This window comes from Sulfitobacter sp. R86518, from assembly GCF_042466275.1.
GTDB classification, from domain to species: domain Bacteria; phylum Pseudomonadota; class Alphaproteobacteria; order Rhodobacterales; family Rhodobacteraceae; genus Sulfitobacter; species Sulfitobacter pontiacus.
Genome location: NZ_JAXHCA010000005.1, coordinates 117844 through 173144 on the forward strand (window position 1 = coordinate 117844; position 55301 = coordinate 173144).

Below are 55301 nucleotides of genomic sequence, written 5' to 3' on the forward strand. Positions count from 1 at the left end.
GCGCAAGGTCGCGGCGACGGTGCCGGAATGTCTGATCGCGGCAAGCTGCTCCAAGAACTTCGGGATTTACCGCGAACGCACTGGTATCCTGATGGCGCTGTCGGCAGACACTTCGGCACAAAAGCTGAACCAGGGCACGCTGGCCTTTCTCAATCGCCAGAACTTCAGCTTCCCGCCAGATCACGGGGCCCGCATCGTCACCACCATCCTGAACGACGACGCCTTGCGCAGCGACTGGATGGCCGAGCTCGAAGACATCCGCAACACCATGCTGGGTCTGCGCAGCCAACTCGCGGGCGAACTTCAGCGTCTCTCCGGCTCTGACCGCTTCGGTTTCCTTGCCGAACACCGCGGCATGTTCTCGCGCCTCGGAACCTCGTCTGACATGGTCGACAAGCTGCGCGAAGACCACGGCATCTATATGGTGGGTGACAGCCGCATGAACATCGCGGGGCTGAACGCCGAAACCGTGCCGATCCTCGCCAAGGCGATCATCGAGGTCGGCATCTAACCCGCCGCTTCACCCTTTCAAAAATACTCAAACCGCCGCGCTGGCATCTGGCGCGGCGGTTTTGTTTGGGCGCATTCTCAGCCCTGCCCAGCATAACACGCGCGCAGCAAAAAGCCCGGGCGCGAACGCCCGGGCCTCTGCCTGCCTGCAGGAGTTTAGACCTTAGCTCTTGGAGAACTCAGGGTAGGCTTCCATGCCCAGTTCGGACACGTCCAGACCAGCGATCTCGGCTTCTTCGCTGACGCGGATGCCGGTGGTGGCTTTCAGGATCATCCACACGATCAGCGACACGATGAAGACAAAGGCACCGATTGAGGCAAAGCCGATGATCTGTGTCACAAAGGATGTGCCGTCGGTGTAGACGGGAACAACCAGCGTGCCCCAGAAGCCTGCGATCAGGTGAACCGGGATCGCACCGACCACGTCATCGATCTTGAGCTTGTCGAGGAAGGGCACCGCGAAGACCACGATCGCACCGCCCACAGCACCGATCCAAAGCGCACCGAAGAGCGTCGGGTCAAGCGGGCCAGCTGTGATAGAGACCAGACCGGCCAGCGCGCCGTTCAGCACCATTGTCAGGTCGGGCTTTTTGTACAGCATCTGGGTCAGGACCAGCGCGGCGATGGCACCGGCAGCAGCAGCCATGTTGGTGTTGGCAAAGATCTGCGCCACAGCATCAGCGTCGATCATCGACCCCATGGCCAATTGCGAGCCGCCGTTGAAGCCGAACCAACCCAGCCACAGGATGAACGTGCCCAAAGTGGCGAGCGGCAGGTTCGAACCCTGCATCGGGATCACACGACCATCTTTGTATTTGCCGATACGGGGGCCAAGCACCAGCGCACCTGCCAGAGCCGCAAAGCCGCCCGCGGCGTGGACCAGAGTGGAGCCCGCAAAGTCGCTGAAGCCCGCGTCAGACAACCAGCCTGCGCCCCACTGCCAGCTTGCTTCGATCGGATAGATAAAGCCGGTCAGCACGATGGTGAAGATCAGGAAGGGCCACAGTTTGATGCGCTCGGCCAATGTGCCCGAAACGATGGATGCGGTGGTTGCGCAGAACATCAGCTGGAAGAAGAAATCCGATGCGTTGGAATAGCCGCCCGCGTCAATCGCCGTCTTGATGTCCTTGGTTGCAAAAGTGCCGAACACGCCGGGGATGATCCACGCGTCGCCGGGGTACATGATGTTATAGCCGACCAGCCAGTAGAGAATGGCGGCCAATGCGAAAAGCGCGATGTTCTTGGTCAGCTGGGTGGTCACGTTCTTGGACCGCACCAGACCGGCTTCGAGCATGGCAAAACCCGCCGCCATCCAGAACACCAGAAAGCCGCCGATCAGGAACAGGATCGTGTTGAAAATGAAAGCAGTGTCAGCCGCGGTTGCATACTCGGCCTCCTGCGCGAAACCCAAGGACGGCAGCAGCGTCGCTGCGGCGGCAAGGGGAATAAGAAGTCGTGATGTCATGTCGTCAATTCCTCGGACGTGGGGGTCAGATGGCGTCTTCGCCGGTTTCGCCGGTGCGCACGCGCACGGCTTGTTCAACGTCGAGGACAAAGATTTTGCCGTCGCCGATCTTGCCGGTATGTGCGGTGCGGGTGATCGTCTCGACCATCTGGTCGGCCAGCGCATCTGCGACCACCAGTTCAAGCTTCACCTTGGGTACGAAGTTCACGACATATTCAGCGCCGCGGTAGATTTCGGTATGGCCGGATTGGGCGCCAAAGCCCTTGATCTCGGTCACCATCAGGCCACGCACGCCCGCTTCGGTCAGCGCTTCGCGCACCTCCTCGAGCTTGAATGGCTTGATTGTTGCGATAATGAGTTTCACCTATAATCCCTCTTCCAGATGGCAGGTACTTCCTGCGTTATGCCTTGGATAAAAGAGCGGCCGGTGCCCCTTGAAGGAAGGGTGCATCGCGCTTAGTGCCTCTCTGGGCGAGCGTGTTTGCCTGATTATTGGGCGCTGTGGGGAATGTGCCTAATTATTGGGCGTTAATTAGACGGCGCAGCGGGGCGTCTGCGCTAAACAAACCGCGCTGTGCAGGATAGAGTGCGAAAAAAAAGAATGGTTCAGCGAGCAGCATATGAGTGATTCATCCAAACGGAAGCGGCCCTTGGTTGCCGATAAACGCACCGCGGGCAAAGGCGGCAAACCGCCCCGCAAGCCGGTCGCGAAAAAGGCTCCGGCCAAGCGCAAGCCTGCACGTCGTGCGCCTGCGCGCCCCAAGGGGCCTATTGGCTGGCTGGCCGCGCTGGTGCGGTGGGTCTTCCGTTTGATCTGGACGATCGTCTGGCGGGTGACTGCCGTGGCGGTGCTGATGGTTGCCTTGGCCGTCGGCTATTTCTACACCACGCTGCCGCCGCTCGAGGCGCTGCTGGACGGGCGTGCGCGAGGGTCTGTCACGCTCAAGGATCGCTATGGTGATGTCTTTGCATGGCGCGGGGATCAGTTCGGCGGCGTCGTCACCGCAGACAGCGTATCCCCCGCTCTGAAGAACGCGGTAATCGCGACAGAGGACAAACGCTTCTATCGTCACTTTGGTGTCAGCCCGCGCGGCATCGCGTCGGCGGTCAAGATCAACCTGAGCGAGGGTCGCGGACCCTTGTCCGGTCACGGGGGGTCGACGATCACGCAGCAGGTGGCCAAGCTGCTGTGTCTGGGTGAACCCTATGATGCGTCGTCGGGGCAGACGGAAAAGGAATACGAAGCCGAATGTCGCCGGTCCTCGCTGTCGCGCAAGGGCAAAGAAGCCCTGTTCTCCATGGCGATGGAAGCCAAGTATTCCAAGGATGATATCCTGTCGATCTACCTCAACCGCGCCTATATGGGCGGCGGTGCCTTTGGGGCCGAAGCCGCGGCGCAGCGTTTCTTTGGCAAACCGGCCGCCGCGTTGAAGCCTGCCGAGGGCGCGATGCTGGCGGGTCTGTTGACCGCACCGACCACCCTGTCACCGACCAATAATCTTGATCGGTCGCAAAGCCGTGCGGCAACCGTGATCCGCCTGATGGAGGATCAGGGCTATCTGTCAAAGGCCGAAGCGGATAACGCCATTGCCAACCCCGCAGAGCTGTCAGAAGCCGCAGAGGCCGAGGCGGGTGGCTATTTCGCGGATTGGGTGATGTCGTCGGGGCCGGAGTTCTTTACCCGCAACACGACCGAGGATGTGGTGATCAAGACCACCCTTGACCAAAAGATCCAGCGCGCCGCCGAGGAAGGTCTGAGCTGGGTGTTCGAAAACAAGGTTCGCGAAGGCTCCAAAGCGCAGGCGGCTGTGGTGATCATGTCTGCTGACGGGGCCGTGCGTGGTATGGTCGGTGGGCGCAAGACCAAGGTCGCGGGGGCCTTTAACCGCGCGACACAAGCGATGCGCCAGACCGGCTCTGCCTTCAAACCGTTTATCTATGCAGCGGCGCTGGATCTGGGGTATTCGCCCAACGATCTGATCGAAGACGCGCCCTATTGTCTGAACGTGCCCGGGTCGGGCCAATGGTGCCCGAAGAACTATACCAACAGCTTCAAGGGTAACGTGACGCTCACCACCGCGCTCAAGGATTCGCTGAACATTCCGGCGGTCAAAGTCTCGGAGAGTGTCGGGCGCGATGTGGTCAGCCAGGTGGCGGAGCAGTTCGGCATCAAAAGCGATCTGGCCGTCGGTCCGGCGCTGGCGCTTGGGGCGTCCGAAAGCACGTTGCTTGAAATGACAGGTGCCTATGCCGGCATCCTGAACGGCGGGTCATCCGTTAAACCCTACGGGCTGATTGATCTGACGTTGCAGGGCGACACTGATCCGGTGATGGGCACGGGCGGCGGTATCGGCGAACGGGTCATTCAGGAAGATGCCGCGCTGCAACTGGTCTATATGATGGAAAAGGTCGTATCCGAAGGCACGGGGCAGCGGGCGCAATTTGGTGGTCGTGAACTGGCCGGTAAAACGGGCACGACACAGGCCAACCGCGACGCGTGGTTCATCGGTTTTTCCGCCGACTACGTGGCCGGTGTCTGGATGGGCTATGACGACAACACCCCGTTGACCGGTGTATCGGGGGGCGGGTTGCCCACCGAGATCTGGCAGCAGGTCATGATGCGCGTTCACGAAGGGCTGCCGAATACGCCGCTGCCGATGATCGTGCCCGAACCGCCAGTGGTGCAAGCCCCGCCGCAGCCTCAGCAACCGGCGCAGCCGCAGCGGGTACCGCGTCAGGACAACCCACTGGGCGTCATCGACAGGGTGCTGCGCGATATCTTTGGCGGGTAAAGACCCTGCCTCTGCCGCAGCACATTGCTTTGGAAACGAAAGAAGGGAGGCCGGAATATTCCGGCCTCCCTTCCTTTTGTCGCATCCCCGAAGGCGGTACGAGGAGACCCGCCCCCGGGGGTTTGACGGTCTGGCTTAGAAGCCCAGAACCAGCGACACACCCAGGGTGTTGTCAGTGGATTTCAGGCCCGCAACCGGATCGGTGTTGTAGTCGGTACGGTAGCTTACGCGTGTCGACAGGTTGTCGGACATCTTGTAGTTGATGCCAGCGTCGTTCGACACGATGGTGTTCACGTCAGAGCCGACAATGTCGGTGTCCATGGTGAAGGATACGATGTCGTTGAACGCGTAGAAGTAGCGCGACGAGGCGATGAAGCCGACTTCGGTTTCGGAGGTACCGGTTGCGTCTTTAAAGTAGCGTACACCGGGGCCCGCTTGAACGCGCCATGTGTTGTCTTCTTTATTGATCGCGCGGTAACCTGGACCAAAGCCCAAGAATGCGTCTGTTTCGGAACCGTCAACGGCTGCACCGGATGTGTCGGTCAGGTAACCGTCATATTGGTAACGGGCCAGGCCGAACGCATAGAACTCGGGTGTGAAGTAGCGGCTACCTTCATAGGTACCAAAGAACTTCTCTTCGCTCTTGGTGCCGTTTGCTTCGCCGTATTCTACCGCGAACCCAACCAGGTGGTTCCAGTCGCCGACACCGTATGTCAGGCGGCCAGCGCCCGATACTTCGCCGTTGTCTGTGTTGCCGCTGGTGCCCGATGCGGACAGGGCGAAAGACCCGCGCCAGCCTTGGGCAACGCCATTGGCGCCATAACGTTCTGCGTCGGTGCCGCGGGCCAGGTCGGTGTTCACATCATCGGTGATGTCGTCGATCTGGTCGTTCAGCGTTTCAATGCCAAGCGCACGTTGCTGCGCGAAAACTGGAGCAGCAGCCAAGAGTGCGATTACGGAAACCGCGGACGCTTTAAGTACTGTATTCATTGGGGAATCCTTTCCCTTAGAAGTGACCCGCCTCGTTGGTTGAGGCGAGAGCATCTCTGCTGAGAATGGATTTAAGACAGGGGGTCAGATAAGTGAAATTCGAATAAATCGTGTATGAAGCAAGTATTACTCGTGTTAACTGCCCTTGAAGCGGAATTAAGGCGTGTTTTGCCCGTTGTCCAAGCTCTCGATCAGAATATTCTGTTGATTTTCAGCCGCTTGAGCGAGGTCCATCAAACTACGCCGAGCGATCGACAGCATCTCGGGGTCCAGATCTTCGCGCCAGACCACCCATGCGGGGTACGCAAAGCGTGGGGAATTTGCCACAACATGCAGTTTTCCAACATCGAGATACCGTTGCACTGCCCGTGCGGGCAGGTAGGCAGCGGCGCGACGGTTGACGATATAGTCGGCCGCAAGCCCGCCAAGGGCCAATGATCGCCCCGAATTGGTCAGATGGGGCAGGGCGCTGGCGTGCATATGCGTAAACTCCGGCCCCCAGTCGACCGCGACATATTCTTTGCCAAGGTCTTTGACGTCCGTTTCAAAGGACGCGACGAGAATCAGTTCTTCCTCCAGCACGGGTTCGACGCGCAAACCGGGGCGCAGCTGCGGGGTGTAAAGCAAGGCGGCCTGAATAACCCCTTCGACCAGAAACCGCGTCAGCCGGTCGGACATGCCCATTTCGGCGTGAATACTAAGCTCGGGCATCATCGCTTGCATCGCGTCGATCCAGCGAAAGCCAAGCTTGTGCCACAGGGCGTGCTGCGCGCCGAAGGAAAAGCTGCGGCTGTATCCTTCGGGGATGGCGATCTGCTGCCGGGCTTCTTCCCATATCTTGAGAAGGCTTAGCGCGTATGAGGTGAATTGTTCGCCTTCCGAGGTCAGCACCGCCCCCGCTTTTGATCGTTTGAACAGCGGGTGGCCCAGGCTGTCTTCCAGTCGTTGCACGCGCAGGCTGACAGCGGATTGGGTGACAAACAGCCGTTCGGAAGCAGCGACAAAAGAGCCGGTGTTGGCGACTTCGATAAAGGTTTTGATCAGGGTGATATCCATGCCCTGATAATGATCCTCCGCAGGCCCGTTGCCAAGCTGCCCTGACCTGAATCGCGCGCCCCTATCCGAAAGAGACCGGAAGGGAGGCGCGTGTTATTTGATGCTTAGTCAACCATGCGCGGGCCGGTGGTGGCGGCGATGCTGGTGGGGCGCGCCAGATCGGCACGGCGCTTTTGCAGATAGTCCTGACGTGCCTGGGCATAGCTGTCGCCCGATGCGGAGATTGGCACTTGCTTGCCATTCACGATGCGGCGGTTTTTCTCGAATGTGCTATCGGCATAACCGGTGACGGTGCCGACATAGCTTTCGGGGCTATCAAGCGTATAGGACAGCGGGTTGGTGAACAGGTCCACGACGCGGCCGGCGGTGTCGCGGCGGGTCGATGGGCCGATCAGCGGAAGCTCGATATACGGGCCTTCGCCCACACCCCAGACATACAGCGTTTCACCAAAGTCGGTATCATGCTCGGGCACTTTGAATTCGCTCGCGACGTCGAACAGGCCGCCCATCCCAAGCGTGCTGTTTACCAAGAAGCGGTAGGTCGACAGGCCAAAGCCCGCGAAATCCGCCTGCAAGGCGCTGTTAACGGCAGCTTGCGGCATCGACAGGTTCTCGGAGACGTTATGCACGACCGTCTGGAATTCGATCGGCACCGCCCCCAGCACGCGGTTGGGTTTGCCGGATCCGCCGATCTTCTGATTGAAGGCGTGGACCTTGCGGTTACCGGCCTCGTGCGGGTCATTGATCCCTGCGGGCTGGGGGCGCGATGCACCGCTGCAGGCGGCAAGACCTGCAACCAAAGTGACACCCACAAGGGCGCGCAGCGATGTGGAGAGGGTCGTGGCCTTAAACATGGTATAAATCCCGAAAACGCGTGAAAACATGGTTCGTTATGCGCAGCGTCCCCGAAATACGCAACATGAGTTTCCTTGGGCATCTCGCGTTGGTGGCAGGTGTTGCAGTTCCTCCCTCTTGGGTCTTTTCGTTTCGCCGTCGCATCGCTATCGTCCCGACAAAGCCATTCATTCCAAGGAAGTCCCCCATGAGCATCACCAGCCGTCTGAACGATCTTGGCGTCACCCTGCCTGACGCACCTGCCCCTGCGGCGAACTATGTGCCCTTCGTGAAAACCGGCAACACGGTCTATGTTTCGGGCCAGATCTCGAACGGGCCGGACGGGTTCATCACCGGAAAACTGGGCGCGGATATGGATGTCGCCGCGGGTGCCGAAGCCGCCAAGACCTGCGCGATCAGCTTGCTGGCGCAAGTCAAAGCCGCATGTGACGGCGATATCGAACGGCTCAAGCGGGTGGTGAAGTTGACGGCCTTTGTGAACTCCGCCGCCGATTTCACCGACCAGCCCAAAGTGGTTAACGGGGCCTCTGACTTCCTTGTCGAAGCTTTGGGGGATGCGGGGCGTCACGCGCGCTCGGCCGTTTCTGCCGCCTCCTTGCCGCTGGGTGTCGCGGTCGAGATCGAAGGCATCTTCGAAATCGAATGACCCTACCGCAGGCGTTTTATACGACCCCTATTGCGCATCGCGGTTTTCATCACCGCGATGCCGGTCGGCCCGAAAACAGCTTTGCCGCCTTTCAAGCCGCGATTGATCGGGGCTATGGCATCGAGCTTGATGTGCAACTGTCACGCGATGGTGTGGCGCTGGTGTTTCACGACTATGCGCTGGATCGCCTGACAGGCCAGACCGGTGCCATCCGGCAACGCGATGCGGATGACCTGTGCCAGATTACGCTCACCGGCGGCAGGGACACTATTCCCACCTTGCCGCAGGTGCTGGAACTGATCGCAGGACGCGTGCCGCTGCTGGTCGAGATCAAGGATCAGGACGGTGCAATGGGTACGGATATCGGACCGCTGGAAGATGCGGTGGCAGAAGCCCTGCGCGACTATGTGGGCGATGTGGCGGTCATGTCGTTCAACCCCAACAGCGTCGCGCGGATGGCAGAGCTGCTGCCGCATGTGCCGCGTGGATTGGTGACCAGCGCCTATCGCTATGTCGAATGGCCGCTGCCCAAAGCCACCTGCGACCGCCTGCGCGAGATCCCCGATTACGACCGCACCGGCGCGTGTTTCATCAGCCACGAGGTCGATGATCTGCCCCGCCCCCGTGTGGCAGAGCTGCGCGAGGCAGGCGCGATGATCTGCTGCTGGACCGTGCGCAGCCTTTCAGTTGAAAACGGCGCACGCGAATTTGCGCATAATATCACCTTCGAAGGCTATGACGCGCCGCTGCAAGGTTGAACCGTCCGGCTTCGGCCACAGATAAGGCCTATGACAACGGGACATCCAGTATGAACGCGCGCGACGTCGAAATCAGAATTGCCTCGCGCATCGCGCAAATCGGTCAAGCGGAATGGGATGCCTGTGCCTGCCCCGAAGCCGCCGGGGGGGCGCGCCCCGCGGACCCCTTTACCACCTTTCGTTTTCTCTCGGCGCTAGAGGAAAGCGGCAGCGTCGGCCCCGGTACGGGGTGGCAGCCGCAATACCTCAGCGCTGCCATTGACGGTCAGATCATCGCGGTCGCGCCGATGTACGCCAAGTCACACAGTCAGGGTGAATACATCTTTGACCACAGCTGGGCCCATGCGTTTGAACGGGCGGGCGGGCGCTATTACCCCAAGCTGCAGATCGCCGTGCCCCATACCCCTGCCACGGGTCGCCGTTTCCTGACCCGTCCGGGGTTTGAAGAGACAGGCACCGCGGCCCTCATTCAGGGGGCGGTTCAGCTGACCGATTCAAACGGGCTGTCGTCCTTGCACATTACCTTTTGTACCCAAGACGAGGCCGCCGCCGCAGAGCAACTGGGCATGCTGGCCCGCAAAAGCCAGCAGTTCCACTGGCACAACGCGGGCTTTGAGGACTTCGACGGGTTCCTTGCCACGCTCAGCTCGCGCAAGCGCAAGAACATCCGCAAGGAACGCCAGCAGGCTCAGGCCTTTGGCGGAGAGATAGAGGTGTTCACCGGTGACGATCTTCAGCGCGAACATTGGGATGCCTTCTGGCAATTCTATCAGGACACTGGCGCGCGCAAATGGGGCACGCCCTATCTGACACGCGCATTCTTCGACATCGCCCAGGACCAGCTACGCGACGACATGGCACTGGTGCTGGCCAAGCGGGATGGTGCATGGGTGGCGGGCGCACTGAACTTTATCGGTGCCGATGCGCTTTATGGGCGCTATTGGGGCTGCACCGAACATCATCCGTTCTTGCACTTTGAACTGTGCTATTATCAGGCCATCGATATCGCGATCAAACTGGGTCTCTCTACCGTCGAGGCAGGTGCGCAGGGGGAACACAAGCTCGCGCGCGGTTACCTGCCACAGGCGACGTGGTCGCTGCATTGGATGCGGGACGAGGGTTTTATGCGCGCTGTTGAAGACTATCTTGTACAGGAACGGGCAGCCGTTGACGAAGAGATAGACATTTTGACAGATTACGGCCCATTCAAAAGGGTCGAGGTTGAGGAACAGGAATGAGCGAAAGATTAAGCGAAGAGACGCGCAAAACCGTATTGGCCCCCTTGTTCAGCACAGGCTGGGCTATGGTGGAGGACCGGGATGCGATCGTCAAAACCTTCAAGTTCAATGATTTCGCGGATGCTTTCGGCTGGATGACCCGCGCGGCGATCTGGGCCGAGAAATGGAACCACCATCCAGAGTGGGAGAACGTCTATAACAAGGTGATCGTTACCCTGACGACCCATGACGTGGACGGCCTAAGCTCGCTTGATGCCAAGCTGGCGCGCAAGATGGATGGATTGATGGGCGAGGTCAAAGCGGGCTAAGGCACCATTGACCGTCGCATTATCCAAAGAAAAACGCAGCCCCGGTGTCCCCGCGGCTGCGTTTTTCATTTTTCAGCGTCGTGCCGGATTACATGTTGTCCAGCAGCGCCTCGCCGCCCGACATGTCGCAGACGCCGGGTTGGACCTCGGCCTGGAACAGCGTGACCTTGCCGTCATCCACCAGCATCGCATAGCGTTTGGAGCGCGAGATCAGCCCCGCGGGCTCGGCCGAGAATTCCATGCCGATGGCTTTGGTAAAGGCGCTGTTGGCATCGGCGAGCATGGTGATGCCAGCCGCCGTCGCACCTGTCGATTCACCCCAAGCGGCCATAACAAAGGGGTCATTGCAGGACACGCAGATGATCTCGTCCACGCCTTTGGCGTCGAACTGGTCCTTGGTGCGCACAAAGCTGGGCACATGGGCGGAATTGCAGGTGGGCGTATAGGCACCGGGCACGGCAAAGACGACGACCTTGCGGCCCTTTAGCTTGTCAGCCATCTGCACAGGCTGCGGGCCGTCCGGCCCCATTTGCACCAGCGTTGCATCGGGCAGCGTGTCGCCTTGAGAAATCGTCATATGCGTGACCTTTCGTGTCATTGCGTTTGTCTTCACGGAAGATATAGGCTTTGCACGCAGGCAGGAACACGGTTTTTTCGAAAGGGGCAAGGATGGGTCATGTGGTGGTGATCGGGGCAGGGCAGGCGGGGTCATCCTGTGTGGCCAAGCTGCGCAACTTCGGCTTTGAGGGTAAGATCACGTTGATCGGGGCCGAAACCGTGCCCCCCTACCAGCGCCCGCCCTTGTCCAAGGCCTATCTGTTGGGCGACATGGCGCTTGAGCGGCTCTATCTGCGGCCCGAGAGTTTTTACACCGACCACGGGATTGACCTGATGCTGGGCACCACGGTCGACAGCATCGATCCGGCGGCGCAGACCGTGCGGGTGAACGGCGGGGATATGGCCTATGACGATCTGGTGCTGACCACCGGATCTTTCCCGCGCCGTCTGCCCGCGCATATCGGTGGCGATCTGGCGGGCGTGCATGTGGTGCGCGACCTCAGCGATGTCGATACGATGGGCCCGCGCTTTACCAAAGGTGCGCGGGTGCTGATCGTCGGCGGTGGCTATATCGGGCTAGAGGCCGCCTCGGTCGCGGCCAAGCTGGGGTTGCAGGTGACACTGGTAGAGATGGGCGACCGCATCCTGCAACGGGTCGCGGCCCCGCAGACCTTCTGACTTTTTCCGCGCGCTGCACGAGGCGCATGGCGTCACCATCCGCGAAGGCGTCGGGCTTGAGCGTTTGACGGGCGACACGCATGTCACCGGCGCTGAACTGTCGGACGGCACGACGCTGGACGTGGATTTCGTGATCGTCGGCGTTGGCATCGGGGCGGCGACGGCGCTGGCCGATGCGGCGGGGATCGTGAATGACAACGGTATCATGACCGACAGCCACGGGCGCACCTCTGCGCCGCATGTCTGGGCCGCGGGCGATTGCGCGTCCTTCCCCTATCGCGGCGGGCGCATCCGGTTGGAATCTGTGCCAAACGCCATTGATCAGGCCGAGCTGGTCGCGGAAAACATCATGGGTGCGGATAAGGAATATGTCGCCAAGCCGTGGTTCTGGTCGGACCAGTATGACGTGAAACTGCAGATCGCGGGGCTGAACATGGGCTATGATCGCGTGATCACCCGACGCACCGACGCGGATAGTGTGGCCTTCTGGTACTATCGCGGGGACGAACTGCTGGCGGTGGATGCAATGAACGATCCGCGCGGCTTCATGATCGGGCGCCGGTTGATCGAGGCGGGCAAATCCCCCGCGCCTGCGCTGATCGAAGACCCGAACACAGACCTGAAGGCGCTGCTGAAGTCATGAGGATCATCGCTGGCAAACACCGTGGCACCCAACTGGCCGACGTGGGCAAGGGCGATGCGGATGCGCATTTGCGCCCCACCTCTGACCGCGTGCGCGAGAGCCTGTTTTCGATGCTGACCCATCACAATGTGATCAACGGCGCGCGGGTGCTTGATCTGTTCGCGGGCACCGGTGCTCTTGGGCTAGAGGCGTTGTCGCGCGGTGCGCGCGAGGTGGTGTTCATCGAGAACGGGCGCGTCGGGCAAAAGCTGATCACCGAGAACATCAAGAAGCTGCGGGCCGAGGGCGCGACCACGCTGATGCGCTCCGACGCGACGGCACTTGGGGGTTGGATCGCGGCGCCGTTCGATCTGGTCTTTCTTGACCCGCCTTATGGCAAGGGGATGGGCCAGACCGCCTTGGTCAAGGCGCGCGCGGGCGGCTGGCTGACACCCGATGCCATGATCGTCTGCGAGGAAAACGCCCCGCTTGATCCGCCCCAAGGGTTCACGCGCGAGGACAAGCGCAAGTATGGCGACACCTGGATCACCCTGCTGCGCCAAGACTAGCCCATTGGCCATCACCAGTTGCCGCTTTGCATTCGTTGCGCTGCGGCCTATGTGCTAACAAAGACGTAAAGGAAAGTAGACCGCCATGAGCCTGAGCATGACCAGCACCTTCATCAAGCCGATGCACCCCGAGGGGCGCAAGTTCGTGGCGATCTTTGCCGCGATCACGCTGGTGCTCTTTATCATCGCTGAACCACTGGGGTGGCTGGGGGTCGGCGCAACCGTCTGGTGCTACTACTTTTTCCGTGACCCTGAACGGGTGACACCCAAGGGCGATAACCTTGTCATCAGCCCCGCAGATGGCATCGTATCGCTGATCGAACCTGCCGTACCTCCCGCAGAGTTGGGGATGCCCGACACGCCGCTGACACGGGTCAGCGTGTTTATGAACGTATTTAACTGCCACGTGAATCGCGCCCCCGTCGCGGGCGAGATCACTGAAATCGCTTACCGTCCCGGCAAGTTTTTCAACGCATCGCTGGACAAGGCGAGCGAGGATAACGAACGCAACAGCCTGCGCATCAAGATGGCCGACGGCCGCGAGGTCGCCGCCGTCCAGATCGCCGGTCTGGTAGCGCGTCGTATCGTGTGTTTCACCAAGAAGGGCGCGCATACGCAGGCGGGTCAACGCTTTGGTCTGATCCGCTTTGGGTCGCGCGTCGATGTCTACCTGCCCGAGGGGGTCACCCCGCGCGTCAGCATCGGCCAGACGATGGTCGCAGGCGAAACCGTGCTGGCAGAGCTTTCCTGAGATGACCGATCAGCCCCCCGTCGCGCCGGATAAGACGAAAACCGAATTCTCGTTGCTACAGCTGTTGCCCAACATGCTGACGATTGCCGCGATCTGTGCCGGTATTTCCGCAATCCGTTTCGCCGCCGAGGGGAATATCGCGCTGGCTGTGGCGCTGATCACGCTGGCGAGTATCCTTGACGGGATGGACGGGCGCACCGCGCGCTATCTGGGTTTCAACAGTAAGATCGGGGCCGAGCTCGACAGTCTTGCGGATTTTGTGAACTTCGGCGTTGCCCCGCCTTTGGTGGTGTATTTCTGGGGGCTACAGGATTCCTACCGCGCGGGCTGGCTGGCGGTGCTGGTCTTTGCGATCTGTTGCGTCATGCGGCTGGCGCGGTTCAACGTCGATTCCCGCACCAAAGACCCGCTGGACGATGGCGGCTATTTCACCGGTGTGCCGTCGCCCGCTGGTGCGATGCTGGTGATGCTGCCGATCTATCTGCCCTATGCCTTCGGCCCCGGTGCCGCGCTGCCCGACGTGGTATCCAGCCTGTATATCGTGCTGGTCGGCTGGGTCATGGTCAGCCGCATCCCCACGTGGTCGTTCAAATCGGTCAGCTTTTCGCGCGCCAACGTGACCTATTTCCTGATCTTCTTTACCGGCTTTATCGCCTGCCTGGTCAGCTTCCCCTGGGCCACATTGGTGATCTGCTGCTTTGCCTATGCAGGCAGCGTGCTGTGGGCCGTGATCGAGCTGAAGCTGGCCAAGCGCCGGGGCTGAGGATCAGCCCTGGCTATAGGTCGGGTGGAACATACCGCCGGGGGATTCGGTAAAGATCTCGTATCCGGTTTCGGTCACGCCGATAGAGTGTTCAAACTGCGCTGACAGGGATTTGTCGCGGGTGACCGCTGTCCAGTCATCGGCCAGTACCTTGGTCTCTGCGCGGCCCAGGTTGACCATCGGTTCAATGGTAAAGAACATGCCGGGTTCCAGCACCGCACCGGTGCCGGGGCGGCCATAGTGCAGCACGTTTGGCGGCGCGTGGAACACGCGACCCAGCCCGTGACCGCAGAAATCTGTCACAACGCTCATCCGGTGGGATTCCGCGAAGGTCTGGATCGCGTGGCCGATGTCGCCAAAGGTATTGCCGGGTTTCACGACCTCGATCCCGCGCATCAGCGCGTCATGGGTCACGTTGATCAACCGCTCTGCCTTGCGCGACAGCTTGCCCGCGACATACATGCGCGAGTTATCTCCGTACCAGCCATCGACAATTACGGTGACATCGATGTTCAGGATGTCGCCATCCTTCAGCTTTTTGTCACCGGGGATGCCGTGGCAGACGACATGGTTCAGCGAGATACAGCTGGCGTGTTGATAGCCCTTATACCCGATGGTGGCAGACTTCGCGCCTGCGTCTTCGATCATCTGCGTGATCACACCGTCAATGGCACCTGTGGTCTGTCCGACATACACATGTTCGGCGATGTCATCAAGGATTTGCGCCGCCAGCTTGCCCGCCGCGTGCATCCCCGCGAAATCCGAGGGGTCGTAAATGCGAATGCCATCTTTGGTCTGGCGTCCTCGGTGTTCGTTCATCACCGCTGTCTCCGTCATATGAATTTGGTGTTGTCTAACCCGCTTGGCCCCCAAGAGCCAGTGCAGGCGGGTCGATTAGGGGGATTGCGCCCGCAACGCTGACCCCAAGGGGGCTGATATGGGTGCCGATGACATGGGTTTCCAGCCCTGCGGCGCGGGCGTCGGTAAAAGCGGCAGCATAGGCAGGATCGATATCGGCGGCCACGCTAAAGGCGCTGCAATCGGTCCGCTGCACCAGATACAGCAGCACGGCGCGGTGCCCGTCCCGTGCCATCTGCGCCAGCTCTCCCAGATGCTTTGCGCCGCGTTTGGTCACGCTATCGGGGAATTCGACCAGCCCCTCGCGGCGCGACAGGGTGGCGGATTTCACCTCGACATAGGCGTCGGGCAGGCCGGGCTCGGCCAGCAGAAAATCGATGCGCGAGTTTTCACCGTATTTCACTTCGGGCCGCACGGTCGTGTAGCCCGCGAGCGGGGCGATCTGCCGATCCATTAACGCGGCCTTGATCGCACGGTTCGGCAGCGCGGTATCGACGCCGGTGAAATGCCCGTTCTCGTGGTCAACCAGCCGCCAGCCGTAATTCAGCTTGCGCTTGGGATCATCATTGGGCTCAAGCCAGATTTTCATGCCCGCTGTGGCCAGCCCCATCATCGACCCGGGGTTGGCGCAATGCGCCGTCACCTCGGTGCCGTCCTCAAGCTGGCAATCGGCCAGAAACCGTTTGTAGCGGCGGATCAGGCGGGCGGGGACAAGTTCGGTTTGAAAGCGCATGGGGGGTGACCTATACCTCAATCAACGGCCCCTCAAGGAGACAGCCATGCCCAACCCCACTGCTGCGATGATCGTCATCGGCGATGAGATCCTGTCGGGGCGCACCCGCGATTCAAACATGCACCATCTGGCGGGGCAGTTGACCAGCGTCGGGATCGACCTGAAAGAAGTCCGTGTGGTGGGGGATGAAAACGGCACGATCATTGCCGCCGTGCAGGAACTGTCGCGCGTCTATGACAGCGTGTTCACCAGCGGCGGCATCGGGCCAACCCATGATGACATCACCGCCGATTGCATCGCCGCTGCGTTCAACAAGCATATCGACGTGCGCGAGGATGCCCGCGCCATTTTGGCCGACCACTACGCCAAAAGCGCGACAGAACTGAACACCGCCCGTCTGCGCATGGCGCGTATCCCCGATGATGCCACGCTGATCGACAATCCCGTGTCGGCGGCTCCGGGGTTCAAGCTGGAAAACGTCTATGTCATGGCCGGTGTCCCCGCCGTGTTCGAGGCGATGGTCGCCAGTGTTCTGCCAACCCTGACCGGTGGGGCCCCCCTGATCAGCGCCACCCATCGCATCGAACGGGGCGAGGGCGACATCGCCGGACCGTTGGGAGAGTTGGCGCATAGCTATCCCAACCTCTCTATCGGGTCCTACCCCTTCCAGAAAGACGGCAAATACGGCGCGCATATCGTGATCCGTGGCAATGATCAGGCCGAAGTCGACGCGGCGATGGCAAAGCTCGCGCAGGTGTTCCCGTGACCGATCTGGCGCAGCTTTATCAGGTCATCGACCACACATGGCCCGCCGCGAAAATCTGGACCGAAACCGGCTGGACCCTGCGGGACGGGCAGGGCGGGGGCAAACGCGTCTCTGCCGCGACGATGGCCGAACCCAATGCGGATATCGGTCAGGCCGAGGCCGCGATGCACGCCATGGACCAGCGCCCGATCTTCATGATCCGCGACGGCGACGACACGCTGGATACAGAGCTGGCCGCGCGCGGGTATGACATCGTCGATCCGGTGAATGTCTATATCGCGCCTGTCGGCAAGCTGACCGATGTGCCGATGCCGCGGGTGACCGCTTTCCAGATATGGGAGCCGCTGGCCATCATGACAGAGATTTGGGCCAAGGGCGGCGTGGGCCCCGAGCGGATCAACGTGATGCACCGCGCCGCGACCAAAACCGCGATCCTGACCCGCTGGAACGAGATGCCCGGTGGCGTCGCCTTTGCCGCGCTGCATGATGGCGTGTGCATGGTCCATGCGGTCGAGGTGCTGGAACACCAGCGCGGGCAGGGTGTGGCCAAATGGCTGATGCGCAGCGCCGGTTTCTGGGCGCAGGCGCAGGGGGCGACGCAGGTGGCGGTTCTTTGCACAAAGGCGAACGCAGCCGCCAACCGCCTGTATCAAGGACTGGGCTTTGATCTGGTAGGGCACTATCATTACCGTCAATCCCCTGACTGAAGGAGCCGCCCCATGGCGCATGATGCCCCCACTGCCCTGAACCTGCCGATGGTCGATCCGCTGCCCGAGGACACGCAGAAATACTTTGATGTCTGCCAGGAAAAGCTGGGGATGGTGCCGAATGTGCTGCAGGCCTATGCCTTTGACATCGACAAGCTGAACGCCTTTACCGCGATGTACAACGACCTGATGCTGGGCGCGTCGAACCTTTCAAAGCTGGAACGCGAGATGATTGCGGTCGTCGTGTCGTCCGTGAACAAATGCTACTATTGCCTGACGGCCCATGGCGCGGCGGTGCGGCAACTGTCTGGCAATCCGATCCTTGGCGAACAGATGGTGATGAACTGGCGTGTCGCCGATTTGGATGCGCGGCAAACCGCGATGCTGGCATTTGCCGAACACCTGACCGTCGCCAGCGCCAAAACCACCGAGGCGGACCGTCAGGCGCTGCGCGATGTGGGCTTTTCCGACCGCGATATCTTTGACATCGCGTTGGTCACGGGGTTCTTCAACATGACCAACCGCGTCGCCAGCGCGACCGAAATGAAACCGAACGACGCTTACCACGCGCAATTCAGATGATCATCTGGCGTGCCGGGCTGATCTGGCTTTTACTGGCGGGCACGGCCCAAGCGCTGGACCTGTCGCTGCCCGCTGCGGCGCGGCAGACCGTGACCCGCGATACCGACCCTGACAGCTATCTTGCCCCGACCTCTGCCTTTGAGGACGGCGGCTTTGCCAGCGTCAAAATCGAAGGGTCCATCGCGCGCTCTGCCTGGCGGTTAGAGGCTCCGGGCCTCACGCCCCTACAGATTATGCGGCCCCTGCGCAGCCAGCTAGAGGACGCAGGCTACAGGATCGTGCTGGATTGCAGCGCCGAGGTCTGCGGCGGTTTCGATTTCCGCTTTGCGATCGAAACACTGCCCGCGCCGAACATGTATGTCGATCTGCGCCAGTACCAGTTTGTCACCGCCGTCAAAGGGTCGCTGCAATCACCTGACGCCGTTGCGACCCTTCTGGTCAGCACAACCGATACCTTCTGCCTATCTGCAGATCGTTGAGGCGGATGCGCAAGGCCAGGCGTCCAGCCCGTCGGTGCCAGAGGGGGCGGAAGACACCCAGGTCTTGGCCCCCGATGCCCCCGCGCAAAGCCAGTCAGAGATGGCTGCGGCGTTGCAGAATACCGGCCATGTGGTGCTGGCTGCGCTTGATTTCGGCACCGGCACCGCGGCCTTGGGGCAGGGGGAGTTTGATGCGCTGGCCAATCTCGCGGCGGTACTGAAAGACCAGCCCGATCTGCGGATTGTTCTGGTGGGCCACACCGATAGCGTCGGCGGGCTGCAAAATAATATTGCCCTGTCGCGAAGCCGCGCGGCGGCGGTGCGGCGGCGGCTGATCACGGCGCATGGCATCTCGGGCGACAGGATCGAGGCGCAGGGCATGGGCTATCTGTCGCCAATCGCGTCCAACCAGACCAAAGCGGGGCGCGACGCCAATCGACGGGTCGAGGCCGTGCTTTTACCCGCGCCCTAACCCCGAACAGAAAAATCCCCGCATCCCTGAAAAGGGAGCGGGGGCAGCCACATGGGGCTCAGTTCACCGAGGGCAGTTGGTGATCTCGTGTTACCAGTCCGTTGGACCTTTTTCGGCAAAGGTATGGGCTAGAAAATCAATGAAGGCGCGCACCTTGGGCTGGGTGAACCGGCCCGGAGGATAGACGGCGTAGATGCCTTGGGTCTCAAGCGGGAGATCGGGGATCGCGTCTTCGACCAGCCCTTTCTCCATCGCCTCGGCATAAAGGAAGCTCGGCAGGTAGGCGATGCCAAGGCCAGAGATGGCGGCGTTCAGCAGCGATTGCCCGTCATTGACCGACAGCCAGCCAGCGGTGCGCACCTGACGCTTTTCGCCCGACGGCGAGGTCAGCTTCCACATGTTGCCGCTGGACTGGTTGGAATAATGCAGCAGCTTGTGATCGTTCAGATCGTCGATCTTTTCGGGGCGGCCGTATTTCTCGAAATAGGCGGGCGAGGCGATCATGCGTTTGGTCGTCTCGGTTAGCTTGCGGGCCCGCAGGGTGCTGTCTTCCAGCTCTCCGATACGGACGGCCATATCGAAACCTTCGCTGATCAGTTCGACGTAGCGGTTGTTCAGCACCATGTTGACCGTGATGTCGGGGAAATCGGCCAGAAACTCGGACAGGGCGGGCGACAGATGGTTCACCCCAAAGTCCGTCGCGACCGAGATCCGCAAAAGGCCCGAGGGCGCGGATTGCATAGAGGTCACAAGCGCGTCGGCTTCGCCCGCGTCATTCAGGACGCGGCGGGCACGGTCGTAATAGGCAAGCCCGATCTCTGTCGGGCTGACACGGCGGGTCGTGCGGTTCAGCAACCGTGCCCCAAGCCGCGCTTCAAGCGAGGATACGTGTTTGGATACGGCGGATTTGGAGATACCCATCTTTTTGGCCGCATCGGTAAAGCCACCCTGGTCCACGACCGTGGCGAATGCTTCCATCTCTGTCAGGCGGTCCATACCCGTCCCCTTTCATCATCTGCGTCTGGAAAGGGTATGGCGGCCAAATCAGGCAGGATCACGGCAGCGGTGAGACAGTGGAGAGGTATTTATAGGGATCGTTCGCGGCGGGGAAACAGGGCGCGCCGTGCTGTGGTCAAATCCAGCGGACCAGTTTCAGGACCAGAAACATAAGCAGCGCCAGCCCCGCCATGCCAAGACAGAGGATGGTAAACGCCCAAGGATGGTCCACCCCCGGCATCCCGCCCACGTTGACGCCGAACAGACCGGTCAGAAATCCCAGCGGCAGAAAGATCGCCGCGGCGACCGACAGCACATAGCCGTGGCGCGCTTGGCGCTGCGCGATATTGGCGTCGTGCTCTTCCTGAACCGACACCAGCCGGTCGCGCAGCTCGTCCAGCTCTTCTACCGCGATCAGCGCGCTGTTGGCCTGCTCGCGCAGCTCAAGCTGGCTTTCGTCGGGGATCAGCGGAATATCAAAGGCGGCCAGCTTGGCCAGCGCCTCGCGTTGGGGGTCAAGATAGCGGCGCAGCCGGATCACGCTGCGCCGGATTTCGGGCAGCTCATGGGGCATCGGGGTGTTCTTGTCCTCTAGATCGTCCTCGAAGAACTCCGCCTGTTCATCCAGCGTTGCAACATGTTCCTGCACCCGCAGGGTCAGGCGACCCACGAGCGCTTCGAGGAACTCGGCAGGGCTGGGAGGGGCCTTTTGCGCTTCGGCCTCGCGGCGGATGGCGTCGATGGCAAAAACCTTCTTGCGGCGCACGGTGATCAGCAGGTCGGAATCCACATACATCCGCACCGATACCATTTCATCGGCATCCTGCCCTTCGTTCATATTGATCCCGCGCAGGTTCAGGATCAGCCCGCCTTCAAAGCGGTCACAGCGCGGGCGGGTCTGTTTCTGGATCAGCGATCCGGCGGGGATTTCATGCAGATGTTCGCGGACCCAGGGTTCAAGCATCGGGTCGGCCAGATCAAAGTGCCACCAGCGGTAGATGCCCGGTCCCGTGAGGTGCGTGTCGGTGGGCACTTGGGTCGTGCCATCGGCAAAGATATCGAAAACGCAAATCGGCATGGCCACACCCTGAAACATCTATTGATCCGGGCATTTTGACAGACCGGCGCGGAGGCGCAAGATGTGCTGCCCTTGTGGTGCGGGCGAAAGACGGGGCAGGCCACGACAGCCTGCCCCGTTTTCGTCGACATACCTTACAGCGCAGCGGCCAGACGGGTGCCTTGGTCAATCGCGCGTTTCGCATCCAGTTCAGCCGCGACATCCGCGCCGCCGATAACATGGCACGGGATGCCCTTGACCTCTAGCGCGTCGGCTAGCGACCGGTCCGACAGTTGACCGGCACAAAGCACGATCGTATCCGCCGCGATCACCTGCGGCTTTTCACGCGCTTCGCCAAAGCTGATGTGCAGGCCCTCTGCATCGATCTTCTCGTAGTTGACGCCCGCGATCATCTGCACGTTCTTCATGGTAAGGGACGCGCGGTGGATCCAGCCGGTCGTCTTGCCCAAGCCCTTGCCGACCTTGGTGGTCTTGCGCTGCAGCATGGTAACTTCGCGCGCGGGGGCGTGGGGCTGCGGCCCTTCGGGCGCGAGGCCAGAGCGGTGATCGGCGGGGTCGGTGACGCCCCATTCCTTCATCCATTCGGGCAGGTTGGTGGTGGTGCTGTCCCCATCATGCACCAGATGTTCGGACACATCGAAACCGATGCCGCCCGCGCCGATGACGGCGACGCGCTGACCAGCGGTGACGGTGCCGTTCAGGATGTCGATATAGCTGACCACATTGCCCGCGTCCTGACCGGGGATTTGCGGGTCGCGGGGAATAACGCCGGTGGCGATGATCACCTCGTCATACTCGCCCAGATCATTGGCCGAGACTTCGGTGTTCAGCTTCACGGTGACGTCGTATTTCTTGACCATCGCCCGATACCAATCGACGAGGCCCCAGAACTCCTCTTTGCCGGCGACCTGCTTGGCAAGGTTCAACTGGCCGCCGATCTCGGCTGCGCGATCAAAGACGGTGACCTTATGGCCGCGCTCTGCCGCGGTGATAGCGGCAGAGAGCCCCGCAGGCCCCGCGCCTACTACGGCGATTGTCTTGGCCGCGTCAACAGGATCGACGCGCAGTTCAGTCTCGTAGCAGGCGCGCGGGTTGACCAGACAGCTCGAGATTTTGCCGCCAAAGGTATGGTCCAGACAGGCTTGGTTGCAGGCGATACAGGGCGCGATCTCGGCTGATTTTCCGGCGGCGGCCTTGGCGACGAAATCGGCATCGGCCAGCATGGGCCGCGCCATCGACACCATGTCGGCGCAGCCGTCCACCAGCACCTCTTCGGCGACCTCGGGCGTGTTGATCCGGTTGGAGGTGATCAGCGGTATGTTCACCTGACCCATCAGCTTTTTCGTGACCCATGCAAAGGCCGCGCGCGGCACCGAGGTCTGGATCGTCGGGATGCGCGCCTCGTGCCAGCCGATGCCGGTGTTGATGATCGTGGCCCCTGCGGCCTCTACCGCCTTGGCAAGCTGCACGACCTCTTCAAAGGTTGAGCCGTTGGGGATCAGGTCGATCATCGACAAACGGTAGATGAGGATGAAATCGGGGCCGACGGCCTCGCGCACGCGGCGCACGACCTCGACTGGCAGCCTCATGCGGTTCTCGTACGACCCGCCCCATTCGTCGGTCCGTTTGTTGGTGTGGGTGACGAGGAACTGGTTCAGGAAATACCCTTCGGAGCCCATCACCTCTACCCCGTCATAGCCTGCCTGTTTGGCACGCAGGGCGCAGGCGGCGATATCGCTGATCTGCTTTTCGATGCCTTCCGCGTTCAGTTCTTTCGGAGCAAACATCGAAATGGGGGATTTGATCGCCGAGGGGGCGACGCAATCGGGGCTGAAGGCATAGCGCCCGGCGTGCAGGATTTGCATCGCGATCTTGCCGCCTGCCTCGTGCACGCGGTCGGTGACGATGCTGTGGTTGTCCACGTCCTTTTGCGACAGCATCATCGCGGCACCATGCGCGACCGACCCTTCGGGGTTCGGGCCGATGCCACCTGTCACCATCAGCCCCACATCGCCACGCGCGCGGGTGGCGTAGAATTCGGCGACGCGGTTCCAGTCCTGTGTTTCCTCAAGCCCGGTGTGCATAGACCCCATCAACACGCGGTTCTTCAACGTCGTGAACCCCAGATCAAGCGGGGCAAGCAGGTGCGGATAGTCGGACATTTGGCAAACCTTTCGAGGGCTGAATGTAGGGTACTGGACCGTTCTGTGCGGCAGTTCACCCCAAGCCTGCGGTTCTGTCACGCACAACGCTGCGTAAGCCAATATACATGGACGCGGGATTCGTGCTAACGCCGGTATGACTTCTCTTGCCGCGAAAGGCCCCCGATATGACGCCAGAAGAAATCGCCCGACTGCCCTATCGCCCCTGTGTCGGGGTCATGCTGGTCAACGCCGACGGGCATGTGTTTGTCGGGCAACGTCGGGACCGGGATCAGGATGCATGGCAGATGCCGCAAGGTGGCGTCGAAAAGGGCGAACACGCCGAAGTCGCCGCCCTGCGCGAGCTGGAGGAAGAGACAGGCATCCCCCCAAGCTCTGTCACCGTGGTGGCACAGACTGAGGGCTGGTTGCCCTATGATCTGCCGATCGAACTGGTGCCCAACATCTGGAAAGGCCGGTTCCGCGGGCAAGAGCAGAAATGGTTCCTGCTGCGCTTTCACGGGTCGGATGACGAGATCAACCTGGATACCGAACACCCTGAATTCTCGGACTGGCGCTGGTTGCCGGTGCGCGAACTGGTCGACAACATCGTCCCGTTCAAGCGCGAGGTCTATACCGCTGTGGTCAACGCCTTTGTCGAGCATTTTGCCGACGCCTGACAAAGAGGCGGGCCGCGTTCACCGTCTGCCCGATTGCGTAGCGGATATGGGCTAATGTGCATGATCGGAAACCGATTGTGCTGATTTGACCGGCCGCGCGGGCGTCGCGTGTCTTTTTCGGCCGTCGCGAACTTGACGGGGCGGGGGCGGATAGGAAACAGGTGGCTATCGGCGCGCGACGTCGGACCGCTTTGCCACAGGAAAAATCCCGATGAAGACATATGCCCTGACCGTGACCTGCCCCTCTGCGCGCGGGGTTGTTGCGGCGATTGCGAATTATCTGGCCGATCAAGGCTGCAACATCTCGGACAGTGCGCAGTTCGACGATAAGGAAACCGGCGGTTTCTTCATGCGCGTCAGCTTTGAAAGCGAAGCCGAAGTTGATCTGGCGACCCTGTCAGACGGCTTTGCCGATGCGGCGCGGCCCTTTGACATGGCCTATGAGTTCCACGACGAGGCGGTGAAGATGAAGGTCGTCATCATGGTCTCGCGCTTCGGGCATTGTCTGAACGATTTGCTGTACCGCTGGCGTATTGGCGCGTTGCCGATCGATATTGTCGCGGTGGTGTCCAACCATATGGACTATCAAAAGGTCGTCGTGAACAACGACATTCCGTTCCACTGCATCAAGGTCACGCCAGAAAACAAAGCCGACGCCGAGGCGCGGATCATGGCTGTGGTCGAAGACGCGGGGGCCGAGTTGATTGTGCTGGCGCGCTACATGCAGATCCTGTCGGACGAGATGTGCCAGAAGATGTCGGGACGGATCATCAATATCCACCATTCTTTCCTGCCCAGCTTCAAGGGGGCGAACCCGTATAAGCAAGCGTTCCAGCGCGGGGTCAAGCTGATCGGGGCGACATCGCATTATGTGACCGCCGATCTGGATGAAGGGCCGATTATCGAACAGGACATTGTGCGCGTCACCCATGCGCAATCCGCCGAAGACTATGTCTCGCTCGGGCGGGATGTCGAAAGTCAGGTATTGGCGCGGGCCATTCACGCGCATATCCACCGGCGCGTGTTTGTGAATGGCAACAAGACGGTGGTCTTCCCTGCCTCGCCGGGGTCTTACGCCTCTGAACGGATGGGGTAAGCCACGGGGGCGCTAGCCGATGGTCGGCACATGCGCCCCTGCGTCCTTGTCCAGCAGATCGATCAGCCGCGGATCATCCGCGACCTCGACCTGCCGCTTGAACGGGGTAAACCCGCTGCGGATGTAAAAGGACAGCGCCTGCGGACTGTCGAGCGTGCAGGTATGTAGATGAAACCGCGATATCGGCCGTGCCCAAGCCGTGCGGATCGCGTGGTTCATCAGGTAGCGCCCGGCACCCGACCCGATCAGCGCGGGGGTCAGTCCGAAATAGGCCAGCTCGCACGTGCCATCAGCCGTGAACTTAAGCTCGAGCAGCGCCTCGTCTCGACCGTCTTTGGTCAGCGTGAAAAACTGCGTGTCCGCATCCGACAACAGCGCCTGCAATTCGGCGTCGGTTTTTGTGAGCCGTCCGAACCACAGCCAATCCTGTCCGACCCGCCGAAAGATATCACGGTACCAGTCCAGTGTCGGGGTCAATGCGCGCAGGGCCACGCCCTCGGGGGCGGGGACATCCCGCAGGGGGGCGGCCTCGCGCATCTCAAGATGTGTGACAACCATCGCCAGTTTGCCAAGCGGTACGTCGTGATATCCGTCGGTCAGCATCAGACCAGCCCTTTTTCCTTGAACAGCTCCATCATCGAGGTCTGCGGGCGCGGGCCGATGTGGCTGATAACCTCGGCTGCACAGATGTTGCCCATCTTGCCGCATGTTTCAAGGTCGCGGCCCGTGGCCATGCCATAGAGGAACCCCGCCGCGAATTGATCGCCGGCGCCTGTTGCATCCACGGGGGTCACCTTGGTCACCGGTACGTCGACACGTTCGCCCTTGCGGATCAGCGTCACGCCGTCGCCGGAGCGGGTGCAGACGACCGTGTCACAGATCGCCGCCGTGCGGGTCAGCGCGTCTTCCAGATCGTCGGTTTCCCACAGGGCGCGGATCTCGGCTTCGTTGCCGATGACGTAACCCAGATCGTTTTCGATCAGCGCGAGGAAGTCATCCCGATGGCGTTCCACGCAGAAGGGGTCGGAAATCGCGATCCCCGCCATGCCACCGCCCGCCGTCGCCGCGCGCGCCGCTTCGCGGAAGGCGGTTTTGCCGGCGTCGTGGTCAAAAAGGTAGCCTTCGAGGAACATCAGCTTGGCGCTGGAGGCCACCGCCTGCGGAACGTCGTCCGAGGTAAGCCCAGTAGAGATCCCAAGATAGGTGTTCAAAGAGCGTTCCCCATCCGGGGTCACAAAGATCATGCAGCGCGAGGTCGGGTTCTCGCCCCCGGTCACAGGCGCGTTGACAAAATCAATGCCGATGTCTGTCATCGCTTTGGCATAGAACTGCCCCAGATCATCGTCATTCACCCGCCCGATAAAGGCCGTGGGCAAGCCAAGCGCGCCGATGCCCGCAATGGTATTGGCGACCGACCCGCCGGGGGTCTGCAGACGGTCTTGCATTGTCGCATACAGGTTTTCGGCGCGGTCACGCTCGATCAGCTGCATAATGCCTTTTTCGATGCCGTTATCTTGCAGAAACGCGTCATCCGCATGCGAGATCACATCGACAACAGCGTTGCCGATGCCAACCACTTCGTATTGGGTCATTCGGTTTTTTCCTCATAGGGGCAAAGGTCACGGATGATGCAGGTTCTGCATAGGGGTTTGCGTGCTTTGCAATGGTATCGCCCGTGCAGGATCATCCAGTGGTGGGCATGGCGTTGGAAATCGACGGGGATATTATCCTCGATCGCGCGTTCTACTGCATCGACGGTTTTGCCGGGGGCGATGCGTGTGCGATTGCCGACGCGAAAGATATGCGTGTCCACCGCCTGCGCCGGATAGTGCCACCACATGTTCAGCACGACATTCGCGGTCTTGCGGCCCACGCCGGGTAACGATTGCAGCGCCGCGCGGCTGTTGGGCACGACCCCGTCATAGTCATCCACCAGAATCTGGCTCAGCTTCATCACGTTCTTGGCCTTCTGACGGAACAGGCCGATCGTCTTGATATGTTCGGTCAGCCCCTCCAGCCCGAGGTCCAGCATCTGCTGCGGGTGCTCGACAATCTCGAACAGGGATTTGGTGGCCTTGTTTACCCCCGCATCCGTGGCCTGGGCGCTCAGCGCGACAGCGACCAGCAACGTATAGACGTTGGTGTGATCCAGCTCGCCTTTCGGTTCCGCCTCGGCGTCCTGAAAGCGGGTGAAAATCTCGCGGATCGTGTGATAATCAAGGGTTTTGGCCATGCGCCAAGGGTATGCGTGGTTTCGCCTCTCAGGGCAAGCCGCGCGCTGCGGATTTTACGGGCGTCGCTGCGGCAAGGGGCTGCGTCATTTGGCGCATGTTTCGGGTCGCGCGGGGGCGGGGCCTGCCGTAGTCTGCCCCTATGACACATGCACAGCACACGCCCCAAACCACCGCCCCCGAAGATGCCGCTATCGCAGAGGGCAGCGCCTATCACTACGGCGTGATGCGGCGGGCGATTGATCTGATCGATGCCGCCGCCGACCCGCTGGCGCTGGATCAGATCGCGGGCGAAATGGGGATGAGCCCGGCGCATTTCCAGCGGCTCTTCTCGCAGTGGGTGGGGGTGTCACCGAAACGCTATCAGCAATATCTGATGCTGGATCACGCCAAATCGCTGCTGCGCGACCGCTTTACCACGCTCGACACGGCGCACGAGCTGGGGTTGTCCGGCTCTGGCCGTCTGCACGACATGTTCATGCGGTGGGAAGCCATGAGCCCCGGTGATTTCGCCCGCAAGGGGGATGGGCTTGTGATCTCGTGGGGGTGGTTCGACAGCCCCTTTGGCCCGGCACTGGTCATGGGCACGCCACGGGGGATCTGCGGGCTGGCTTTCTCGGCCGAGATGGGCACCGATGCCGCGATGGAGGATTTGTGCCGTCGCTGGCCGGGTGCGACATTCCGCGAGGATCCGGCGGTGCTACGCGACTGGGTGCAGATTGCCTTTGGCCTACAGGGAGACGGGACCGACAAGGCCCCGATTTATCTGATCGGCGCGCCCTTCCAGATCAAGGTGTGGGAGGCTTTGCTGGCGATCCCGTCGGGCCATGTGACCACCTATTCCGAAATCGCCCAGACCATCGGCACGCCCAAAGCGGTCCGCGCTGTGGGCACGGCGGTGGGGCGTAACCCGATCAGCTGGTTGATCCCCTGCCACCGCGCCTTGCGCAAATCCGGTGGGCTAGGGGGCTATCACTGGGGGCTGCCGGTCAAACGCGCCATGCTGGCCTTTGAATCCGCCCGCGTCGACGCGTGAGGGTATCGGCGGGTTGCTGCCTATGGGGTTGAAGCTGCCGGTTCAACGGGAACAAAGGCTGGTGTAAAGCGTTATGTGACGATTGCCTCGCCCGAACGGGGCCACAACTTAAAGGCAGAATAAGATATGACACTTTCGAAAACCTCCATTGCTGTAGCTCTGACAAGCGTTCTGGCGCTGGCTGCTTGTGAACCCGGTCCGATTGGTGGCAACCCCAACGACCCGAACGCCAACACACGTAACGGTGCGCTGATCGGTGCAGGTACCGGTGCTGTGATCGGTGCGCTGTCCAAAGGCGACGGCAACCGTGCGCAAGGTGCCTTGGCCGGTGCGGTCGCTGGCGGTGCATTGGGTGCTGGCTATGGCTATTCGCTGGACAAGCAAGAGGCCGACCTGCGCCGTCAGCTGGATTCCGACGTGATCATCACCAACACAGGTGACCGTCTGATCGTGACCCTGCCGCAGGACATCCTGTTCGCGACAGACAGCACGCAGGTTCAGGCCGGTATGCAAAACGATCTGGCCGCACTGGCGCGGAACGTGAACGTCTACAGCAACTCCACGCTGCAGATTGTCGGTCACACTGATAGCGATGGCGAAGCGTCCTATAACCAGCAGCTGTCCGAAGGCCGTGCGCGCGCCGTTGCGAATGTGCTGGTGTCGAACGGCGTTCCCGGCAGCCGCATCCAATCCGTGGGCCGTGGCGAAAGCCAGCCGGTGGCAAGCAACCTGAACGCAGCGGGCAAAGCGCAAAACCGCCGCGTTGAAATCGTGATCCTGCCAAACGCTGCCTAAGCCTTGGCGACATGAACGTGAAAGGGCCTCGGCATCTGCCGGGGCCCTTTTGCATTTGAGTGGTGCCTTACGGGGGCTGCCGGGCCGCCGCGGCGCTAGAGGTTGTCTTCGACGCGGAACCCATCGGGGATGGTATCGCGCCCGTCCAGCATCAGCTCGGCCATGACCTCGGCCACTTTGGGGGCCATGCCGAACCCGATCTTGAACCCGCCATTGGCCACGAACTGCCCCGGAGCGTCGGGCAAGGGACCCAGCATCGGGGCACGGCTGCGGCTGCGCGGGCGCACGCCGGCCCAGCGGGTGATCACCGGCGCATCACGCAACACGGGCACCGCGGCACGTGCGGCGGCGATCACATCATCAAGCTGCGCGTCCGTCTCGGTGGGCGAGGTATACGCGCGCTCTGTCGTTGATCCGATGGCGGTGGTGCCATCGCTATGCGGGATGATATGCACACCGCCCGCAAAAAGCTGTGGCAAGCCGCGCGCGTCATAGTCCAGCAGCGCGGCCTGACCCTTGACGCCTGCGCCGACCAGACGGCTGTGATTGGCAGTCATATGCGCCAGCCCCGCGACGCCCGTCGCCCACAGCACCTGTCCGCGATCTCCGCCCTCCGCCTGCACCGTCACGCCTTTGGCCGCCAGTGCCTGCACCAGCGCGTCGCAGGCGTGGCGGGGGTGGATCAGACCGCTTAGCGTGTCGTGGATCAGCCAGCCGGTGGGGCTGTCGGGCTGCCACGGGGTGTCACTCGCGCGGATCACGGACCATGTGGCCTGACCCTGCCACAGCGCCTTGGCGGTTTCGGCCCGCTGCTGTGCCAGTGCCAATGCCGCGTCATCGGCCACGGGTTGCAGGCGCCCCTTGCGGGCATAGCCCGCGTTCCCCCCACCCGCCTGTTCAACCGCTTGCCAGAACCCTTCGGCCATCAGCAGGCTGTCGCGTTGAAAGGCTTTCTTGGCGTTCCAGTTTTCAGGCACATGCGGGGCCAGCGCGCCGACGATACCGCCGCTGCTGCCTGCGGCGGGCCCATTCGGGTCGATCACCTGCACAACCGCGCCGCGTTGCACGCAGGCCCATGCCACGGATAGCCCGAATATCCCCGCGCCGCGTATCGTGATTTCGGCCATTGCCAATCCTTGCCCTTTTTGCGCAGTGTTCGACATCGCCCATAGCACAAGGCCATCCCATGGAGAACCAGACAGCTGATATCGAATGGAAAGACAGCGGTGTGCCCGTGTCCTCCAAGTTCGACGACCCGTACTTCAGCCTCGACAACGGGGTAGAGGAAACGCAGCATGTCTTTATTGACGGGAATGACCTGACCAACCGCTTCCGCGACGGGTTCCGCATCGGAGAGTTGGGGTTCGGCACGGGGCTGAACTTTCTCGTGGCCTGGGACGCGTGGGCGCGGCATGGCGCGAAAGGCACGCTGCATTTCACCTCGTTCGAAGCCTTCCCGATGTCCTCCGAGGATATGGCCCAAGCGCATCGGTCCTTTCCTGACTTCGATGGCAAGCGCGACGCGCTGCTGGACGCCTGGTCGCCAGAGGGTGGAGAGATGCGCTTTGGCGATGTGGTGCTGACCGTGGTGATCGGCGATGCGCGACGTGCGGTGCCCGCGTGGGACGGGCTGGCGGATGCGTGGTTTCTTGACGGGTTTTCCCCCGCCAAAAACCCCGAGTTGTGGGAGCCGGAGCTGCTGCACGATGTAGCACGGCACACGGCACCGTTTGGCACGGCCGCGACCTATACCGCCGCTGGCGCGGTCCGTCGCGCGCTGGAAAGCGCGGGCTTCGCGGTCGAGCGCACGACCGGCTATGGCCGCAAGCGACACATGACGCGGGCTGTGCGCGTATGAGCATGGCCACCAACCGCGCGGCGGCTGCGGCGCAGTCGAACAATATCCCGCTTGGCATCACCTTGATGGTGATCACGACCTTTGTGTTTGCGGTGCAGGACGGGCTGTCGCGGCATCTGGCCTCAGAATACAACGTGATGATGGTGGTGATGATCCGCTACTGGTTCTTCGCGGCCTTTGTCATCGCGCTGGCGAAACGCCATGCGGGCGGGTTGCGGGCGGCGGCGCGGACCAGCCAGCCGGTGCTCCAGATATTCCGCGGGCTGCTGCTGGCGGCCGAGATCTGCGTGATGATCGTCGCCTTCACGATCCTTGGCCTTGTGGAAAGCCACGCGGTCTTTACCTGTTATCCGCTGCTGGTTGCCGCCCTGTCCGGCCCCGTCTTGGGGGAGAGTGTCGGCTGGCGCAGATGGGCGGCGATCGGGGTCGGCTTTATCGGGGTGTTGATCATTCTACAGCCGGGGATGAGCGTCTTTGACCCCGCCGCCGTGATCCCGCTGGTGGCGGCCGCGATGTTCGCGGTCTACGGGCTGCTGACCCGCTATGTCGGGCGCAAGGACAAGACCGCCACCAGCTTTTTCTGGACCGGCGTCACGGGGTCAGTGGCGATGACAGCCACGGGGCTGTGGTATTGGGAGCCGATGATCGCCAGCGACTGGCTGATCATGGGGTGCCTGTGCATCACCGGTGTCACGGGCCACTGGCTGTTGATCCGCTGCTACGAAGTGGCCGAGGCGAGCGCGGTGCAGCCCTTTGCCTATTTGCAACTGGTCTTTGCCGCGATCATCGGCATCAGCGCCTTTGGCGAAACCGTGCGCCCCAATGTCGCCGTCGGGGCGGCGCTGATCGTCGCGGCGGGGCTATTCACCTTTTGGCGCGAACGGCAAAAGGGTCGTGCCCGTTAGTTCCTCTGTAAAGGGTTGGGGCAGGGGGTCTTTGCCCATGCGCGCGCGGTAAACGGGCAGGCTTTCGGTCACCCGCATCACATAGTTCTGCGTCTCGCGGAAAGGGATCATCTCTATCCAGTCGACGATATCGATGTCGCCCTCGCGCGGGTCGCCGTAGGTGTCCATCCAGCGCGTCGGACGCGAGGGGCCGGCGTTATAGGCGGCAGAGACCATGACCACATTCCCGTTAAACCGGCCCGCCATTTGCGACAGGTATTCGGACCCCAGCAAAGCATTGTATTCGGGGTCGGCGGTCAGCCGGTCGGTGGTGTGCAGCGCGCTGATCTCCAGATCGCGGGCGACATCCTTGGCCGTGGCGGGCATCAGCTGCATCAGACCGCGTGCGCCCACATGGCTTTGGACCACGGGATCGAATTCGCTTTCGCGGCGGGCGATGGCCAGCACCATCTCGGGGGCCATGTTCAGGTCCAGCTTGATCGCATCATGCAGTGCGTAATAGGGGCCGGCGATGGTGATGCCCCGTTGTGCCACACGTTTGCCGATCATCACGGCCAGATGCGGCTGGCCCACGTCAATCGCGGCCTGTCCCAGAAGGGCAGCGTCTTCGGTGATCAGCTGCTCTGCCAGATGGGTCCAGAACCGTTCCGCGGTCGACAGCTCGCCCGAGGCTTGCAGCAACAGCCCCGCCTGAAACAGCGGTGCCTGTGCCAGCGCCGATGTGCGCCAGTCCTGTTCAGGGGGCGCGCCTGCAAGGCTTGTGTCGAACGGCAGATTGCCCCGCTCTGCCGCAAGCAGACCGTAGAAAGAGGATTGGAACTTCGCGCCTTGGGCATAGGCTTTGGCCGCGCCCTCGGCGTCGCCCATGGCCTGATACGCGCGGCCCTGCCAATAGCCTGCGCGCCCTTGGCTGATGGGGGATTCTACCGCGCCGTCATGGGCCTGAAAGTGACCAAGCGCCAGCTTGGGGTCTTTAAGGAAGCGCAGGGCGATATAGCCCGACAGCCATTCAAGGTCCGCGAAATGTGATCCTTCGGACAGGAAGTGCTTCGACGCCATCTGATAGGCCCGCGCCGGGTCGCCATTGCGCATTTCATCCCGCGCCAGCGCGCGGCGGCGGTTGGCCCATGCGGCGGGCTGACCAAGGGCCGCAGCGCTGACCGATTGCGACAGCATCAGATCCTTGGCGCTGTCGCCGTAGCCTTTGCGGATGCGCCATTCGAAGCGGTCGGCCTGTAGCCCCGGATCACCGGCCTTGCTGGCGGGCAGCGCGTCGATCAGGGCGTTTACGTCGCCGTCCAGATTTTGCAAGGCGATGCGGGTTTCGGCCAGCGCCTTGTCGGCATCACTGACCAGATCGAACATCTGGCGGGCTTCGGCGTGTTCCCGTTGCCATAGCATCTCGTCCAGACGGGCGGCGTGGTGCGGTTTCAGCAAAGGCCCATGCGCGTCAATGAACTTTGCCTGATCGTTCCCGCTCATGGGCAGGGTACGCCACGCCAGCACCAGCCGCGCCTGTGCCTCGCCCAGACGATCCGCACGCAGCAGCGCTGCGGCATGGGCCAGCACACCCTCGGGCGTCTGCGGGCCCTGACCGGTAAAGAAATCCAGTATCGCCTTGTCACCCTCGCGGATCACGGCCTCTTCGGACTGTCTGCGCAGATAGGCCTCGCCCGGCCAATCAGGGCGGCGGCTAAGGAAATCTGTCACCTCGGCATAGGTGCCCCGTCCGGCGCGCAGGCGGTGCCATTCGATCACATCTACCGCAACGGCCCCGTCACGGCGCGCAATCAGGGCGGCATTCTCCCAGCTGCCCGCGCGCATGGCGTCCATCGCCCATCCCAGCGGACGCGGCCTTTCGGCATGGGCCGGAAGGGCGAGGGCAAAAACCATCGTCAGCGTCGCCAAGGCGCGTCTCATCACTTGCATTTCCTACTGGTCAAAGGCTACAGCCTTGCAACATACGGCGCGGCGCGGGGGTTTCAACTCAACTTGCCGCTATCAGCAATTGGGCGCTTGCCCAGCAACGCAAGAATAGGAGCGTGCATATGCTACAAGGTTCACTACCTGCACTCGTCACGCCGTTCACGGACGGCGCGCTGGATTTGGCCACGCTCAAGAAGCTGGTGGAATGGCACATCGCGGAAGGATCGAACGGGCTGGTGCCTGTCGGGACCACCGGTGAATTGCCCACCCTGACCCATGCCGAGCATGAAACCGTTGTCGCCGAAGTCGTCAAAGCCGCCGCGGGTCGTATCCCCGTCGTTGCAGGTGCCGGTTCGAACAACACGACCGAAAGCATCCGTCTGGCCAAACACGCCGAAAGCGTCGGTGCCGATGCGGTTCTGGTGGTCACGCCCTATTACAACAAGCCGACCCAAGCCGGTCTGATCGCGCATTTCACCGCGATCCACGAGGCCTGCGGTCTGCCGATCATCATCTACAATATCCCCGGCCGTTCGGTCGTTGATATGCTGCCCGAAACCATGGCGGAGCTGGCCAAGCTGCCGCGCATCATCGGTGTCAAGGATGCCACCGGCGATCTGGCGCGGGTCTGTGACCAGCGGATGCTGTGCGGGCCGGATTTTGTCCAGCTCTCGGGCGAGGACGCCACAGCGCACGGGTTCAACGCTCAAGGCGGCGTTGGCTGTATCTCTGTCACCGCGAATGTCGCGCCCAAGCTGCTAAGCCAGATGCAAGCGTTCTGCCTTGCGGGGGACTATGCGTCGGCGCTGGAAATCCAGGACAAGCTGATGCCGTTGCACAACGCAATCTTCACCGAGCCGGGCCTGGTGGGTGTGAAATACGCGATGGCGCGTCTGGGGTTGTGTTCGGACGAGGTGCGCCTGCCGCTGGTGCCGCTGACCGATGCCACCAAAGCGCTCGTGGATCACGGGTTGCAGCACGCGGGTCTGCTTGACTGATCACGCGGTAAAATCACGGGTAAGACGGGGCGGCATCTAGCCGCCCTTTTTTATGGGCAGACCCAGCCAATCGGTCAGCGCATAAAAAAGGCCCCGGCGAAACGCCGAGGCCTAATGTGAATATCTGCCTTCGGGAGCAGAAAACGCTTATGGGCAAGCAGCCGTGTAACGCTGACCTGCGGAGTTCTGGTAGACGCACTGGCCGTTTTTACCGCGGCCCAGGTATGCACCTGCAGCAGCGCCAGCCAAGCCACCCAGAACGGCGCCTTTGGTTTTGTCATCGTCGCCCGACACGACAGCACCCAGAGCCGCACCAGCAGCAGCGCCGGTTACAGAAGATTGAGTTTGCGTTTCGCAAGCGGCGAGTGCGCCAACCATAGGCAGGACCAAAAGTAGCTTTTTCATGATATACTCCATACTAGCTTCAGTACTTAACGCTATGTGACGGGTTTGGTTCCAGTAAGATTATTTTGATCGGCAACAAAGTGCCGGAGCGGCAGCCTATTTGCTGCCGAACACCCGACCCATTGCCCCATCCACAGCCGCGATGATCTGATCAATATCGTCCTTCTTCGCGATCAATGCAGGGCTGAAGCAGAGCGTGTTGTTCTTGCCCGGCACCGACCGGTTGGTCGCCCCGATGATCACGCCCTGCGCCATACAGTCTGCGACGACCGCCTGAATCTGCGCTTCGACAACGGGAACGCGGGTGCTGCGGTCTTGGACCAGCTCTGCGCCAAGGAACAGACCCTTTCCGCGCACCTGACCGATCACGTCATATTTGTCCGACAGCTCTTCAAGCTCTTCGAGCATGTATTGCCCCATGTCGCGGGTGTTTTGCAGCAGGTTTTCGCGTTCGATAATCGCCATGTTTTCAATCGCGGCGGTGGGGCCCGCGGTGCAGCCCCCGAAGGTAGAGATATCGCGGAAGTAGTTCAGCGGGTCGCTGGCGTCGTCCTTGAACAGGTTAAAGACCTCTTCCGTCGTCACAAGACAGGCAATCGCCGCATAGCCCGAGGCTACACCCTTGGCCATCGTAACCATATCGGGCTGGACGCCGAAATGCTGGTAGCCGAACCATTCGCCGGTACGCCCGATGCCGCAGACGACTTCGTCGATGTGCAGCAGCACGTCATACTTGCGGCAAATCTCTTGCACCCGTTCCCAGTAGCCGTCCGGAGGCGTGATAACACCACCGCCCGCCGTGACGGGTTCAAGACACAGCCCGCCCACGGTGTCGGGCCCTTCGGCGAGGATGATCTTCTCTATCTGATCCGCAGCCCAAACGCCGTAGTTATCCTCTGGCGCGCCGTCTTGCTCGAACTTGCGATACTCCAGACAGTGGGGGACGCGGACGAACCCGTCGGTGAAGGGGCCGTATTGCGCATTGCGTTCTTCCTGACCGCCCGCAGACAAACACGCGATGGTCGTGCCGTGGTAGTCGCGGTCGCGATACAGGATTTTGTGCTTCTTGCCGCCATAGCGTTTGTGGGCGATCTGGCGGATCATCTTGAAGGCTTTCTCGTTCGCCTCGGAGCCGGAGTTGCAATAGTACAGGCGGCTCATGCCCGGCATCTTGTCGATCAGCTTTTCCGCAAAATGCGACCCCGGAATAGACCCGGCAGACCCCGCGAAATAGTTCAGCTTGATCAGCTGGTCGCGCACGGCGTTGGCAATGCTTTCACGGCCATAGCCGACGTTGACGGTCCAGACACCACCGGACACCGCGTCCAGATGCTCTTTGCCCTTTTGGTCCCAGACACGCATGCCTTTGCCTTCGACAATGATCCGTGGGTCCGTGGTTTCATAGGCTTTGTGCTGGCTGAGGTGGTGCCAGATGTGCGCGCGATCTGCCTCGACCACACGGGAGATATCGTTTTCGCTAAATGTACCATCCATATGCGTGACCTTTCCGAGGTTGGGATTGGGGGCGGGTGGCAAAGCACCCTGTTTTCAAGGCCCCATCGCAAACGCGCCTCGCGTCTGTTTCGGCCCATGTGCAGTGATTGTTAGGAGCAACTTCCCCCTCTGAAAAGGAAAAACCTGCCACATAGGGGGGCGGGACGGGGAAGATAGACGCAAAAAGGGCCGGAATTGATTAAAATTCCGGCCCCTAAGCGATTGATTGATCTGTATTTCCCCGTTTTCAGACCGGGGGTAGGTCTTGCGGCTTATTTCGGGCGAAAGCTCGACTTGCCGCGTTTGGGGGAGGCATCGCCGCCACCGGCTTTGCCCGAGGGTTTGCCGCCCTTGGGTTTCGCACCCAGTTTGCCCGGTGGGACAAAGCGTTTCGACGGGTCAGCGGCGCGGGCCTTGAACGGTTTATCCGCTGGTTTGCCGTCGCCACGGGGGCGGTCCGCCCCACGATCCGCTGGCTTTTCCTTTTTCCAGACGGCTTTGGCTTTGGGCTTGCCGCCGGGTTTGTCAAAGCTGTCGGGCTTGCCCGCAGACTTGGGTTTAGGCGTGGCACCGGGCTTCATCGGAGACCGTTCGGTCTTATGCGACTTGGGCGGGCGTTCGCCTTTGGGGGCTTTGGGCTTGTCAAACTTCGGCTTGTCGCCGCGAGGTTTATCGAGCCCTTTGTCGGGGCGCGGGCCGCGAGGCTTGTCGTAGGTAACCGATGCTTCTTCGGTGCTGGCCGCACGTGGTTTGCGCGGTGCACGTGGTGCGTCGGGGTCATAGGGTGCGCGGTCGGGGCGTGGGCCACGATCGGGGCGCGGGCCGTTGTCAGAACGCGGGCCGCCACGGTTCGGTTTGGGGCCACGGCCGCCGGGCTTGGGCCCGCGCGACAGATCGGGGGCCTTGTCCAGCTTGGTCACAACCGCGCCGTCTTCGACCTTCATGTCGGGGCCAAGCGCGTTGGTGAATTTATCTGCCGAGGTCGCGAGGATTTCGACAAAGGTATGGCTGGGCTGCACGCGGATCGCGCCCACGTCATCCTTGGTCAGATCGCCCATGCGACAGATCATCGGCAGGATGGTGCGGGGTTCGGCGTCATCGTTGCGTCCGATCGAGATCGAGAACCAGACCGACGGGCCAAAGTCGCCACGGGGGCGTTCGTCGGCAGGGGTGCCGGGCTCTGCCAGCTGCTCGGGCGCGGACTGGCGTGCACGGTACAGGTTCACAAAGGCCGTCGCCAGTTGCTCGGCGCTGAACTGTTCGACCAGATTGGCAACAAAGCCCGCTGCATCATCGGGGATCGGGTCAGACCATGCGGAATCGGCCAGCAAACGCTTTTCGTCTTCAGCGTTCACTTCTTCGGCAGAGGGCGGGTTGGCCCATTCGACCTTCAGCTTGGCGCCGCCCAGCAGACGGTTTGCCTTGCTGCGCATCTTGGCGGGGACGATCAGCGCGGACACACCCTTGCGACCGGCACGACCGGTACGACCGGAGCGGTGCAGCAACGTGTCAGAGTTCGACGGCAGATCGGCATGCACCACCAGTTCGAGGTTGGGCAGGTCGATCCCGCGGGCGGCAACATCTGTTGCAATGCAGACGCGCGCGCGCCCGTCGCGCAGCGCTTGCAGGGCGTTGGTGCGTTCGGATTGCGTCAGCTCGCCCGACAGCGCCACGACCGAAAAGCCGCGGTTGGTAAAGCGGGTGGTCAGGCGTGCGACGGCGGCGCGGGTGTTGCAGAAGACGATGGCGTTTTTCGCCTCGTAAAAGCGCAGCACGTTGATGATCGCGTTTTCAGTGTCGCGCGGGTGCACGTTCAGCGCACGGTATTCGATGTCGGCGTGTTGTTTCTTTTCGCCCACGGTTTCGACGCGCTGCGCATCACGCTGGTAGGATTTGGCCAGCTTGGCGATCGCTGCAGGCACGGTGGCCGAGAACAACAGTGTGCGGCGCTCTTCCGGCGCTTCGGAGAGGATGAATTCCAGCTCTTCGCGGAAACCCAGATCAAGCATCTCGTCCGCTTCATCCAGCACCACGGCGCGGATATCGGACAGGTTGATGTTGTTGCGTTTGATGTGGTCGCACAGGCGGCCCGGTGTCGCGACGACGATATGCGCGCCACGGTCCAGCGCACGACGTTCGGTGCGTGTGTCCATGCCGCCAACGCAGGTGGTCACGACCGCACCGGCCTTGCCATAAAGCCAGGTCAGCTCGCGGCTGACCTGCATGGCCAATTCGCGCGTCGGTGCGATGATCAGCGCCAGGGGCGCGCCAGCGTGTCCGAATTTTTCATCGTCGCCCAAAAGGGTCGGTGCGATGGCCAGACCAAAGGCCACTGTCTTGCCGGACCCCGTTTGGGCTGACACCAGAAGGTCGGCCTCGACCAGATCTGGGTTGGTAACCGCCTCTTGGACGGGGGTAAGCGAATCATAGCCTTGGGTGGCAAGCGCGTCTGCGATGGTTTGGATCAAGGGATTGTCCTGTCTGAGAAAATGTCGCGCTACAAATACGCGCGTCGCGGCGAAAGCGGATACGCCAGCCACGTGTTGCGCCCGTCCCTAGTCGGTTGTGACGCAAATGTACATCTCTTTGTCAGATGCGCAGGGCAAGGCAGCTATGCTTGCCCGTCGCTCTTTCAGGCGCTGACGGCATCCCCCCAAGCGGACATCACCTCTGTCACGCCGGTATTTTCGTCGCCTGCGCGCCCGACAGCAGAGGGGCAAGCGAAGTGGTAGGGGAAGATCGTGCGCGGCGCGGTCACCACATTGTCCAGCGTGTCTTGCAGCGTCGCGATCACCTGCGGCGGCAGCGCCTGATCCACGATGGTCACATCGGCAAGGCTCATATCCGTGCGCGGCGCATGAAAGGCGGCTTCCAGATCCATCCCGTAGTCCAGCAGCAGTGAGGTCAGTTGGACCACAGCGGGCATGATCTTGCGCCCGCCAGACGCCCCAAGCGCGAATTGCGCACCGTCGGCACGCTCCAGCAGGGTGGGGCACATATTCGCAAGGCAACGTTTATTCGGCCCAAGCGAGTTCGGCTTGCCCTGTTCAGGGTCGAACCACATGATGCCGTTGTTCATCAGGATGCCCGATTGCGGCAGCATCATCCGCGAGCCAAAGATCGACAGCAGCGTTTGGGTGACGGCGACCATATTGCCCGCCGCATCGACCACGCTGAAATGTGTGGTGCAAGACGGGTCGGGTTCATGTTCGATATCGCCCATCGTGTCATAGCGTTCCTGGTTGGCCTGCCGGATGGCACGGTCATAAGCGATGAACGCCTCGGCGTCGGGGGCGTCTGTGCCGGGCTGCCACGCGGTCATGAGATCAAGGGCGCGGCGCATGGTCGGGCCAGCGGTCAGGGTCGGTGTGGCGATGACCTCGTGCCCGCGGTAGACATAGTGCATCGCGTCGACCAATGTCGCCTGATACTGCGCCAGATCCTCGGCCGTATGGTGGCCGCCGGCGGCTTGCAGATCGGCCACGATGGATTGCGCCAAAGGCCCCTCGTAAAACGCGCGCGGTCCGTCCTTGGCGACGGTGCGCAGCGACGCGGCAAGACGGCTAAGGTCACATTTCGTCTCGCCCAAGGCGGTCCAGCCAGAGGATTTGGGAAAGCCGTCTGCGTCCAGAAACGTCTCGGCCGAGGCGGGGAAGGGGGCGAGGTCTTTGGCCGAACCACCAAGGATCAACTGCGTGTACCAGTCCACAGGAAGACCATCATCGGCAAGCTTGATCGCAGGGGCCAGCAGATCGGCCCAAGGTTTCGTGGCAAAGCTTTCATGCGCCAGACCCATGCCCGCGACCTGACCGGGAATGGCAATCGCCTTGGCCCCGAAGACATTGCGGTCTTCCAGCACCGAAGGCCAGGGGAACAGATCGCCCGCCTTGCCGCCGACGATGGGATAGTCCGCGATATCCAGCCCCTTGGGGGATTTCATCCCGAATTCGATGACCTTGGCCGTCTTTTCGCCCGCCATGCGCACGACCATAAAGCCGCCGCCGCCCATACCGCTCATCCAGGGTTCAGCCGCGCCAAGCGCAAAGGAGGTGGCAATTGCCGCATCCACCGCATTGCCGCCCTGCGCCATGACATCCGCCCCGACCTGCGCGGCGACACGGCTTTGCGAGGCGACGATCCCCTTGCGGCTGCGGGTCGCGGGTTTGGTGATTTGCCAAGAGGCATTCTGCTGCTGGGTCATTGGGGGCATCCTGATGTTTAGATGTGCCTACCCAACGCCAGTGTCAGCAGATTTGCAACCTTGAGGGGCGCTGCCGCCCCATTGGTCAGTTGCTTTGTGTCGGTGCCGCTGAAAATGCGAACACGGGGGGCTGTGTCATCTCGTTCGACGGCGCGGATTTCGCATCGGGATAGATGAACCCGTTGATCGGATAGACACTGCCGTAGGACCCGGCCTGGCTTTCAAGGCGCACATCGGACCAGTCGTTCAGCGGAGATACGTCTTGCACGCTCATTCCAAGCGAGATCTTGTTGCGCTTCCAATTGGCGTGATCGACCTTGATCTCGCGCGGGGAAACGACTTCGGAGACGACGGCAACATGGCCCATTGGGTTCCGGCTGGTGCCTTTGAACGCCATGACCGACCCGACGACGGGTTCTTTGCCGCGCTCGTACAGGCCGTTGGCTTGCGCCCACCACGTATTGGCATTGCCGCGGATTTGAACGCCGCTGGCATTGCGTGCGAAGGGCACGCACCAGACGCGCTGACCTTTGGATTGCAAAACGCGCACCTCGCGGATTGCCATGGCGTGCAGGTCGGGGTTGATACCCGCCTGACCAATGGTCTGAATTTCAGACGGGCCGCGGGCGCAGGCTGCTGTCATCAGCAGGGCCACACACAACAAAGGAATTCCGACTTTCGATGACCACTGGCGTTTCACGCTCATTTATCTGTCCTGCTGCCCGTTTCACTCACCTTACTGTCCCAGTAAAGTCCGGCAGACATTCCGCGATTCTCGGCCAAAAACAAAGCGTCAGGATTTTCGTGGGCAAAATTCCGCCGTTATTATTGCAAATTGTTAATTTTCGGGAACCGGGCGGAGGCCGCCGATTTTGACAATCAGGTCCAGCAGCTCTGCCACACCCTTATCGTGTTTCATCTCGGCAAAGAGATAGGGCAGATCGCCGCGCATCCGTTTGGCGTCACGGTCCATCACCTCTAGCGACGCGCCCACATGCGGGGCGAGGTCGGTTTTGTTGATGATCAGGATATCCGACTTGGTGATCGCTGGTCCGCCCTTGCGCGGGATCTCTTCGCCCGCAGCAACGTCGATCACATAAAGCGTCACATCCGCCAGTTCGGGGCTGAAGGTCGCCGACAGGTTATCGCCACCGGATTCGATGAGCACGCAGTCCAGATCGGGGTGGCGGTCGCGCATCCGGGCGACGGCGGCAAGGTTGATAGAGGCATCCTCGCGGATTGCGGTATGGGGGCAGCCGCCGGTTTCGACCCCGATGATCCGGTCCTGCGGCAAGACCTGAAGCCGCATGAGCGCTTCGGCGTCCTCTTGGGTGTAGATATCATTGGTGATCACGCCAATCGACCAGCGGTCGCGCATGGCACGGCACAGGGCGGCGGTCGTTGTCGTCTTGCCCGCACCAACGGGGCCACCAATGCCAATACGAAGCGGTCCATGGGGGGAGGTCATGTCTGGAACATCCTTGAGTAAAGCGTTTCATGTCGCATCGACGCGATATCGGCCAGAAAGCAGGCGCTGCCGATGTCGTCGATGGTTTGGGTCAGGGCTAGCGTCACCGTTTGGTGGCACAGCGGGGCAAGGGCGGTGATCACCCGCTGCCCGTCCGTTTGCCCCAAGGGCACCGCGCGGATCGCGGCAGACACCAGTGCGCTGACGAAGGCGTGCAGGAACAGCTGCGCGCCTTGTTCGACGGGCAGCCCCTGCGCCGCGCAAGCCGCGCCAAAGGCGACGGGCAGCGTCAGGTCGGGGAGGTCATGCCCCCAGACGTCATTGACCACCCGCACAAAGGCCGCGCCCTGTTGGGTCATCTCGGTCAGTCGCTCTGACGAGGGGGCCAGCGCGCGCGCCAGCGCATCTACCTCGTCCACCCCCTTACCCGCAAAGCCAGCGTTCAGTAGGATCGCATCGGTCCGGCCTGCACCGTGGGTGATGATATCCGACAGCCACGCCTGAAGGCTGGCCGCATCGTAAATGGTGCCGTCCTGCACGGCCATTTCCAGCCCGTGGCTATAGCTGAACGCGCCGATGGGAAAGCTGGGCGACAGCCATTGCGCGAGCGTGATCAGGGCTTGGGTTTGCATCGTCCGGCGGGCCTAATGTGCGTGGCTGTGGGTGCGCCCGTGGCCATAGGCCCCGCCTTCGGGAATGAACGGTTCGGACACATCCCGCAACGTCGCGCCGAGCTTGGTCAGCATGTCGCGGATCACGTGGTCGTTCTGGATCAGCAGGCGGGCGGGTTCAAGCTGGCAGGGGCAGTGCCGGTTGCCGATATGCCATGCCAGCCGCACCAGATCGTCGCCGGTGATTTCCAGCAAGGCTTCCTTGGCCGCGATGACCTCGATGATCTGCCCGCCTTCAAGCTCGAACGCATCGCCGTGGTTTAGCGATTCCGTATGGGCGAGGTCCACGAGGAACCCGCGATTGTGGCTGGTCAGCAGGCGTTTGCGGCGCAGGAAGCGGTCGTCATAGGTGAGCACGCAGCTGTCATCCGCATGGTCCCACTGGCCGTGGCGCTTGATCGTATGGGCGGGGGGAAGGTCGGTCATCTAGGGGCCTCAGAACATGAAATAGCGTTGCGCCATGGGGACGGTCTCAGCGGGCGCGCAGGTCAACAACTCGCCGTCCGCGCGGACTTCGTAGGTTTCGGGGTTCACCTCTACCTTGGGGGTGGCCGCGTTGTGGATCAGATCGGATTTCCCGATATTGCGGGTGTTTTGCACGGCGATGGTTTGCTTGCGCAGGCCAAGGCTGTCGCGCAGCCCGTTCGATTGCGCGGCTTCCGAAATAAAGGTCACCGCGCAATGCTGCAGCGCGCTGCCATAGGCCCCGAACATCGGGCGGGTATAGACCGGCTGCGGTGTGGGGATCGACGCATTCGGATCACCCATCTGCGCCACGACGATCATGCCGGACATCAATACCATTTCGGGCTTCACGCCAAAAAAAGCGGGGTTCCACAGCACCAGATCGGCCTTCTTGCCGACCTCGATCGACCCGACCTCGCGGCTGACACCATGGGCGATGGCGGGGTTGATCGTGTATTTCGCGATATAGCGTTTGACGCGGAAGTTATCGTTGTCGCCGGTTTCTTCCGGCAAGCGCCCGCGCTGCTTGCGCATCTTGTCAGCGGTTTGCCATGTGCGGATCAGCACCTCGCCCACACGTCCCATGGCCTGACTGTCAGAGGCGATGATAGAGAAAGCACCGATGTCATGCAGGATATCCTCGGCGGCAATCGTCTCGCGTCTGATCCGGCTTTCGGCAAAGGCGACGTCTTCGGGGATGGATTTATCAAGGTGGTGACAGACCATGAGCATGTCCAGATGCTCTTCGAGCGTGTTCACCGTGAAGGGGCGCGTCGGGTTGGTCGAGGACGGCAGCACGTGCTCCTCGCCGCAAATCTTGATGATGTCGGGGGCGTGGCCACCGCCTGCGCCCTCGGTGTGGAAGGCGTGGATGGTCCGGCCCTTCATCGCGCCAAGCGTATGTTCGACAAAGCCAAATTCGTTCAGCGTGTCGGTGTGGATCATCACCTGCACGTCCATATCGTCGGCGACCGACAGGCAGCAGTCGATGGCGGCAGGGGTGGTGCCCCAATCCTCGTGCAGCTTCAGCGCGCAGGCCCCGCCGTTTACCATTTCAACCAGCGCGCCGGGTTGGCTGGCGTTGCCCTTGCCCGAGAGACCGATGTTCATCACCACACCGTCCATCGCCTGCAACATGCGCCCGATATGCCACGGGCCGGGGGTGCAGGTGGTGGCGAGCGTGCCATGCGCAGGGCCGGTGCCGCCGCCAAAGCAGGTGGTCACACCGGAATGCAGCGCGTCCTCCATCTGCTGGGGGGCGATAAAGTGGATGTGGCTGTCGAAACCGCCCGCGGTGAGGATGCGTCCCTCGCCTGCGATCACCTCGGTCCCCGGTCCGATGATGATGTCGACGTTGGGTTGGGTGTCGGGGTTGCCCGCCTTGCCAATTGCCGCGATGCGCCCGTCTTTCAGCGCCACATCCGCCTTGTAGATGCCCGAATGATCCACGATCAGCGCGTTGGTAATGACAGTATCCACCGCACCGTTTGCCCGCGTCACCTGCGACTGGCCCATCCCGTCACGGATCACCTTGCCGCCGCCGAACTTCACCTCTTCGCCATAGGTGGTCAGATCTCGTTCCACCTCGATGATCAGATCGGTGTCGGCCAGTCGCAGCCGGTCGCCCGTGGTGGGGCCGTACATCGCTGCGTATTCAGAGCGGGGGAGTGTGGTGGTCATAGGTCTCTCTTTCCTCGAAGCGCCTTAGAGCGCGCCCATCACTTCAGCGTTGAACCCGTACACCTTGCGGTCGCCCGCGAGCGGGATCAGTTGCACCTCGCGGCGTTGACCGGGTTCAAAGCGCACGGCGGTGCCGGCGGCGATGTCCAGCCGGTGACCACGCGCGGCGGCGCGGTCAAAGTCGAGCGCGGGGTTGGTTTCGGCAAAGTGGTAGTGGCTGCCGACCTGCACGGGCCGGTCACCGGTATTGGCAACCATCAGGGTGACGGCCGTGCGATCGGCGTTCAGGGTGATGTCCCCCGCGGCGCACAGTACCTCTCCGGGGATCATTTGCGCGCCTTGCGAGGGGCCTTGACCCGCCCGCGCAGGGCGATGGCCGCGGCGGTTGCGATGACGGCGAGCCCCATGAAGACAGGCATCCATTCGGCCCCGTGGGGGGCGATATGCACACCGGGGTGGGCAAGGGCAGGGCCAGCCATCAGGGCGGCGGGCAGGATCATCAGATGTTTCATAGCAGGGGCCTTTCTTGCGAATGGGGTCTAGCGGATAGGGTTGTGCACGGTGACCAGCTTGGTCCCGTCGGGGAAGGTGGCTTCGACCTGTACGTCGTGGATCATCTCGGCGATGCCCTCCATACAGTCGTCGCGGGTGATGACCCGGGCACCGGCCTGCATCATCTCGGCCACGCTGCGGCCATCGCGCGCGCCTTCGACGACGGTGTCGGTGATCAGGGCAATCGCCTCGGGGTGGTTCAGCTTGACGCCACGGGCCAGACGCTTGCGCGCGACTTCGGCCGCCATGGCGATCAGCAGTTTGTCTTTTTCACGGGGGGTCAGCTGCATGTCAAAGCATCCATGTTTTAGGAGGGGCCGCGCCGTGCAGGCGGGCGATGATCGGCACCAGAGACTGGCGCAGGATGTAACTGTCGGGCGCGAGGAGCCGCGCATAAAGCACGCCGTCGCGGATCAGGCTGGCACCGGCGCTGGCAGGCAGCAGCGCGCGCAGAGGGGCAAGCAGCGCTTCGGCATCGGGGGCGGCGTAGATCACGCTGGCCATGGCGCAGTTGCCGCGCGCCGTGGCGGTGCCTGCAAGCTGTGCATGGATATCGCCGGACAGACGCACGGCATCGGCAAAGATAGGCTGCCCGTCGCGGCGGATCGTGATGTTATCGGCAAAGCGCGCGTCGCGCAGCGTTTCGCCCATGGAGACGCGGCCAAAGACCAGCGGCTCTACGCCGAAGAAACAGGCATCGCCCGTCAGGTCCACCTCCAGCTTGCGGCGCAGGGCGGAGCCGTTGAACAGGATCGTTTCCTGCGGCAGCCAATCGATCCGGGCCCCCGCTTTTGCATCCAGCCGCGTGGTCATCTGCGCCATGGGGCCGGGTTGCGCCAGATAGACGCGCTCGGCCGCTTGGCTGGTCAGGGTCAGCCGGCTGCCCGCACCCGCCGTGGCGTGGATCGACAGCTCATCGCCGCCCGTCATCCCACCCGAGGTATTGAGGAAAACCCCCGTCAGCCCGCCCGCCGCCGCGCGCGGAAACAGCGCCTTGAAGCAGCCTTGTTGGTAGAGATCGCCAATCACGGACGCGCCGCCATAGGTCTTGCTGCTGATGCACAACGCCCCGCGGGCGCGGGGTTGCATCGGCACGGCAAGAGCCTGATCGGTATGGGCGGCGATGTTGATGGGGGGCCTCGTCCAGCTGAAAATAACTCCCATCTGGATAGCGTGATTCCCGTCGGGTGCGATCCGAAACGGGCATTTTTGGCGCAATTTCAGGCTGTATTTTGACGGCTGCCTATTATTTGAGCATATCCCGTCAGGGGCTTTGACCCGCAGCCGTGCCGCGGGTCAAAGCAGGTGTTTACAGGTCTACCCGTAGAAATACTTGGGCAGATAGGTCGCGATCTCGGGGATCAGGATGATCAGCAAGACCCCGATCAGCGTCACGATCACGTAAGGCGTCACAGAGGCATAGATATCGCCCATTGTGACATCCGGCGGGGCCACCCCTTTGAGGTAAAAGAGGTTAAAGCCGAAGGGCGGGGTCATATACCCGACCTCCATCATGATGATGAAGAGGATGCCGAACCAGATCGGATCAAAGCCATAACTCTGCACAACGGGCAGGAATACAGGCAGGGTGATCAGCATGATCCCCACCGGATCCAGCACCATCCCAAGGATGAAGAGCACCGCCAGCATGAACACCAGCGACCCCCAACGCCCACCGGGCACAAGGTTCATCATGTCTTGGATCAGGCTTTGTGCCCCAAGCGCGGTATAGGCCGTGCTGAAGGCGTGGGCCGCGAAAAGGATCCACATGATCAGCGCGGTCAGTTTCAGCGTCGCGACAGAGGCGTCGCGGATCACGACCCATGACAGCTGCCGGTTCACGCCCGTGGCGACCATTGCGCCAAAGACGCCGATGGCGGCGGCTTCGGTCGGCGTCGCGTAGCCGCCGAAGATGGCCCCCAGCACGATCACCACGATCAGGATCGGCAGGATCACCGCCTTGAGAGACCGCAGCTTCTGCCCCCAGTTCGCGCGTTCCTCTTTCGGGAGGGCGGGGCCCAGTTCCGGCTGCATCCAGCAGCGCCCGCCGATATAGACGGAGACGAGGAAGAACAGCAGCAGCCCTGGCCCGATACCGGCCGCGAACAGACGCCCGACCGACACTTCGGTCAGCAGCGAATACAGCACCATCAGGATCGACGGCGGGATCAGGATGCCCCAGCCTCCGCCCGCGTTGATCGCCCCAAGCGCGAGCTTCTTGTCATAGCCGCGTTCCAGCATCTTGGGCAGCGCGATGGTCCCCATCGTGACAACCGCCGCACCCGAGATGCCCGACATGGCGGCAAAGATCACGCAGATCAGCACCGTGCCGATAGCCAGACCGCCGCGCAGCCCGCCCCACCATTCGTGCATCATATCGTAAAGATCATTCGCGACCCCCGATTTTTCAAGCAGGATCGCCATGAATACAAACAGCGGAATTGCCATCAGCGTCGGGGATTGCATCGTTTCCCACATTTTGGAGGCGAGCAGATAGAACCCCAGATCGCCCATTTCCGCATAGAGGAAGATGACCGATATCCCCCCAAGGGCAAAGGCCAGCGGCGTGCCGAGCATCACAAACAACAGCAGCGCGCCAAAGAAAAGCATGGTCAGGATTTCAACGCTCATGACTGGCCTCCTGCGGCTTGGGCGGCTTGGGTGTCGCCGGTGGCCGGTTGTCCAAAGATCGCGGGATCATTGGGCAGCCCCATCAGGGTGCGCACATCGGCCCAAAGGCGTACGAAGCCCTGCAACAGCAGCAGCAAGGCGGCGACCGGGATCAGCGATTTTGTCGGCCACAGCGGGGCCTTCCAGACAGAGTTCGACCGCTCCATATCCGCGATGGCCTCGGACGCGATGTCATAGCCTTGCCACAGCAGCACGCCGACAAATATCAGGAACAGCGGCCATGTCACGATGTCCACCAAGGCTTTGCGTTTGGGGGAAAACTGGCCGTAGATGATATCGACGTTCACGTGGCCTCGTTCGGTCAGCAGATAACCGCCCCCGATGATCGCATAGACACCAAAGATCAGCGTCGCCAGTTCGGCAGTCCAGATGGCGGGCTGCCCGATCAGATATCGCATGACCACATCGGCCAGCAGCAGGGCAAAAATGATCAGCACGCAAAAGCTGATCCAATAGCCGATAATGCGGTTCAATTGCGTGATGAAGCGCGCAAGTTTAAACAAAACGTTTCTCCCTCAAGACATAAAAGAAGCCGCCCGAAATGCAGGGACATGTCAGGCGGCTACATTGATTTTCTCTGTGGCATCACCGGGGTTTAACCCCCGGATCAGGCCCCTAGAGGTAGCCGAGGTCGGTCATCAAGGTTTTGTAGATATCAGCCGCCTTGGCCGCGCGTTCGCCTTTCTGCGCCTCTGTGTCGAGGATCTTGGCCGAGGCATCGGCAAGGATCGCCAGAACGTCGTCGGGCAGTTCGGATACTTCGATGTTGTTCTCGGCGATGCCCGAAGAGATCGCGATAGCTTCGGCGTGCTGGTATTCGGCCGAGCGCTGGAAGAACCGCGTCTCCATCGTGTCGAGCAGGGCAGTGCGCAGATCGTCCTCCAGCCCGTCGACGGCGTCCATATTCAGGATAAAGGCGTCGGTGGTCTGACCAAGCGCGGGTTTGTAGTGGTATTTGCAGACCTCCCAGAGGGACATGGATTTCGCCCCCACGGCAGCGCCCCAATGCGCGCCATCCACAACGCCCGAGCTGAGCGATTGATAGAGTTCGGACCCGGGGATGTATTGCGGCGCGGCACCGGCGGATTGCAGGTAATCCAGCATCGTACCCGACGACCGCAGCTTGAGCCCTTTGAAGTCTTCGGCGGATTCGATCTTCTTCGACACGACGATTTCGACGGGCAGGACCTTTTCTGTCTTCATCATCACGCCATCGGCGTTCAGGTCTTCGTTCACCAGCGCCTCAAGGCCAAGGTTCTTGACCGCGTGTTCCATTTCCCAAGCCTGACGGAAGGTGCCGGGGATGCCGAACAGGAAGGACGCGGCTTGCGCCTGATCTTGCACATAGGACGGGCTGACCGTCCCCATCGGCACCACGCCCTTGCGCACGATATTGTAGATGTCGGGGCCTTTGGCGAATTCGCCAGCACCCAGCAGATCCATTTTGAACGCGCCTTCGGTGCGCGTCTCAAGCACTTCGGCCAGTTTGCCAAGGCTGTCGGTGAAAGAGCTGGACGCTTTGGGCCAATGCGCTTGCACGCGCCAGTTGACCTTGCCCTGCGCGATCCCTTTGCCGACCAGCGCCGGTGTCGCCAGCGCGCCAAGAGCAGCGCCGCGCAGCATGGTGCGACGGTTCATATTGCCTTTTGTCATTCTATTTCCTCCCAGAAACTTCGGTTTCTCTTATCTGCGCGGCACGGGTTGCGCAGGCTCCCTAACGTCACCTTCACGTATCATTTGGGGTAGGTCAAACGGCTGTTAGCGATAACGGTTAATAATTCTGACATTTGTCAGTTTTGTGAGCACGGATTTGCCGAGACTTCAACCTGTGGTCCTTTGGCCGCGATCTCAGGTTACGAATTGCTGGCGGTATTGCGATGGGGTCACCCCCTGCACGGTGCGGAAACGGCGCGAGAAATAGGACGGATCGGCGAACCCCAGACGGTAGCCAACCTCGGCCACCGACAGACGGGTGAAGGCCAGCATGCGGCAGGCTTCCTCGACATGGCGGGCTTCGATATAGGCGGTGGCGGACAGCCCCTTTGCCGCGCGACACAGGCGCGACAGATGTCCGGTGCTGATCCCGAGGGTGCTGGCAAAGTCCTTGGCCGTCCAGCCGGCACTGTCGGGATCGCCGATAAGCTGGTCGAGCCGCGACAGGCGATCATCCTGCGGTGCGTCGTTGCTGCGGTTTTGCGTGGTCCCCCATGCCGCGATGCTGGCCAGAACCGCATGCCCCAGCCCCACGGCAATCTGCGCCCGAAACGGTGCCCCCGTCTGGGCCGCCACGGTTTCCAGCTGGGTCATCAGCGCGATCAGCGGGCCCGCGGCGCGACCAACCGTCGGCTTGGTCAGCGCCTGCGCGACCTCGGCATTGACGGGCCCGATGCTGTGCAGGATCGCAATGGGAAAGGATTGCACCATGCCTTGGGTATTGGGAGCAAAGTCGAAACTATGCACCATGCGGGGCGGGATAAAGACGACCGATCCCTGCGTCAGGGCAAATCGGTCGCCATCGATATTCGCCGTGCCACCCCCCGAAAGGATGTAGAGCACCTGCGCCAGCTGCGCGTGCCGATGCGGCGCGATGTGCCATGCGTGATCCGGTGCGCGGTCCTTGATCCGTTCGCAATGGAGGACATCGGGAAAGCCTTTGGTTTCGCCAAAAAGCGCATAGCTGGGGATCGGTGAAAGCTCTGTCATGCACGGATTGTACCAGCAATTGCGCTAACGATCCATTCATCATGCACGTTCCGTACAATAGGTTAACCCGAAAATCGGGCAGGGAGCAGCTATATGAAAACGGAAGTCGTCATTATTGGCGGCGGGCCATCGGGCTTGCTGCTGTCGCAATTGCTGAACGACGCAGGCGTCAGCACTGTCGTGCTTGAAAGGACCACCCGTGAACACGTGCTGTCACGTATCCGCGCGGGCGTGCTTGAGGATGGCACAATGAACCTGCTGCGCCACGCCGGTGTCGGTGCGCGGATGGACCAACAGGGCTTGCCGCACAAAGGCTGCTACCTGACCGACAACGACCTGATGGTGCATATCGATTTCCACAAGCTGATCGGCAAGAAGGTCATGGTCTATGGCCAGACAGAGGTCACCCGCGATCTGTACGACGCACAGGACCGGATGGGCACCACGATCATTCACGAGGTCGAGGATGTGGTGATCGACGGTGCGGACAGCAATGCGCCCACGGTATCCTTTACCAAAGACGGCCAGCGGCAAGAGATCAGCTGCACTTACGTCGCGGGCTGTGATGGGTTCCATGGCGTCAGTCGCGCGACGATCCCCGCCGCCAAACGCCGGGAGTTTGAACGGGTCTACCCCTTTGGCTGGCTGGGGATTCTGTCGCGCACGAAACCGGTGAACGATGAATTGATCTATGCCAGTTCGGCGCAGGGCTTCGCTCTGGCCTCCATGCGCAGCGCAAGCCTGAGCCGCTATTACATTCAGGTGTCGTCGACCGAAAAGGTCGAGGAGTGGAGCGATGACCGCTTCTGGGAGGCACTGAAGCAACGTTTGCCGCGACCTGTATCAGAGGCGCTCGTGACCGGCCCGTCGATCGAGAAATCCATCGCGCCGCTGCGGTCCTTCGTGAGCGAGCCGTTGCGATGGGGAAACCTGTTTCTGGTGGGGGATGCCGCGCATATCGTACCGCCCACCGGTGCCAAAGGGCTGAACCTCGCGGTGTCCGATGTCTTCTATCTGCATGACGCGCTGATTGCCGCGTTGAAGCGAGGGGATCACAGCGGGGTAGACGGTTATTCCGCCCATGCGCTGTCGCGGATCTGGAAGGCGATGCGGTTCAGCTGGCAGATGACAACAATGCTGCATCAGTTCGAGGGCGAAGACAGTTTCGCCCCGCAGATGCGGCGGGCGTCGCTGGCCCATCTGGCGCAAAGCGAAACAGCGCGGCGCGATCTGGCAGAGAATTATACGGGGCTGCCGTTCTAAAGACCGCGGCCACTCAAGCTAGAGTACCAAATTAAAAGCAGGGCGGCCCCTGATCCCGGATCAAGGGCCGCCCCGTTTGGTGCTGTGGTATTCGGCTGCGTTTAGCCGCGGATCATCACCTTGCCGGGGCGGCCCGGTGTCAGCGAGGCTTTGAGCGCACCCGAAAGATCATCCAGCCCGAACTGCCCACCGTCTTCCAACACCAATTCGCCTTTGGCGACCAGCGTGACCAGTTCAGTGATCAGGCGCTTGCGCTCTTCGGGGTCCATATCGCCGCTCACGCGCGAGCCCCAGAAGCCTTTGACGGTGATGTGCTTCATGATCAGCGCGCCAGAGTTCAGCGGCATCGGCGCACCGGTCGCGGTCCCGAACACGACAAGTTCTCCGTCCAGTCCCAGCAGATCGACCAGATCAGCCGAGATATCGCCCCCCACGGAATCGATCGCGGATGCGGCCCCTTTTTCGCCAATGATCTCGCGCGCTTTATCCTGCCAGCCCGCTTCCGAGGTCGACAGCACGTTGTCGATGCCCAGATCCGTCAGCTCTTTCACAGCATCTTCGCGCCGCACGAGGTTCAGCAGGTTGATGCCGCGGCTTTTGGCGAGCGTGGTCATGATCTTGCCGACGGCCCCGTTTGCAGCGGTTTGGACGATCCAGTCGCCTTTCTGCGCCTTGAGCGTTTCCAGCAGAGAGATGGCGCTGAAGGGCATCGCGATCAACTGTGCGCCAGCAACATCCGAGATCGCGTCGGGCAGGGGCAGAACACCAGTGGCGGGGGCGACGAAGTATTCGGCCCATGTGCCATGCACGCCCGCGATCGACACACGCTGGCCGATCATCGCGTCGTCCACGCCTTCACCGACAGCCTCGACGGTGCCAAGCGCTTCGCTGCCGGCAATCGCGCCGGGAAGCTCGGGCTTGTAGCCGTAGTTGCCGCGGATGGTCCAAAGGTCGTGGTTGTGGATTGGCGACAGGGTCATCTTGACCAGAACCTCGCCCGCCCCTGCGGTAGGGGTGTCGACATCGGTCGCTTCGATGACGTCGATGGGTTCGCCAAAGCTGTTGTGCACTGCTGCTTTCATGGGGGTCTCGCTTTCTTTGGTTTATCGTATGGTTAGAAAATCGGTGGTTTCTGACAAAGCCTGCTGCAAGGGGATCTGATCCTGCGACAGTTTCGACAGGATCGCGGCCCCCAGAAACTTGGCGTAGAGCATCTGCGCTGCTGCCTGCGGATCATCGACCGGCGGGACGGAGCCTTCTTCGGCCCCGGCAACCAGCAGCTGCGCAATGCGGCCGACCAACTGCGCCACGCCATCATCCAAGATGCGGCGCATGTCGTCGGACAGATCGGCAACCTCGGCCCCAAGCTTCACAACGAGGCACTGGTTGGCGATGCCTTCGGAATGGGCATGGGCCAGCCACGCCGACCAGAAGGACAGCAGCTTGTCACGGGCAGAACCCGACCCGCTGCACAGCGCATCCATGCGCGCCAGATAATCGTCGACATAGTCGTGCAGTAAGGCCTGGCCAAAGGCATCCTTGGACGGAAAGTAATAATAGAACGACCCCTTGGGGACTTCACTTTCCCTCAGGATGCGCGCCAGCCCGACAGCGCCAAACCCGTGCTTGCTGATCAGCGCACGTCCGGCGGTCAGAATCTTTTGCCGCGTTTGATCTGATTTCTTTTGCTCTGTCATACGGGGGAGGTAAGAAGTAATAGACCGGTCGTCTAGTGGCGCGGCCAATTTAATTTTGTGCGCGGCTGCTCCTTGCCGTACAGCTTGGGATGGGGCGGCGTTTCAAGGGGCAGGGTGCGCAATGGGAAAGGTGACGGACCGAGCGGTCATATGGGTGTTTTGCGTTTCAGGCGTGCTTTGTCTCGGGATCATCGCATTCCTTGCGGTGCAGCACTGGGTCGAAAGCATCCCCTACACCGACACATGGGCCTATTTCCGCAACTACCACCCGATCCGGCACAAGCTGCTCGTGGCGTTCGGATGGGTCTTCGCCGCCGTCAGCGTGACCGCGGGCGTTGTATACGTAGGTAGGCTGGCGATGCGTCGAAAACGCTGACGCGCGTCAGTCAGCCCCGGGTGGTGGGTGGCGTGTGTGCTGGAATGTAGGGTGGTGTTTGGTGGAGCCTAGCGGGATCGAACCGCTAACTCAGAGTGCCCGCCTCGCGGGCGCGCGTCAGTCAGCCTCGCGTGTTGCGTGACGTGTATGCTGGAATGTAGGGGGAAGTTTGGTGGAGCCTAGCGGGATCGAACCGCTGACTCAGAGTGTCCGCCTCGCGGACGCGCGTCAGTCAGCCTCGCGTGGTGCGCGACGTCTATGCTGGAATGTAGGGTGGTGTTTGGTGGAGCCTAGCGGGATCGAACCGCTGACCTCCTGCATGCCATGCAGGCGCTCTCCCAGCTGAGCTAAGGCCCCATCGTGGATCAGAGATCCGGGAAGTGTATCAACCATTCAAGGCCGATGCGCCGCTGAATAGGCGGTCGCGAAGGCGGGATCAAGAGGAAAATCTATCCCGCCCTCGCAAAATTCAATCAATCTTCGTCGTCAGATGCAACGTCGGCGATTTCTTCGAGTGGAACGGTATCATCATCGTCGTCGTCATCGTCCAGGATGTCGTCGTCCAGATCCACATCTACATCGTCGTCATCTACCAATGTCTCGTCATCATCCACATCGCCCTTCTTGGCTTTGGCGGTGACGGCATCTTCGGCATCTGCTGCGATCATGCGAGATTTGGAGTTATCCACCTCGACCACTTCGCCGGAGTAAGGGCTGATGATCGGATCTTTGTTCAGGT

Annotated in this window: 59 protein-coding genes, 1 tRNA gene and 1 pseudogene (2 of these 61 only partly in view); 24 read left to right on the top strand and 37 right to left on the bottom strand. The window is 61.6% G+C overall.

Features of this window, described 5'->3' with window-relative positions:
* Positions 1-511, top strand: the end of a protein-coding gene (locus SJY36_RS01305; RefSeq protein WP_386172577.1) for an aromatic amino acid transaminase. 674 nt of this gene lie to the left of the window's left edge; 511 of the gene's 1185 nt are visible here — the last part of the coding sequence; its start codon lies beyond the left edge, outside the window; the stop codon is at positions 509-511.
* Between the two features lie 162 nt (positions 512-673).
* Here the strand turns inward: SJY36_RS01305 and SJY36_RS01310 are convergent, their stop codons facing one another.
* Positions 674-1975 (bottom strand): ammonium transporter, encoded by a 1302-nt coding sequence (locus tag SJY36_RS01310; RefSeq protein WP_005851078.1) that lies wholly within the window; start codon positions 1973-1975, stop codon positions 674-676.
* A gap of 25 nt (positions 1976-2000) precedes the next feature.
* Complete coding sequence (locus SJY36_RS01315; RefSeq protein WP_005851080.1) at positions 2001-2339, bottom strand: P-II family nitrogen regulator; 339 nt, start codon at positions 2337-2339, stop codon at positions 2001-2003.
* 256 nt (positions 2340-2595) lie between these two features.
* On the opposite strand from SJY36_RS01315, the gene SJY36_RS01320 reads away from it, so the two are divergent.
* A complete protein-coding gene (locus SJY36_RS01320) occupies positions 2596-4767 on the top strand; it encodes a transglycosylase domain-containing protein (protein ID WP_180828601.1) in 2172 nt (723 codons plus the stop codon).
* 135 nt (positions 4768-4902) lie between these two features.
* On the opposite strand, the gene SJY36_RS01325 is transcribed toward SJY36_RS01320, so the two are convergent.
* The 3 genes from SJY36_RS01325 to SJY36_RS01335 all read right to left on the bottom strand — a co-directional run bounded on the left by SJY36_RS01325 (position 4903) and on the right by SJY36_RS01335 (position 7667).
* The gene (locus tag SJY36_RS01325) at positions 4903-5757 is read right to left on the bottom strand and encodes a YdiY family protein (RefSeq protein ID WP_005851082.1); all 855 of its coding nucleotides are present in this window, start codon (positions 5755-5757) and stop codon (positions 4903-4905) included.
* Positions 5758-5913: 156 nt separating this feature from the next.
* The gene (locus tag SJY36_RS01330) at positions 5914-6813 is read right to left on the bottom strand and encodes a LysR family transcriptional regulator (RefSeq protein WP_005851083.1); all 900 of its coding nucleotides are present in this window, start codon (positions 6811-6813) and stop codon (positions 5914-5916) included.
* 104 nt (positions 6814-6917) lie between these two features.
* Entirely contained in the window at positions 6918-7667 is a 750-nt protein-coding gene (locus SJY36_RS01335; protein WP_386172580.1) for a VacJ family lipoprotein, read from the bottom strand.
* Between the two features lie 188 nt (positions 7668-7855).
* Between SJY36_RS01335 and SJY36_RS01340 the strand changes: the two genes are divergently transcribed.
* Genes SJY36_RS01340 through SJY36_RS01355 form a run of 4 tightly spaced genes read left to right on the top strand, consistent with a single transcriptional unit; the run spans position 7856 to position 10618 of the window.
* Positions 7856-8314, top strand: a complete 459-nt coding sequence (locus SJY36_RS01340; RefSeq protein ID WP_386172582.1) for a RidA family protein — start codon at positions 7856-7858, stop codon at positions 8312-8314.
* Entirely contained in the window at positions 8311-9072 is a 762-nt protein-coding gene (locus SJY36_RS01345; protein ID WP_386172584.1) for a glycerophosphodiester phosphodiesterase family protein, read from the top strand. The genes SJY36_RS01340 and SJY36_RS01345 overlap by 4 nt, the downstream gene beginning before the upstream one ends.
* Positions 9073-9122: 50 nt before the next feature.
* Positions 9123-10310 carry a GNAT family N-acetyltransferase gene (locus SJY36_RS01350; RefSeq protein ID WP_386172586.1) on the top strand — a complete coding sequence of 396 codons (1188 nt, stop codon included), beginning with the start codon at positions 9123-9125 and terminating at the stop codon, positions 10308-10310.
* Complete coding sequence (locus SJY36_RS01355; protein WP_005851091.1) at positions 10307-10618, top strand: 4a-hydroxytetrahydrobiopterin dehydratase; 312 nt, start codon at positions 10307-10309, stop codon at positions 10616-10618. Before SJY36_RS01350 ends, SJY36_RS01355 begins: the two co-directional genes overlap by 4 nt.
* Before the next feature lie 88 nt (positions 10619-10706).
* On the opposite strand, the gene SJY36_RS01360 is transcribed toward SJY36_RS01355, so the two are convergent.
* Positions 10707-11195 (bottom strand): peroxiredoxin, encoded by a 489-nt coding sequence (locus SJY36_RS01360; RefSeq protein ID WP_386172588.1) that lies wholly within the window; start codon positions 11193-11195, stop codon positions 10707-10709.
* A 92-nt stretch (positions 11196-11287) separates the two neighbouring features.
* Between SJY36_RS01360 and SJY36_RS01365 the strand changes: the two are divergent.
* The 4 genes and pseudogenes from SJY36_RS01365 (at position 11288) to pssA (ending at position 14559) form a co-directional block, all read left to right on the top strand.
* Positions 11288-12497: pseudogene (locus SJY36_RS01365) on the top strand (NAD(P)/FAD-dependent oxidoreductase).
* A complete protein-coding gene (gene rsmD, locus SJY36_RS01370; RefSeq protein WP_005851097.1) occupies positions 12494-13045 on the top strand; it encodes a 16S rRNA (guanine(966)-N(2))-methyltransferase RsmD in 552 nt (183 codons plus the stop codon). The pseudogene SJY36_RS01365 and the gene rsmD overlap by 4 nt, the downstream one beginning before the upstream one ends.
* A gap of 91 nt (positions 13046-13136) precedes the next feature.
* On the top strand, positions 13137-13796 hold the full coding sequence (locus tag SJY36_RS01375; RefSeq protein WP_174226618.1) for a phosphatidylserine decarboxylase: 660 nt from the start codon (positions 13137-13139) through the stop codon (positions 13794-13796).
* Between the two features lies 1 nt (position 13797).
* Positions 13798-14559, top strand: coding sequence for a CDP-diacylglycerol--serine O-phosphatidyltransferase (pssA, locus tag SJY36_RS01380; RefSeq protein ID WP_005851102.1), 762 nt, complete (start codon positions 13798-13800; stop codon positions 14557-14559).
* A 3-nt stretch (positions 14560-14562) separates the two neighbouring features.
* Here pssA and map read toward each other — a convergent pair whose 3' ends face one another.
* Positions 14563-15378, bottom strand: a complete 816-nt coding sequence (gene map / locus SJY36_RS01385) for a type I methionyl aminopeptidase (RefSeq protein WP_386176415.1) — start codon at positions 15376-15378, stop codon at positions 14563-14565.
* A 34-nt stretch (positions 15379-15412) separates the two neighbouring features.
* Positions 15413-16150 carry a DNA/RNA nuclease SfsA gene (sfsA, locus tag SJY36_RS01390; RefSeq protein ID WP_386172590.1) on the bottom strand — a complete coding sequence of 246 codons (738 nt, stop codon included), beginning with the start codon at positions 16148-16150 and terminating at the stop codon, positions 15413-15415.
* A 46-nt stretch (positions 16151-16196) separates the two neighbouring features.
* Between sfsA and SJY36_RS01395 the strand changes: the two genes are divergently transcribed.
* From SJY36_RS01395 to SJY36_RS01415, 5 genes are read left to right on the top strand one after another with little or no spacing between them, the layout of a single operon-like run.
* Positions 16197-16916: a molybdopterin-binding protein gene (locus SJY36_RS01395; protein ID WP_132997486.1), complete on the top strand. Its 720-nt coding sequence runs from the start codon at positions 16197-16199 to the stop codon at positions 16914-16916.
* Positions 16913-17623, top strand: coding sequence for a GNAT family N-acetyltransferase (locus SJY36_RS01400; RefSeq protein ID WP_005851110.1), 711 nt, complete (start codon positions 16913-16915; stop codon positions 17621-17623). Before SJY36_RS01395 ends, SJY36_RS01400 begins: the two co-directional genes overlap by 4 nt.
* Positions 17624-17635: 12 nt before the next feature.
* The gene (locus tag SJY36_RS01405) at positions 17636-18205 is read left to right on the top strand and encodes a peroxidase-related enzyme (protein ID WP_386172592.1); all 570 of its coding nucleotides are present in this window, start codon (positions 17636-17638) and stop codon (positions 18203-18205) included.
* The gene (locus SJY36_RS01410) at positions 18202-18684 is read left to right on the top strand and encodes a hypothetical protein (protein WP_386172594.1); all 483 of its coding nucleotides are present in this window, start codon (positions 18202-18204) and stop codon (positions 18682-18684) included. The genes SJY36_RS01405 and SJY36_RS01410 overlap by 4 nt, the downstream gene beginning before the upstream one ends.
* Positions 18629-19156, top strand: coding sequence for an OmpA family protein (locus tag SJY36_RS01415; protein ID WP_386172596.1), 528 nt, complete (start codon positions 18629-18631; stop codon positions 19154-19156). Before SJY36_RS01410 ends, SJY36_RS01415 begins: the two co-directional genes overlap by 56 nt.
* Before the next feature lie 90 nt (positions 19157-19246).
* On the opposite strand, the gene SJY36_RS01420 is transcribed toward SJY36_RS01415, so the two are convergent.
* The 3 genes from SJY36_RS01420 to SJY36_RS01430 all read right to left on the bottom strand — a co-directional run bounded on the left by SJY36_RS01420 (position 19247) and on the right by SJY36_RS01430 (position 23392).
* Entirely contained in the window at positions 19247-20152 is a 906-nt protein-coding gene (locus SJY36_RS01420) for a LysR family transcriptional regulator (protein WP_386172598.1), read from the bottom strand.
* Positions 20153-20288: 136 nt separating this feature from the next.
* On the bottom strand, positions 20289-21248 hold the full coding sequence (locus SJY36_RS01425; RefSeq protein ID WP_235208534.1) for a zinc transporter ZntB: 960 nt from the start codon (positions 21246-21248) through the stop codon (positions 20289-20291).
* 116 nt (positions 21249-21364) lie between these two features.
* Positions 21365-23392, bottom strand: a complete 2028-nt coding sequence (locus tag SJY36_RS01430) for an FAD-dependent oxidoreductase (protein WP_386172600.1) — start codon at positions 23390-23392, stop codon at positions 21365-21367.
* Between the two features lie 167 nt (positions 23393-23559).
* On the opposite strand from SJY36_RS01430, the gene SJY36_RS01435 reads away from it, so the two are divergent.
* Both SJY36_RS01435 and purU read left to right on the top strand, forming a co-directional pair.
* Complete coding sequence (locus SJY36_RS01435; protein ID WP_005851121.1) at positions 23560-24051, top strand: RNA pyrophosphohydrolase; 492 nt, start codon at positions 23560-23562, stop codon at positions 24049-24051.
* A gap of 211 nt (positions 24052-24262) precedes the next feature.
* Entirely contained in the window at positions 24263-25147 is an 885-nt protein-coding gene (purU, locus tag SJY36_RS01440) for a formyltetrahydrofolate deformylase (RefSeq protein ID WP_005851123.1), read from the top strand.
* 12 nt (positions 25148-25159) lie between these two features.
* Here the strand turns inward: purU and SJY36_RS01445 are convergent, their stop codons facing one another.
* Genes SJY36_RS01445 through nth form a run of 3 tightly spaced genes read right to left on the bottom strand, consistent with a single transcriptional unit; the run spans position 25160 to position 27380 of the window.
* Positions 25160-25750 carry a GNAT family N-acetyltransferase gene (locus SJY36_RS01445; RefSeq protein WP_180828613.1) on the bottom strand — a complete coding sequence of 197 codons (591 nt, stop codon included), beginning with the start codon at positions 25748-25750 and terminating at the stop codon, positions 25160-25162.
* Complete coding sequence (locus tag SJY36_RS01450) at positions 25750-26739, bottom strand: adenosine kinase (RefSeq protein ID WP_037943043.1); 990 nt, start codon at positions 26737-26739, stop codon at positions 25750-25752. Before SJY36_RS01450 ends, SJY36_RS01445 begins: the two co-directional genes overlap by 1 nt.
* A complete protein-coding gene (gene nth / locus SJY36_RS01455; RefSeq protein WP_386172603.1) occupies positions 26736-27380 on the bottom strand; it encodes an endonuclease III in 645 nt (214 codons plus the stop codon). The genes SJY36_RS01450 and nth overlap by 4 nt, the downstream gene beginning before the upstream one ends.
* Positions 27381-27520: 140 nt before the next feature.
* Between nth and SJY36_RS01460 the strand changes: the two genes are divergently transcribed.
* Positions 27521-28414: a methylated-DNA--[protein]-cysteine S-methyltransferase gene (locus tag SJY36_RS01460; protein WP_386172605.1), complete on the top strand. Its 894-nt coding sequence runs from the start codon at positions 27521-27523 to the stop codon at positions 28412-28414.
* A gap of 126 nt (positions 28415-28540) precedes the next feature.
* Positions 28541-29209, top strand: coding sequence for an OmpA family protein (locus SJY36_RS01465; RefSeq protein ID WP_005851133.1), 669 nt, complete (start codon positions 28541-28543; stop codon positions 29207-29209).
* 95 nt (positions 29210-29304) lie between these two features.
* Here SJY36_RS01465 and SJY36_RS01470 read toward each other — a convergent pair whose 3' ends face one another.
* On the bottom strand, positions 29305-30336 hold the full coding sequence (locus SJY36_RS01470) for an NAD(P)/FAD-dependent oxidoreductase (RefSeq protein ID WP_386172607.1): 1032 nt from the start codon (positions 30334-30336) through the stop codon (positions 29305-29307).
* Positions 30337-30395: 59 nt separating this feature from the next.
* Here SJY36_RS01470 and mnmD point away from each other — a divergent pair, with 59 nt between their 5' ends.
* Positions 30396-31067: a tRNA (5-methylaminomethyl-2-thiouridine)(34)-methyltransferase MnmD gene (gene mnmD / locus SJY36_RS01475; protein WP_037943053.1), complete on the top strand. Its 672-nt coding sequence runs from the start codon at positions 30396-30398 to the stop codon at positions 31065-31067.
* Positions 31064-31972: a DMT family transporter gene (locus SJY36_RS01480; protein ID WP_386172609.1), complete on the top strand. Its 909-nt coding sequence runs from the start codon at positions 31064-31066 to the stop codon at positions 31970-31972. Before mnmD ends, SJY36_RS01480 begins: the two co-directional genes overlap by 4 nt.
* Here the strand turns inward: SJY36_RS01480 and SJY36_RS01485 are convergent.
* Positions 31928-33901 (bottom strand): lytic transglycosylase domain-containing protein, encoded by a 1974-nt coding sequence (locus SJY36_RS01485; protein ID WP_386172611.1) that lies wholly within the window; start codon positions 33899-33901, stop codon positions 31928-31930. The genes SJY36_RS01480 and SJY36_RS01485 overlap by 45 nt on opposite strands.
* Positions 33902-34020: 119 nt before the next feature.
* Between SJY36_RS01485 and dapA the strand changes: the two genes are divergently transcribed.
* Entirely contained in the window at positions 34021-34896 is an 876-nt protein-coding gene (dapA, locus tag SJY36_RS01490; RefSeq protein WP_386172613.1) for a 4-hydroxy-tetrahydrodipicolinate synthase, read from the top strand.
* 147 nt (positions 34897-35043) lie between these two features.
* On the opposite strand, the gene SJY36_RS01495 is transcribed toward dapA, so the two are convergent.
* The 17 genes from SJY36_RS01495 to SJY36_RS01575 form a co-directional block, all read right to left on the bottom strand.
* A complete protein-coding gene (locus SJY36_RS01495; RefSeq protein WP_037944890.1) occupies positions 35044-35301 on the bottom strand; it encodes a glycine zipper 2TM domain-containing protein in 258 nt (85 codons plus the stop codon).
* Positions 35302-35397: 96 nt separating this feature from the next.
* Complete coding sequence (locus SJY36_RS01500) at positions 35398-36795, bottom strand: aspartate aminotransferase family protein (RefSeq protein ID WP_009825899.1); 1398 nt, start codon at positions 36793-36795, stop codon at positions 35398-35400.
* Positions 36796-37067: 272 nt separating this feature from the next.
* The gene (locus tag SJY36_RS01505; RefSeq protein ID WP_386172615.1) at positions 37068-39263 is read right to left on the bottom strand and encodes a DEAD/DEAH box helicase; all 2196 of its coding nucleotides are present in this window, start codon (positions 39261-39263) and stop codon (positions 37068-37070) included.
* A 164-nt stretch (positions 39264-39427) separates the two neighbouring features.
* The gene (locus SJY36_RS01510) at positions 39428-40996 is read right to left on the bottom strand and encodes a gamma-glutamyltransferase (protein ID WP_386172617.1); all 1569 of its coding nucleotides are present in this window, start codon (positions 40994-40996) and stop codon (positions 39428-39430) included.
* 85 nt (positions 40997-41081) lie between these two features.
* Positions 41082-41702 carry a CHAP domain-containing protein gene (locus tag SJY36_RS01515; protein ID WP_386172619.1) on the bottom strand — a complete coding sequence of 207 codons (621 nt, stop codon included), beginning with the start codon at positions 41700-41702 and terminating at the stop codon, positions 41082-41084.
* A 132-nt stretch (positions 41703-41834) separates the two neighbouring features.
* A complete protein-coding gene (ureG, locus tag SJY36_RS01520) occupies positions 41835-42464 on the bottom strand; it encodes an urease accessory protein UreG (protein ID WP_005851157.1) in 630 nt (209 codons plus the stop codon).
* A complete protein-coding gene (locus tag SJY36_RS01525; protein WP_386172621.1) occupies positions 42461-43096 on the bottom strand; it encodes an urease accessory protein UreF in 636 nt (211 codons plus the stop codon). Before SJY36_RS01525 ends, ureG begins: the two co-directional genes overlap by 4 nt.
* Positions 43097-43108: 12 nt before the next feature.
* Complete coding sequence (locus tag SJY36_RS01530) at positions 43109-43561, bottom strand: urease accessory protein UreE (RefSeq protein WP_005851160.1); 453 nt, start codon at positions 43559-43561, stop codon at positions 43109-43111.
* Between the two features lie 9 nt (positions 43562-43570).
* Complete coding sequence (gene ureC, locus SJY36_RS01535; protein WP_386172623.1) at positions 43571-45280, bottom strand: urease subunit alpha; 1710 nt, start codon at positions 45278-45280, stop codon at positions 43571-43573.
* A gap of 24 nt (positions 45281-45304) precedes the next feature.
* Entirely contained in the window at positions 45305-45610 is a 306-nt protein-coding gene (locus SJY36_RS01540; RefSeq protein WP_386172625.1) for an urease subunit beta, read from the bottom strand.
* Positions 45607-45792 (bottom strand): hypothetical protein, encoded by a 186-nt coding sequence (locus SJY36_RS01545; protein ID WP_005851166.1) that lies wholly within the window; start codon positions 45790-45792, stop codon positions 45607-45609. The genes SJY36_RS01540 and SJY36_RS01545 overlap by 4 nt, the downstream gene beginning before the upstream one ends.
* Before the next feature lie 27 nt (positions 45793-45819).
* Complete coding sequence (locus SJY36_RS01550) at positions 45820-46122, bottom strand: urease subunit gamma (protein WP_037943068.1); 303 nt, start codon at positions 46120-46122, stop codon at positions 45820-45822.
* 1 nt (position 46123) lies between these two features.
* Positions 46124-46996: an urease accessory protein UreD gene (locus SJY36_RS01555; RefSeq protein ID WP_386172627.1), complete on the bottom strand. Its 873-nt coding sequence runs from the start codon at positions 46994-46996 to the stop codon at positions 46124-46126.
* Between the two features lie 153 nt (positions 46997-47149).
* Positions 47150-48463, bottom strand: a complete 1314-nt coding sequence (locus SJY36_RS01560; protein ID WP_288960093.1) for a TRAP transporter large permease subunit — start codon at positions 48461-48463, stop codon at positions 47150-47152.
* Complete coding sequence (locus tag SJY36_RS01565; RefSeq protein ID WP_064216317.1) at positions 48460-49026, bottom strand: TRAP transporter small permease subunit; 567 nt, start codon at positions 49024-49026, stop codon at positions 48460-48462. The genes SJY36_RS01560 and SJY36_RS01565 overlap by 4 nt, the downstream gene beginning before the upstream one ends.
* A 112-nt stretch (positions 49027-49138) precedes the next feature.
* Complete coding sequence (locus SJY36_RS01570) at positions 49139-50176, bottom strand: TRAP transporter substrate-binding protein (RefSeq protein WP_386172629.1); 1038 nt, start codon at positions 50174-50176, stop codon at positions 49139-49141.
* A gap of 195 nt (positions 50177-50371) precedes the next feature.
* Positions 50372-51226, bottom strand: a complete 855-nt coding sequence (locus SJY36_RS01575) for a helix-turn-helix domain-containing protein (RefSeq protein ID WP_005851175.1) — start codon at positions 51224-51226, stop codon at positions 50372-50374.
* 93 nt (positions 51227-51319) lie between these two features.
* Here SJY36_RS01575 and pobA point away from each other — a divergent pair, with 93 nt between their 5' ends.
* Positions 51320-52489 (top strand): 4-hydroxybenzoate 3-monooxygenase, encoded by a 1170-nt coding sequence (gene pobA, locus SJY36_RS01580; RefSeq protein WP_386172632.1) that lies wholly within the window; start codon positions 51320-51322, stop codon positions 52487-52489.
* A gap of 101 nt (positions 52490-52590) precedes the next feature.
* Here the strand turns inward: pobA and SJY36_RS01585 are convergent, their stop codons facing one another.
* The gene (locus tag SJY36_RS01585) at positions 52591-53571 is read right to left on the bottom strand and encodes a zinc-binding dehydrogenase (protein ID WP_184583302.1); all 981 of its coding nucleotides are present in this window, start codon (positions 53569-53571) and stop codon (positions 52591-52593) included.
* A 21-nt stretch (positions 53572-53592) separates the two neighbouring features.
* Entirely contained in the window at positions 53593-54186 is a 594-nt protein-coding gene (locus SJY36_RS01590; protein WP_386172634.1) for a TetR/AcrR family transcriptional regulator, read from the bottom strand.
* Between the two features lie 121 nt (positions 54187-54307).
* On the opposite strand from SJY36_RS01590, the gene SJY36_RS01595 reads away from it, so the two are divergent.
* Complete coding sequence (locus SJY36_RS01595; RefSeq protein WP_386172636.1) at positions 54308-54562, top strand: hypothetical protein; 255 nt, start codon at positions 54308-54310, stop codon at positions 54560-54562.
* Positions 54563-54843: 281 nt separating this feature from the next.
* On the opposite strand, the gene SJY36_RS01600 is transcribed toward SJY36_RS01595, so the two are convergent.
* Both SJY36_RS01600 and SJY36_RS01605 read right to left on the bottom strand, forming a co-directional pair.
* Positions 54844-54919: transfer RNA gene (locus SJY36_RS01600), tRNA-Ala, on the bottom strand.
* Positions 54920-55035: 116 nt separating this feature from the next.
* Positions 55036-55301, bottom strand: the 3' portion of a protein-coding gene (locus SJY36_RS01605) for a TIGR02300 family protein (protein WP_005851186.1). The gene runs 61 nt beyond the window's last position; 266 of the gene's 327 nt are visible here — the last part of the coding sequence; the start codon falls outside the window, past its right edge; it ends in the stop codon at positions 55036-55038.

Excerpts from the sequence above, each read along its gene's own strand:
- SJY36_RS01405 (WP_386172592.1), top strand. The coding sequence starts at position 17,636 with ATGGCGCATGATGCCCCCACTGCCCTGAACCTGCCGATGGTCGATCCG.
- SJY36_RS01585 (WP_184583302.1), bottom strand. The coding sequence starts at position 53,571 with ATGAAAGCAGCAGTGCACAACAGCTTTGGCGAACCCATCGACGTCATC.
- SJY36_RS01590 (WP_386172634.1), bottom strand. The coding sequence starts at position 54,186 with ATGACAGAGCAAAAGAAATCAGATCAAACGCGGCAAAAGATTCTGACC.
- SJY36_RS01335 (WP_386172580.1), bottom strand. The coding sequence starts at position 7,667 with ATGTTTAAGGCCACGACCCTCTCCACATCGCTGCGCGCCCTTGTGGGT.
- SJY36_RS01345 (WP_386172584.1), top strand. The coding sequence starts at position 8,311 with ATGACCCTACCGCAGGCGTTTTATACGACCCCTATTGCGCATCGCGGT.
- SJY36_RS01420 (WP_386172598.1), bottom strand. The coding sequence starts at position 20,152 with ATGGACCGCCTGACAGAGATGGAAGCATTCGCCACGGTCGTGGACCAG.
- SJY36_RS01450 (WP_037943043.1), bottom strand. The coding sequence starts at position 26,739 with ATGACCCAATACGAAGTGGTTGGCATCGGCAACGCTGTTGTCGATGTG.
- SJY36_RS01495 (WP_037944890.1), bottom strand. The coding sequence starts at position 35,301 with ATGAAAAAGCTACTTTTGGTCCTGCCTATGGTTGGCGCACTCGCCGCT.
- pssA (WP_005851102.1), top strand. The coding sequence starts at position 13,798 with ATGACCGATCAGCCCCCCGTCGCGCCGGATAAGACGAAAACCGAATTC.
- ureG (WP_005851157.1), bottom strand. The coding sequence starts at position 42,464 with ATGACCTCCCCCCATGGACCGCTTCGTATTGGCATTGGTGGCCCCGTT.
- SJY36_RS01310 (WP_005851078.1), bottom strand. The coding sequence starts at position 1,975 with ATGACATCACGACTTCTTATTCCCCTTGCCGCCGCAGCGACGCTGCTG.
- SJY36_RS01555 (WP_386172627.1), bottom strand. The coding sequence starts at position 46,996 with ATGGGAGTTATTTTCAGCTGGACGAGGCCCCCCATCAACATCGCCGCC.
- SJY36_RS01570 (WP_386172629.1), bottom strand. The coding sequence starts at position 50,176 with ATGACAAAAGGCAATATGAACCGTCGCACCATGCTGCGCGGCGCTGCT.
- rsmD (WP_005851097.1), top strand. The coding sequence starts at position 12,494 with ATGAGGATCATCGCTGGCAAACACCGTGGCACCCAACTGGCCGACGTG.
- SJY36_RS01540 (WP_386172625.1), bottom strand. The coding sequence starts at position 45,610 with ATGATCCCCGGAGAGGTACTGTGCGCCGCGGGGGACATCACCCTGAAC.
- SJY36_RS01410 (WP_386172594.1), top strand. The coding sequence starts at position 18,202 with ATGATCATCTGGCGTGCCGGGCTGATCTGGCTTTTACTGGCGGGCACG.
- SJY36_RS01320 (WP_180828601.1), top strand. The coding sequence starts at position 2,596 with ATGAGTGATTCATCCAAACGGAAGCGGCCCTTGGTTGCCGATAAACGC.
- SJY36_RS01485 (WP_386172611.1), bottom strand. The coding sequence starts at position 33,901 with ATGCAAGTGATGAGACGCGCCTTGGCGACGCTGACGATGGTTTTTGCC.
- SJY36_RS01510 (WP_386172617.1), bottom strand. The coding sequence starts at position 40,996 with ATGACCCAGCAGCAGAATGCCTCTTGGCAAATCACCAAACCCGCGACC.
- SJY36_RS01465 (WP_005851133.1), top strand. The coding sequence starts at position 28,541 with ATGACACTTTCGAAAACCTCCATTGCTGTAGCTCTGACAAGCGTTCTG.
- ureC (WP_386172623.1), bottom strand. The coding sequence starts at position 45,280 with ATGACCACCACACTCCCCCGCTCTGAATACGCAGCGATGTACGGCCCC.
- pobA (WP_386172632.1), top strand. The coding sequence starts at position 51,320 with ATGAAAACGGAAGTCGTCATTATTGGCGGCGGGCCATCGGGCTTGCTG.
- SJY36_RS01560 (WP_288960093.1), bottom strand. The coding sequence starts at position 48,463 with ATGAGCGTTGAAATCCTGACCATGCTTTTCTTTGGCGCGCTGCTGTTG.
- SJY36_RS01350 (WP_386172586.1), top strand. The coding sequence starts at position 9,123 with ATGAACGCGCGCGACGTCGAAATCAGAATTGCCTCGCGCATCGCGCAA.
- SJY36_RS01425 (WP_235208534.1), bottom strand. The coding sequence starts at position 21,248 with ATGTTTCAGGGTGTGGCCATGCCGATTTGCGTTTTCGATATCTTTGCC.
- SJY36_RS01435 (WP_005851121.1), top strand. The coding sequence starts at position 23,560 with ATGACGCCAGAAGAAATCGCCCGACTGCCCTATCGCCCCTGTGTCGGG.
- SJY36_RS01525 (WP_386172621.1), bottom strand. The coding sequence starts at position 43,096 with ATGCAAACCCAAGCCCTGATCACGCTCGCGCAATGGCTGTCGCCCAGC.
- SJY36_RS01595 (WP_386172636.1), top strand. The coding sequence starts at position 54,308 with ATGGGAAAGGTGACGGACCGAGCGGTCATATGGGTGTTTTGCGTTTCA.
- SJY36_RS01470 (WP_386172607.1), bottom strand. The coding sequence starts at position 30,336 with ATGGCCGAAATCACGATACGCGGCGCGGGGATATTCGGGCTATCCGTG.
- SJY36_RS01395 (WP_132997486.1), top strand. The coding sequence starts at position 16,197 with ATGCCCAACCCCACTGCTGCGATGATCGTCATCGGCGATGAGATCCTG.
- SJY36_RS01355 (WP_005851091.1), top strand. The coding sequence starts at position 10,307 with ATGAGCGAAAGATTAAGCGAAGAGACGCGCAAAACCGTATTGGCCCCC.
- SJY36_RS01330 (WP_005851083.1), bottom strand. The coding sequence starts at position 6,813 with ATGGATATCACCCTGATCAAAACCTTTATCGAAGTCGCCAACACCGGC.
- SJY36_RS01500 (WP_009825899.1), bottom strand. The coding sequence starts at position 36,795 with ATGGATGGTACATTTAGCGAAAACGATATCTCCCGTGTGGTCGAGGCA.
- SJY36_RS01325 (WP_005851082.1), bottom strand. The coding sequence starts at position 5,757 with ATGAATACAGTACTTAAAGCGTCCGCGGTTTCCGTAATCGCACTCTTG.
- SJY36_RS01460 (WP_386172605.1), top strand. The coding sequence starts at position 27,521 with ATGACACATGCACAGCACACGCCCCAAACCACCGCCCCCGAAGATGCC.
- SJY36_RS01575 (WP_005851175.1), bottom strand. The coding sequence starts at position 51,226 with ATGACAGAGCTTTCACCGATCCCCAGCTATGCGCTTTTTGGCGAAACC.
- dapA (WP_386172613.1), top strand. The coding sequence starts at position 34,021 with ATGCTACAAGGTTCACTACCTGCACTCGTCACGCCGTTCACGGACGGC.
- SJY36_RS01430 (WP_386172600.1), bottom strand. The coding sequence starts at position 23,392 with ATGTCCGACTATCCGCACCTGCTTGCCCCGCTTGATCTGGGGTTCACG.
- SJY36_RS01340 (WP_386172582.1), top strand. The coding sequence starts at position 7,856 with ATGAGCATCACCAGCCGTCTGAACGATCTTGGCGTCACCCTGCCTGAC.
- mnmD (WP_037943053.1), top strand. The coding sequence starts at position 30,396 with ATGGAGAACCAGACAGCTGATATCGAATGGAAAGACAGCGGTGTGCCC.
- map (WP_386176415.1), bottom strand. The coding sequence starts at position 15,378 with ATGAACGAACACCGAGGACGCCAGACCAAAGATGGCATTCGCATTTAC.
- sfsA (WP_386172590.1), bottom strand. The coding sequence starts at position 16,150 with ATGCGCTTTCAAACCGAACTTGTCCCCGCCCGCCTGATCCGCCGCTAC.
- SJY36_RS01550 (WP_037943068.1), bottom strand. The coding sequence starts at position 46,122 with ATGCAGCTGACCCCCCGTGAAAAAGACAAACTGCTGATCGCCATGGCG.
- SJY36_RS01545 (WP_005851166.1), bottom strand. The coding sequence starts at position 45,792 with ATGAAACATCTGATGATCCTGCCCGCCGCCCTGATGGCTGGCCCTGCC.
- SJY36_RS01445 (WP_180828613.1), bottom strand. The coding sequence starts at position 25,750 with ATGCTGACCGACGGATATCACGACGTACCGCTTGGCAAACTGGCGATG.
- SJY36_RS01360 (WP_386172588.1), bottom strand. The coding sequence starts at position 11,195 with ATGACGATTTCTCAAGGCGACACGCTGCCCGATGCAACGCTGGTGCAA.
- SJY36_RS01515 (WP_386172619.1), bottom strand. The coding sequence starts at position 41,702 with ATGAGCGTGAAACGCCAGTGGTCATCGAAAGTCGGAATTCCTTTGTTG.
- purU (WP_005851123.1), top strand. The coding sequence starts at position 24,263 with ATGAAGACATATGCCCTGACCGTGACCTGCCCCTCTGCGCGCGGGGTT.
- SJY36_RS01480 (WP_386172609.1), top strand. The coding sequence starts at position 31,064 with ATGAGCATGGCCACCAACCGCGCGGCGGCTGCGGCGCAGTCGAACAAT.
- SJY36_RS01530 (WP_005851160.1), bottom strand. The coding sequence starts at position 43,561 with ATGACCGACCTTCCCCCCGCCCATACGATCAAGCGCCACGGCCAGTGG.
- nth (WP_386172603.1), bottom strand. The coding sequence starts at position 27,380 with ATGGCCAAAACCCTTGATTATCACACGATCCGCGAGATTTTCACCCGC.